Below are 46,752 nucleotides of genomic sequence, written 5' to 3'. Positions count from 1 at the left end.
CTACCTCACGCCACTCGAGACCCGCCAGCGGCACCGGCAAGGTCATACCCTCGCAGCGTAGACGGAGAGTGTCCAACCGCAGGGTGGAACTTCACAGGCTAGAGCTTGGCGACCTTTGATTCCCCCGTCATCAGGAGATGGTTGAGTCGATGTCACGCTCCGGAGCGGCCGACCATGGTTGGTGACGCCCATAGGTTCCGGGGACCCGCTGTCGTGACCTCCGTGGCCATCGACTCATCCATGAGGGAGATGCGATCACCGGCCCTCGGCGCTCCGGCCGCCTGTGAGACCTTGGCAGTTGAGTGACGCAGGGGGTGGGCGGGGTAGCCTCTCCAGCCCAGCTGGAACTCGTTTCCCGACAAGCACGAACGGTGATCATGGAAGAGTCTCGACTCGAACGCCTCAGCTGCCTTGCCGTGTGCGCCGGTGCAGGCGGCCTGGCGCTCGGCCTTGAGCAGGCTGGTTTCGATCCGGTGTTACTCCTGGACAACCGCGCCGTGGCCTGCGAGACGCTGCGTCTGAATCGTCCCGACTGGGAGGTCCTTGAGACCGACCTTCTGGACTTCGACCCGGTGGACTACCAGGCGACATATGACGTCGATCTTCTTGCTGCTGGCTTGCCTCGAGTGAAGGCGAGTGCCGCGGTGGCGCGCGAGGACAGCACCGAGGAGCTTCGAATACTCAAAGCGACGATCATGCTCATGCACGGCGTACAACCACGTGCCTTGTTGATCGAGAACGTTCCGGATCTGGTCTCGAAACCCGCGTACGAGCCGATCCGCGCTTACATCGCGACCGAGCTCGAACACCTCGGTTATCGGCACCATTGGTTCGTTCTCAACGCGATGGATCACGGAGTGCCCCAGGATCGCAAGCAAGGAATCCTCGTGGCTCTGAAGGAGGACTCCATCGAAGACTTCGTCACCCTGATGCCCGACACCAAGCCGCCGATCACCGTGGGCGAGGCGCTGGGTGCCTCCATGGCCACACGCGGCTGGCCCTACGCGGCCGCCTGGGCTGCGCAGGCCGACCGAGTCGCCCCGACCTTGGTCGGGGGTTCCTGGAACCGTGGTGGAGCCGATCTGGGGCCGACTGGGTCGAAACGATCCTGGGCCCGTATGCGGGTGAACGGCGGCACTGTCGCCGACGAAGTCCCCGGGCCTCATTTCCCTTGGGACCCGTCACTCGGTGATGCGGGCATGGTGGCGCTGACCGTCGAGCAGGTGGCACGACTTCAGGGCTTTCCTGAGGACTGGTCGTTCGCTGGCCGCAAGACGGCCCGCTACCGCCAGGTGGGCCACGCCTCGCCGCCTCCGGTGGGCCGGGCCCTCGGACTCGCAATCCGGACCGCTTTGAGGCGCGGCGTACCCGCAGCCGGGACATCGTGAACTGAGCCCGCGCTGATTGAGGACACCGGAGCGGTATGGCAACTCGTGCCATACCGCCTCAGTGTCAGGGCCCGATACTCACTGGGTGAGCAAGTGAGAGAAGAAGCCGATCGACGGGTCTTCGGGCGTGCCTACGAGGAGGGCCCGGTCGAGCAGGCCGTTGTTGTACTCGCAACTAGTCTCCGGGAGCATCACGCACGCGTGGCAGGCGGCCAGATTGGTGCCTCCCGCGCCAGAGGTGTCCGTCTCGACACAGAGAGGGTCGGCGGAGCACCATTCGGCGCGGTGAACGGCCGAGCGCACGGCCTGGACGAGGCGGTCGACTTCACCTTGGGCGACCAAGCCACCCAGGCTGCCGGCCGAGTCACTGGTGGCCGTGTAGATCAGCACGCCGGCCATCTCGTCACCTGAGTAGATCCGTTCGCGGAGTGAGGCCGCTGGGTAGCCGGAGTCCAGGCTCCACTCGTTGATCATCACGTGCGCAAACGTGTGCAGCAGGACCATGCGCGGGGTCGCCGGAGAGGACGGCACTCGGGCCGGATCTGAGGCGCGCTCGGTGAGGACTCGCTGGTGATGGTGCCGGATACGTGCCACCCGGGCGGCAACGGCGGGCAATTCGGCCCAGGCGTCGACCCTGTCCTCATCGAGTCGGAGGAACACGCCCTCACCGTGGACCTCCATGGCGGGCAACCAGTCGGTGCGGGCGAGGGAAAGCTCCGCCTCATGGCCTTCGGAAGAAGTCTCCGGATCGATGACCCGGGTGAAGGCCTTGAGGGCGCGGACCTCGCGAAGCTTCTTCACCAGCATCGGAGCGACCAGGCCCAGGCCGGTCAGCGACTTCTCGTCGCCGGTCGGGGGCTCGCAGACGAACTGTTCGGTGTGGTGGCCGGATTCTTCCGGATTGCCCGCGCGCAGTCGCTCGTACTCCAGGTCCCGCAGGACCCGGTAGCGCTGTTCCTGGTCGAGGTCGGGACCGTCGTCTTCGGTGGGGTCCTCGGCCTCCATCGCGGTGAGCATGTCCAAGACCTGCTGGGCACTCACCGGGGCAGCTGCCTCGTCGAAGATGTACTTCAGATGGATCTCGATCTCGGCGAGGGTGGAGCAGCCACGGAGCTTGTCCCAGTGCTTGTCCAGGGCATGCACCCGGGTGTCGCTCCACGGCGGGATGGACAGGGCGGAGCGAAGCACCGGCTGCCACACGGAGGAGGAACCACGCTGGAGGGTCCGGGGCGGCTGCGAGCACGGAAGGTCGGGGGCGTCCTTCAGCCAGGGGCGCTTGCCCTCACAACGGATGCTCAGATCCCTGAGAGCGCTGCGCCGGAAGGAGCCCTCCATGGACACCTCCGGCACCCCGCAGGAGCAGGAGAGCACCACCGAACGGAGGGAGGAGGTACGGCCCGAGGAACGCAGGCTCATCCGGCCGCCGCAGAAGCCGGCCTCGCCGTCTCCGCGTCGGCCCCGGTGCAGCCACTTCCAGTACGGAAAGTCGGCGATGTGCCCGTCCTCGCAAGCCACCACGAACCGAGACGGCACCAGGGGCTCGGCGCACTCGGCGCACTCGTTGCGTCCGGGCGGCGAGTTGAACTTCCTTACGTGGTCCAGCGCGTGGCACTTGGGGCAGTGGTGCCACAGCGGGAATCGGCGCACCCGGATACCGTCGCGACTGTCGTCGCCGGAGGCGGGCGGGAGGCGGAAGTGGCTTACGCCCAGCACGCGGGCGAGGCGGGGCTCGTGGATCACCGGGGCCTCGTCGCGGGGCCACTGTTCCTCCGCGGCGTCGATGCCCGCGACGATGAACGACTCCTGGTCCACTGCGATCAGCGACCCGACGCCGTAGGTGGTGATGGCTTGGGCCCGACGGACCGCACCGCGGCGGGGCAGGGTGCGGGCCGGTGCGGCGGAACCGTCGGTGCCGCGCCGGCGGCGGGGAGGGGGCGGGGTCATCGGGATGCCTCCATGAACAGGGCGGACTCGGCGTCGACGTCGCGCAGGGACCACAGGGTCTCCCACGCCTCGACATCCTCCAGGGCGTCGTTGTAGGGCTTGAGCAGCGAGGGGACGTGGCGGCCGCGCTTCGGCTCGTAGTACAGGCCGCCGTGCGCCTCGGCCTCCTCGTACCACCAGTCGACGAACTCGTCGAAGGCCGCGGCCACGTGGGCGACCTCCTTGGCAGCGGTCTCCTTCGGGGAGACCTTCTCGACCCGTTCGAGGATCCTCGGGCGGACCTTTTCCTTCAGCTCGTCCAGAAAGAGGTCGATGTTTCCCGCCGCGTCGTCGGCACGGGCGGCGGGGATCAGGATGCGGGCCAGGGCGACGATCACTGCGTGCAGGCCGCGATCGCGAGCTCGGGCCGAGAACGGGGTCACCGACGTGGACTCGACCTCGCGGTAGAGAGCGGAGTGGAAGTGCTGGAAGTTCTCATAGTGGGAACGGTCCCGGGAGCGGCCCGCGTTGAGCATCACCGCGACCAGACCGGGGTGGGCACGGCCCACCCGGCTGGTGGCCTGGATGTACTCGGCGGTGGTCTGCGGCTGGCCCATGACGGCCATCAGGCCGAGCCGGTCCACGTCGACGCCGACAGCGATCATGTTCGTGGCCAGGAGCACGTCCACTACGTCGCGACCCGGCCGCCGGCGCTCGATCTGCCTCAAGCGGGCCGGGATGTCGCTGGCGTCGACGCGGCTGGTCAGCTCGGCGTAGTTCCCGACGGAGCGGGAGTCGCAGCCGTCGCGGTCGGCCAGGTGCTGCAGGTAGGACACGACATCGTCGTGGACCTGGAGTTCGGCGGCGGAGAGCAGGCGCAGGCTGTTGAAATAGCCGACCAGCGTCCAGTACGCGTCGCGCACCTCCTCGGTGGTGTCGGCCCGCATCGCCTGGTGGAGCAGCGTGGCGTAGGTGCGGATCAGCAGGGTGGACTGGCTGGTGCCGGGGGCGAGCAGGCCCACATAGCGGCGGGATGCCTTTTCCCTCGCAGAGGTTTCCACGGCGAACCAGGAATCGCGTGCGTCCAGGCCGGCGGGCGGGAACTGTCGCACCTCACGGGAGAACAGGGCCCTACCCTGGTCGGCGGCGCGGCGGATGGTCGCGGTCGAGGCGATCACCTTGGGACGGTCGGCAAGTACGTCGACGGCTGTCTCGTACAGGCCGGTCAAGGTACCCAGCGGTCCGGAGATCAGGTGCAATTCGTCCTGCACGATCAGCTCCGGGGGCGGAGTGGAGTCCTGACCGTCCCGGTTGAAGAGGGCGGCGGTCTGCGCACGCCACGGCATCGAGGCGAACTTGTCGACGGTGGCGATCACCAGGGTGGGCCGGGCCCGGTACACGGTCTCGTCGACCAGGTGCACGGGCAGTCCGCCGGAAAACGCGCAGCCCGAACCGGGGCAGCGCACGTCCATCCGGACGGCCTCCTCATCGACCGAGTAGTGGTGGGCGTCGAGTGAGGTCCCGCACCACGGACAGGCGTGCAGCTGAACGGGGTTCTCCTTCTGGAGCGTCCTGCCGGAGCGAGCCGCACCCAGCTGCCTGGAGGCCACTTGAAGCGTGTTCGGGGTGGCGGAACGCCCCACCCACATGCCGAGGGAGATCTCCTCGTGGCCCAGCTCGGCGGGGTTCTCACGACGCATCTGCTCCATCGCGCAGATCAGGATCGCGGCGCGCTCGAACTGCTGGAGGGTGAGGAGGCGCAGTGTGTACCGCATCAGGACGGTGACACCGCCGCCCGCCGTACCGAGCCGCATCCGACGCAGGAAGGTGGTCAGTGCGATCAGGCCCAGGTACGCCTCGGTCTTGCCACCACCGGTGGGGAACCACAGCAGATCCGACACGCCTCGGTCAGGGTGCTCCGGGTCGTCCACCCCGGCCAGGCACAGCAGTATGAAGGCGATCTGGAAGGGACGCCAGCGCGCGGAGGCCAGGTCCGGCTCACCGATCCGTCCGTCTTTGACCCAGGCGCTCCGGGCCCGTTGGGTCGCCATTGCCCGATTGGCCAGACGGAACGCTCGCATCACGTCGGGCTTGTCGCGCAGCAGCGCGATACCCTGACGGATCCGCTCCAGCGCCTCACCGCAGGACCGGACCTGTTCGGACGCGGCCTTCTCATACGGAGTACCGGCGAGCGCAGCGGCTTCGTCCCGTTTCCGATCAATCCACCGTTCGTATCCTTCGGTCAGCCCTTGCAGGGCGGCGATCACTTCGGCGTCGCCGGCCTCGGCGAGGCCCAGCATGGTGAGGGCACTGGCGTCGATCTCCGGGTTGGAGTCGGTGAGCAGCACCTCGTGCGTGGGCACGAACTCGGTGCGCACCTCCGCCACGCCCGCCTTCACCGTTTCGGTGAGGCCGATCGGGGGTGGGGCCCAGTTCCACGCCACCGCGCAGCCGTGGCCGGCGGCGAAGGTGGGGGCGTGCCGGTGCAGCAGCCGGCTGGCCTCCAGCTCGGGGTCCACGGCGGACAAGGCGGCTGGGCGTTCCACGAACGCGCTCGACCCGTTGGCGGCGCGGACCGTCAGCCCGGTCTGGAAGAGGGCGAACGCGTCCTGGAGCTCCCGCTCACCCACCTTCTGGATGTTGACCAGGGCGACCGTGACGGTGACTGTGCCAGTCTCCGGCGACGGGCGGCGCACGTGCACCTCCAGCCGGGCCGCGCCGTCGAGCAGGTCTCGGGAGGCACCACGGCCCGGGTACGTGACGTCGACCGTGGTGTCCGGCAGTTCAAGCTCCACCCGGCGCCAGCGTTCCCGCTGGTCGGAGGTGGTTCGGGCCTCGCTGCGGCGGGCCGAAACCTTGCGCCCCTCAGCGTCCTCGGGTTCATACACGGCGGCTCGCGCCGAGACCACGATCTCCCGGCACTCGGCGAGGTCGACGGCAAAGGTCAGTCCGACAGCGGACGGGCGCCTAGCACCTGCGTTGGGGCGCTCGGCGGCCGGCCCGGACTCGTCGAGACTGTCCGCCCCGGTCACGGGCTCCTCGTCCAAGCCGTCCTCCTCGGCATCGTCCTCCTGGAGACGCAGGGCAGCCTCGGCGTCCGCCGGACGGGGGAAGAGCACACCGATGGGATAGCGGGTGATCGGAGCATCCTGGTCCAGGATCTCGGCACGGTCCTCAGCGGAGGCGTCGACGTCGGGGCCAAGCAGCTCCCGGCGAAGTCGGGCCACCAGGTCCTCACGGACTTTGTAGTGCGCGGCGTGCCGCCCTACATGGATCGTCATTCCTGCCCCTCCTTAGTTCCGGCAGGACGCCGGAATCGTCCGATTCCGGTGATTCGCGGGGCGATCCACACCCCGTGGTTGCCCAGGCTCGCGTTTGCCCCGGCCGCCGGGCTGCCCGCGACCGCCTCCAGGCAGTCGATCCGCAGGCCGGTGATTTCCGTGGGCCACCAGATCTCCCAGGCCAGCCCGACCTTCAGGACGGAGTAGAGCTGTCTCCTGAAGACCTCGGAGGCATCACCGATCTCCCGTCCCTCGTGTAGAAGCGCATATCGTGGGCTCTGCTCGGGGCCCATTTGGAGTTCGTCGCGCAGCCGGAAGGTCACCGCATCCCCCGGCCGCACGCGCTCGAGCAGGTACGACTGGGCGCCGAGGGCGTCGGTCAGGGCGTCGGCCGGTTCCAGGGTGTAAACGTCGCCGGCCCGCACCTCGACACCGTCGCGCCGCCACTTCTGGCTGGGGTTCAGGACTCCTCGGTACCAGCGACCGGTCGGCTTGTGCTTGAGCACCGTCACCGTCTCCGGCGCGGCGACGCGGTACAGATCCTCCCGGGCCCGAGTCATCGCCACATAGAGTGCCCGTGCCTCGGCGGCCACGTCGAGTTCGTCGTCGCGCCGACGCAGCTCGGCCATGGTCGGCGGGGTGAGCAAGACCACCCGGTCGAACTCGAGGCCCTTGGAGCGGTGCACCGTGGACACGACCAATCGGGCCGGCTCCGGGTCGGCGAGCTCGTCCGGAAACCTGCACTCCGTCACCAGTCTGCGCAGCCGCGTGACATCGAGTGTGCCCCGACCGGGGCCGCGCGCCGCCACGCGCAGGGCCCGCCACACCCGGTCCGGGTCGGTGCCCTCGGGCAGCGGGATCTCGCCGAGCAACTCGCGCAGCCGCTCCTCGGTGAGGGTGGCGGATTCGGTGCGACGCAACGCTTCGGCGACCCAGTACGGCACGGGTCGGTCCTGGAGCGAGCGTCGTAGCGCGTGCGGTACCTCATGGGTGTGCAACAGCTCCGAGATAAGCAGGGCCTGCCGGTTGTCGCGGGTCAGGATCGCGCAGGTGCCAGGGAAAGACCGGAGTGAGTCCACAGTGAACGAGTCGGTGAGCGAGCCCAGGTCGGGGAGGTCGAGCAGTAGCTCGCGCAGTTCCCCGTGGAGTCGTTCGGCCGCCGCGTCCGCGCCCTCGGGAGCGCTGCCGATGCCCTGAACGGCGGGGCCGAGCGGTAGTGCGGTGCGTGCTTCGGGGGTGATGGCCCGAAAGTTCCGCGTTAGCCGCAGTTCCACCAGGTCGTCGGCATAGGAGGCGCGTACCCAGCGCAGAAAGAGGTCGGCACGGTCGGCGTACTCCTCCGGGTCTTCGATCTGGAAGTCATAGATCGCCTGGGCGGAGTCACCGACCAGGGTGAACCCACAGGAGTCCTGGAGCCGGTCAAGCAGAGCCTCCACCATCTCCCGGCGCTGGCCGACCAGGTCCTGCACCTCGTCGACGATCACGTGGGCGGGCGGGCCTGCCTCCAAAGACTCCAACGCGCCCTTCTCAATCGCGTTGGTGGCTGCCTGAATGCGCTCGTCGAAGGAGAACGCCGACCACTCGCCGTCCGGGTACGCCTGCACCAGCAGGGAGTATGCCCAGGAATCGAAGGTCTGTACTCGTACCCGCCGCGCGTGTTCGCCGTGCCGGGCGATCCGGTCCCTCAACTCGCGGACGGCAGCGCGGGAGAAGCTGAGGACCAGCAGCTCGGCGGCTTCCAGAGCCTCGTCCGGGTCGGTGTGGCCGATGAGTGCGTCCATGCGGCGTACCAGCGTGTGGGTCTTGCCCGTGCCCGCCCCGGCGGTGACTAACAGTCGGGTGTCCCAGGGTTGGTCCACAACGGCCTGTTGCTCGGGTGTAAGGACAGGATCGTCCTCAGCGGGGATGATCACTTCTTGCTCCACAGGTGCTCGAACTTGGTGAAGGCGAGGGCGGTGTCGAAGTTCCTGATGTTGTCGCGCACGTTGAGGATCAGGCAGGTGTCCTTACCGCCGTTGCGGGGACCACGCAGGCCACGCCCGATCATCTGCTGGTACACGTTCGGGCTGTAGACGGGTCGGGCTACGACTACTGCACGGGTGGCCGGGGCGTCGAAGCCTTGGGTGAGGACGCCGTAGTTGGTCAGCACCCGCACCTTGCCGTCGCGGAACTCCCGGACGCGGGCCCGGCGGTCATTGTCGGAGGTGGTGGAGTCCACCGAGGACGCGGAAATGCCGTGATCCTTCAGCCTGGCCGCCAGGTACTTGGCATGCTCCACCGAGGTGGCGAACACCAGCACGGGCCAGTCCTTGGGCATCGCCGCGATCTCCGAGATGATCCGAAGGCTGCGGTCGTGGTCATCGGCCAGCTGCTGTTCGGCAGCCTTGGGCAGGAGGCTGAACTGCTCGGCGCTCTCCCGTTCCTGGCGAGACAGCTCGATGGTGCCGCCGGTCAGCTCCCGGTGTTCGACCCGTGCCAGCACGCCCAGGTCCTGGAGGTACCCATAGGCATCGTCGGAGGGGAATACCCCCTCGTCCAGCCGGCGTGCGCCGAATCGATTGACCAGGCGCCTGGTCTCCTCCTCGTTGTGGCCACGGAACGGAGTGGCAGTGAGGCCGAGCATGTGCCGCTCAGTCCGATGTTGGGTCAGGCCGAGCAGGCTGAGGATCTCGGTGTAGCGCGGGCTGGTCGCCATATGCGCTTCGTCTACCACGACCAGTGCCGCATCCCTCAGCCAGGCATACCGGTCGGTGTCCAGGCACACTTGGAGCTTGGCATCGGTGGCGACGACGAGCTGCGGCCCGTCGGTGACCGGCGCCGCTTCGTTCGACGTCCACAGCCTGTTGATCGTCAGCCGGGTCTGTGCACCAGCCTTGCTCCAGACGAACTGCCAACTCTGCACAGCCTGTTCGCACAGCTCTTCGGTCTGGGCGATCCACAGAATCGGGCCCTTAAGCTCCCCAGCCTGCTTGACCCAGCGAATGACGGCCTCGGCGGTGATGCGCGTCTTGCCGGCGCCGGTGGGCAACGACAGCATGGCGCGCTGCGGGGCCAGCCGATCCAGCATCTCGAAGATGTTGAGGGCGAGCCGTTCCTGGTAGTCATGCAGGCGTGGGAAGTCGCGGGGGCCTTCCACCGTCAGGCTCTGTTCGAGAGCCGGGGCACGGTAGCCGGCGAATGGCGCGGGCAGGCCGAGATCGGCGACGAAAGAAACCGCCGCCGAGCCGCCAGTGTAGGACGACGGGGCACTTGGGAAGCGCTCCTGGATGTCTCGGGCATGGGCCTTGAGCACGGTGTCACCGTGCGCGTTAAACGCCATCTGCGCGATCCGACGCCCGCTGGGCTCCTGCCCGCCCAGCTCCTGACGCTCGGCTTCCATCAGTCCGGCGGGCAGCCGATCACGCAGGGCCTCCGCGCCGATCAGCAGCTCCAGCTTGGCCGTCACATCTTGAGCCTCACGGATCGCCTTCAGTGCCGCCCGCACCTTCGCGTCCTGCTCCTGGCGCACCTGGGCCTCCAGCACGGCACAGCAGCCGGCCTCGCCCAACCGCAGTCCCAGCTCGTGGTCCACGGCCTGAAGTGTGCTGAGCCTGTCCAGCGAATCAAGAACCTTGATGACGTTGCCCTGGCGGGCACTCTCTAGGGCCTTCGGGTACGCGCCGCGTGAGGTACTGACGACCTCCTCCAACGTGGAGCAGCGCAGCAGGGAGTACGTGCCGACCGAGGCTCCCATCCTTTGGCGCAGCGTCGGAAACTCCTCGGACAGCGGGACTGCCTCCACGGTCGACTCGTGCCGGGTCTCGCGGATGACGACGTCATCGTGGCGCTTCATGCCCCATCGCTCAACCATGAGATCGGCGGACTTCTGGTCCGGCATCAGCAATGCCGGCTCTTGCCAGGCCCGAAGCGAGCGATACTCCTCCCAGCTCGCGGCAACCGCGATCTCGCCGTCCTCTCGGGTCTCCCAGGTGTCACCCACCCGACAACGGGTCAGCGAGTCCTCGGGAAAGTCGATCTCCAGTCGAGTCAGCAGGGCGTAGGTGGAGCCGACGAACGCGTCGTCCTCGCTTTCCTGCAGCTTCTCCAGGAGCTGTTCCCACTGCGAGGACCGGACCTTCTCGACACTATCCGCGAGACCCAGCTTGCGGGCCTTCTCTTGACTGATCGAAGCCACCGGGAGCACGTCACGGTATGCCTCGAGCTGCGGCCCCACAGCTTCCTTGAGGGTCTTGAGACCCTGCGAAGTCTTGATTCGACCGTGTCGGGTGAGCATCCAGCGGATCGGGGAGTGTGCCGTACGACGTGTGCTGGCCTGCGCCCCGATCTGCAGTGTCCAGTTCTCGATCAACGCCTCCTCGGGCAGTGCCTGAAGGAAGGCTGCGCGGGCTTCCATCGAGAGCCGGGGCAGCAGGTGCAGTGGCCCACCGACGGGAGCGCCCTCAATCCTGGTCCTGGCCAGGGCCGGCCGACTTGCCCGGTTGTCGAGCGTGCGGCAGTACGCTGCGTGCACGGCCTCCCGATACTCCTCAAACCAGGGCTCCGCCTCGGGTCGGTGCCCTGCGGTCGGGCGATCCCGCAGACCCAACTCTCGGAAGAAGCCTGCATCGTCGGAATGGAACCGCATGTCCACCGTGATTTCGGGGTCGCTCTCCGCGGTGACGACGACACCGGGCAGCATGCAGTCGCGCATCGTGCGGAAACGGCCGTCAGCGGTCCGCACCATCAGGGCGTCCATCGGTGCTGAAACCCGCCTGGTCACCTCGTGGCTCACCAGCGAGGCGCCTGCTCGGTGCAGCAGCTCCCAGAACCGGTTCCATTCCTGTGGGCCATACGAGTCGAAGCCCTGCTCGAGGACGCTTACGAAGCGCCCCCGGACGTCGGCTTCCTGGATGCCGAGGACGGTGAGAGCGGAGGAGAGCGACGGGTCGTCGGACAGGGCGCGGTCCACGTACACCAGTGACTCCCGCAGACCGTCCTCTTCGGTGCGCCGGTACACCACACTGCCCATCGGGGCGACCAGGCCGTGCTCCTCGGTGAGTACGATTCTGGCCTTCCGAGCCTCGGCGGCGCAGGAGGCGTTCGAACCGATCATGTCTGCGACAATCCGGATGGCGGTCGACGAAGCCTCCGCCGAGCCGTCGGAGACCAGCGCCTCCAGCCACTCGACGACCGAGGCACGCCGTCGGCCGGCAGCGCCCAGGATGTGCTGGACCTTGCCCGCCCGCAGGTCCGTGGCCTCGACCGAGGGGTGAACCCACTCGCGCGGGCGTCCGGCGAAAGAATGCCAGGCCCGAAGCCACCGATTGACCGAGGCGCTGTCCCGACCCAGATCCGGGTGAACGTTCAGCTCACGCGGTGCGCGCAGGATGCCGTCCTGGTCCGGGAGCGACGGACGAATCGCGGCGGCGGCCCAGATCTGCTCGGTGAGCAGGCGGTCGGCCCAACTGATGACTTCCACGCCCTTGGTGCGACCAGGCAGCAGCGGGAGGTACGCGCCGGGGTCCTCCATGGGCGCGAGTTCGGGCAACGACTCGACCACCAGGCGGGCCGCGACCTGGATCATTTCGACGTTGAAAGGCGAGGAGTCCAATAGGTTCTGGCGATCCTCATTGGTCTTCCAGGCCCCGTTCAGGATGCCACTGAGGGTCATTTCGTACTTGGTCGGGAAGAAGGACCAGAACCTGCCACGGCCTCGAGCATCGGCAGCGCTGAGCAGGCCGGTCCGCTCGTCCTCACGGTAGGCGGGAACCGCCCAGGCGACGTCGATGGACACCCGATCGTGCAACTCGCCGGCGTCGTGGCGGGCGGCTTCGGTCGGCTCGTGGGTGTGGGTGAAGACCCGCCACTGCGAGGTGGCTGGCGGCTTTCCGACGCGCTCCTCGTAGATCGTGTGCAGGCTGCCGTCTCGCTCTGAGTGGAGAGCCCGGCGTGCGATCGGGCGGGGCCGGCGATCCTCCAGGACCACCTGACCCACGTGCGAGGAGAAGAGGTGGAAGCCAGACGGGAACTCCTCGCGGGACTCGTGGCTGACGGCGCCTTGATGCCCGTGCATGTCCTTACCCAGCCGGTCAGCCGCGCCGGGCAGCAGCGGCATGCGGACCACCGTGGTGGCCCACCCCAGCAACTCGTCCAGCACTGGGTCCCGGAGGCGTTCGGCCGCCGCGTCAAGCTCACGGGCCATGCGAAGCACGGGCGCCTCGAAGTGCTCGCCGAGTCGCTCGGGCACGCCGGGCACGTTCCGGATCAGCTCGTACGACCAGGCCCGATCGAAGCCGAAGCTGCCGGTACGGCTGAAGAATTCGGGTGTGTCAGTCACCACCAGGACCGACTTCACCCCCACGCCGAACCGACCGATCTGCCCGCCGCGCTTGCGGGACATGCTCATCCGCAGGATGGTCTCCGCACCGTCGGGTGTCACCGGGTTTCCCTGGTTGGCGCAGTAGAGGTGAGTGTCGGTGAGTACGACGTGGATCCGACCGCCGGGCTCGTCGCGCATCTCATCAGCGGCGTTCTGGACCAGCTCGAAGAGCTGCCGGTCACCGTACCCGCCCTGGGTAATACGGCGCTCGCTGTTGGCGTGCTCAGGGATCAGGCCCGGGTCGACCCTGTAGGTCTCCAGGACACGGTGGGACTGGTCGACGATGGTTCGGATCACAGGGGACTGCGGATCGACCACGAATGTTCCAATCAAGGCGCAGAGATGAAAAGAGAGTTGACGACGCTCGGCTGCCGTCAGCTGGCTAGCTGAACGGTGAGCGTGAGGGTGACTGTGTCGACGCGCTGAGGGACACTCGGGTTCCGGAGGGGGCGACGGGACGGGGCGTCGAAGCCGAGGAGGGTGTCGCGGTAGGAGGCGCGGTCGAGCGGAGTCTTCTGCGTGGCCACCGAGGTACCTTCGCTTTCACTTTCGTGGAGATTTTCACGATGGAAATTGTGCGAGGTGGTGCGGGGGAGGACGAGCCGCGCGGAAATCCACGAAAGGATTCCGAGAACGAGCGGAGAAGCATTCCCCCCGATGTGCAGGCGATGCGTCGTGTCGGGTGTCCCGGGCTGCGCGTGGGCCCCGTTATCCGGCCCCTTGGTGGTGTACCGCGGGTGGAGAAAGAGACATGGCTGTGCCGCAGGAAGGTTATTCCGGTTGTCGCCGGAGGAGCTGACGGGTAGTCAACCACGGTTCCCAGTCGGCATGCAAGCGGCACACCCTTGCCGACCTCGCCCGTGAAAGCGTCGGACTTTCAGGAAATCTCGGGCGAAAGCGGGCGGAATCTCAGGTTCCAGTTTTGACTGTGCCTCACACTGTTTCCGGGCGGTCGTCCCTGCGGTCAAAGATTTTTTGACAAGTGATCACGATGTCAACAGCTGTGCAGTAGTGTGGCTCTCACCTCGTTGAACAAGGTATGTGGAAGCAGGTGGGACGTGAAGGCGGCTGAGGACTTCGGCCCCTGGTTGGCGCGCCAGCTCAGGAACGCAGGGATGAGCCAGACCGAACTCGCGGAGGAACTGGGCATGACCCGTGCCGCCGTCTCGGCCTGGATCGTCGGCCGTTCCGAGCCGCGGGACGACACCCTCCGGCGCATCGCAGAGTTGCTCAACACCGACCTGGAGACCATCCACACCCGCAGCGTCGACGCCCAAGTGGGGCTGCCCGTCTCCTGGTACCACCGGCCGGCCCACGCCGACGGTGGGCGTGAGTACGGCAACGCCGCCGCGTTCGCCTTCGAAGCCGATGTCTCGGTCCTCGCCCGCGAGGCCACGCAGAACAGCCTCGACGCACGCCTCGACCCCGCCGAGCCCGTCCGGGTCCGCTTCACGCTGCACGAACTCAGAGGCGAGGCTCTGGCCCGCTTCCGCGAAGCGATCGACTGGGAGTACCTGCTCCCGCACTACGAGGCGCTCACCGGCGAGAGTGGGAAACAGGGCAAGGTCTCCCGCACGATTGCGGCCGGACTGCGTGACATGTATCAGCACGATCGCTTGGTGCTGCTGCGCATCGACGATTACAACGCCACCGGCCTGACCGGCGACGATTACGACAACGGGCTCTTCGCCGCCGTCGTCCGTCGACAGTTGGACAGCAACAAGAAGGATTCGGGGGCAGGCGGCTCCTACGGCCTGGGCAAGGCTACGCTGTGGGCCACCAGCCGCCTCGGCCTGGTGCTGATCAATTCCACCCTGTCCGAGCCTCACGAAGGTCGCACCGAGCGCCGACTCATCGGCCGGTTGGACCTCCCTTGGCGCGAGGTCGACGGCCGGCAATTCGCCGGCCCCGCCTGGTTCGGCCGTCCCGACCCGGCCACCAAATCCGCGGATGTGGTCCGCTCCTGGTGGGCCGACGAGGAGACCGTCGAGAAGCTCCACCTCTCCCGCGAGAGCGCGGCTCCTGGCACCTCCTTCCTCATTGTCGGCGCACATGACGTCGCCAGTCTGGGGCCCGTCAACGGCACCCTGGACGAGGAAGAGACCAGTGAGGACGAGTACTCCGTCCATCGCATGCACGCCCGGCTCGTCGAGGCGCTCGGCCGCAACTTCTGGGCCGCGATGACCGGTGGCGGCGACCACAAGCCGCACCTGGAGGCGTCCGTCCGCACCCTTCGCAACGGCGAGGTCCTCATCGACGAGGAACGTGTGGATCCGGCGGTCGCCCAGCCCTCCCGTACCCGCGCCCTGCGCGCCTTCCTGACAGGCGAGACCGTCGACCGCCTCACTGCACCCGGGCAGGTCGCTCGCGCCACCGTTCCACTCAATGTGCCGCTCCGCGGTGGCCAGTTGCGCGGTGGCGTGCCACACGAGGCCGTGCTCCTGGTCACCCATGCCGAGGACGCCGACGGCCTCCCCAACCGACTGGTCTCCATGCGGGGCAACCGCATGACCGTCAAGGACAGCGCCGTCGCCAACGTCCCGATCGGCACCAACCCCTTCCAGGCCATCCTTCTCACCGGCCGCGCAGCGGGGCCGGACGCCCCCGGCGCGGAGGCCGCCGAGGAGTTCCTCCGCGCCTCCGAGCCGCCCGAGCACAACAAGTGGGGCCAGACCGAGGAGCTCAGCCTGACTTACTCGCCGTCCGCCTACCGACGCATCGCAGCCCTGACCACTGCTGCGAACAGTGCCGTGCGTGACCTGGTCGCGGTGCCCCGGACCAAGCGCCGCAGCGGTGGAGAAGCAAAGATCGCCAGCCGGCTCAAGGTGGGTGGGGGCACGAAAAAGGCACGTCCTGCCGCAACGGCCGTCCTACCCGAGCTGGACAATGTGGACGCGCTGATCGACGAGACCGGAGCCTGGTCGGTGACGGTCGACCTACGGGTATCGCCCGGCGTCGACACGGACCGTCCAGTCACGCCGGTTGCAAAGTTCGACGTGCGTTCCGGCCCTCGACCCGCCGCACCCTGGAAAGACCTCATCGCCGTCAGTGGCTGCGAGGTCGTCGACGGGTCCCTGCACCTGCTTCCCGGCAGCCGTAAGGCCGTCTTCCGGGGCGTCACCGACGTGTCCCGCCATCCGGTCCGGGCCCAACTCACCGGACTCGTCGTCGAACTCCGCCTCGGAAAGGGGGAGCAGGCATGAAGGTCTACCCGTACCGGCGGCTAACCGGCAACATCTCCTGGCGCGTCGAGAGCGCCCAGCTCAAGTCCGAGGGCGAGCCCTGGGAGGACGTGGAGAGCAAGTACCTCTCCACCGTCGAACGCGTCGTCGCCCTCGGGCCCGACGAGGACCGCCCCGACTGGACCCAGGCCCGACTCCGCCTCTCCGCCAGCCTCCCGGCCAAGGCAGTCGACTCCGGAGGACCCTGGCAACATGTCAAGGCCGTCGCCGTCCTCACCGAGCGTGCCACCAACACCCGCACGGCCGTCGAGTTGTCCCCGGTCTCCAACGACGGCCGCGAACGGTCCGCCGAGTTGTACCTCCACCGCTCCGACCTTCTCGATCGCGCCTCCTTGGCCGTGCACGTCGTCGCCACAGTGGACGGAATCCCCGGCCGGGTGATCGCCACATCAGACGCAGAGTGGTTTGTCGACGTCATTGAGGCAGCACCCTCGCTCGCTCGGGAACTCGAAGTCAAACTGGTCGGCTTCAGCTCCGGGGCAAGCCGGCTCCAGCGCTTCAAGGACTCCCCTTGGCTGGTCGACACCACTGGACGGATCCCCGTCGTACGGGTCAACACCGACTTCGACGGGCTGGGCGACTTGCTCGGCGCCGATGGGGGAACCGGCGCGGAGAAGACGGTCCGGGAACTCCTCCTCGCCCAGATTTGCTCCGAGGTCTGGACCGCCGTCTTCCATTCCGCGGTCGGTGACCTCGAGGTCGAGGAGGATGGCACCCCGTTGTTCCCTCATGGATGGCAGGGCGAGGTGCTCAGGGACATGCTCCCCGACATCTATCCGGATCGTGAGCCGGAACATGCCCTGCGCGAGGTCCACGCGGCTCGCACCGGAGCCTCCGCCAACGGGTGGGGAGATCTCCAGACCCGAATCCACTTTGCCGCTTCGCGGCGTGCCGGCGTCCCCCGGACGCTTTCCACCACAATTCGAGACCTGGAACGCCTCTCGCAGGGGGAAGACGCATGACCGGCCGGCCCAGCCACTTCCCGGAGCGCCTGGCGCTGCTCCCCAACGCGGAGGCTTCGGAATTCCTCACCGAGGGATTGCTAACCGGCCGCGAGGACGTACCGAGCATCAAGCTCAACCAGGTCACGGAACCATTGCCGCACACCGACCGGCGCGGCGATCTGCAGCCCATCCGGGACCTGGCCGAGGACGCCATGGCCTACTGCCAGAACAGCGGTCTCAAGGCCACCCAGGCCGACGCCTGGCTCGCTCCTCGCCTGCACGCCGCTCTCCGGCTCACCCGCCGCGAGGCGGCCGACCCCGGCCTCTGGAACTACCTCGCGCTCGGGGTCGCTCCGGACTACGTTGTCTGGCGGCATCTGCCAGAACCCAAGGACGGCAAGGTCGCCAAGGTGGCGGCCGACCGTCTCCGCGGGCAGTACCACAAGCAGGCTTTCGCACGCCTCTGGTGGGCGGCCGAGCTCTTCCGCGACGGCTCGGACTATGGCCCTGTCGTCATGGCCTGTGGCAACCAGGACATCCTCAACACCGCCCTGCGCGCATCCGTCATCAACCACCGACCCACCGCCCAGGCGATCGTCCGGCTGGTCGAAAACGAAGTGGTCACCACAGGCCGTGAGGTCAACGCCCTGGTCGGAGCCGTCAACGCCTCGGCCGCGACGCTGATGTACGACGTGATCGCCCCCGACAGCGAGCGCGAGTTCCGTCCGCTGGTCGACTGGATTGACGAGGCCGAGACCGCCCGTCAGGTGTCACGGAATGCACTCCCCGTTGGCCCCAATGAGGCACCAGCTCCTCAGATCTCCGTCGAAACTCTGGCGGCCTACTTCGCCGACCTCTTCGCGGACGCGCCTGTCCGGGGCCGGGACGCGGAGGAGGCCGAGACGGGGGAATGACCGTTGGGCCTCGGACAGTTGGGACCACAATCGTCCGGGGCCCCGCAGCCCACCTTGCGGAGAGTAGCGCGATCCTCGTCGCTGACCGCGGGCCAGTTCTCCCGCAGCTTTTCCTCCGCTGGGAGTGGCAGAGACAGCGCCGCCGCCAGCACGTGCATGCCGAACAACGGGGGAACGGCATTGCCCACCTGCTGCGACCGATCGCCTCCCGACCAAGGGTAGTTGGGCGGGAAGGTCTGGAGAATTCCGGCCTCGGAGATGGTCAGGCGGTCGGGATCGTGCGGGGTACCGTCCTGGTATCGAACAGCGTTGCGTGAGACCTTTCCCGTAACGGTGAACGACGGCTGTACATCTGTACGGACGCCACGCTTCTTCGGATCGCCGCCACTGCCGTAGTTCGACACGATCTCGAACGGAGTCTCCCTGCCTTCAGGCCTCTGCTCCGTCAGCGCAAGCACCTCCCCCATCGAGACCCACGGCCTGGGAGGCGCCACGGCTCCTCCCACCTGCAACGTGGTCTGAGCGGCCTGCGCCACCACCTGCTCGTCTTCGGGACCGCCTTGCTTCGGATTGTGCGGCTTGTAGGTGTGGTGCGTGGGGGCGGGCAGCGGAGGAGTGCCGTGCTCGTCGAGTCGTGCGATCAGGATCGTACGGCGACGGGTTTGCGGGACGCCGTACGCTTCGGTGTGAAGAGTCTTGACCTCGGCAACCTTGTACCGCACCCTCGTCCCGTCCTCGCGGAGCAGGCCCGTCTCCAAGGCGTCCTTGTAGACCTTCCATAGCGCCTTGACCGCAGGCACCTGCTCCAAGACGATCACGTCGAACGGTCGCCCGTTCCGGTTCGGGCAGCTGAGGGCCTTGATTGCGTAACGGAGCGGTTCCAGGACCAGAGCGGTTCTGGGATCGCCGCCCAGTTTCTCCAACTGTTCGTCGATCTCCTGCTCGCTGGCACCAGCGACCATCCGATGAATGAGCTTCTCGACCTTGTCCAAGGCCTTGCGCCCCGCGCCGTTGCCAGCCACCGAATACGTCTGGCACGGCGGGCCGCCAGCCAACACGTTCAGCTCCTCGGGCAGCTCATGGAACCGCTCCCGTCGAACCGCGCTGACGTCCGCATGCCACGTCTGGAGCCCGGCCTTGTAACGCGTCTCACAGGCGTCCTTGTCCCACTCGATCCCGAGTGAGATCACGTCGAGCACGTGCGCGGCAACGTCAAGACCACCCGGACCGGCGAAAAGGTCCAAAATGTACGGATTCTCAAGGAATGGAGCGGCTGCGCCCGAGCTGGTCATGTGGCGAGAGTGTAGCCGGCGGCGGTCGATGCGACCTAGTCAGCCACTGATCCCGCTGCGCTCCTCCCGGCACTTCGCTCATCGGCGACGGGGAAGGCGTGGTCATCTGCCATTGGCGTTTCGTCGCTCCGACGGGGCACAGTGGCACAGCCCGAGAAGAGCCGCCGCCGAGGACCACTGGCAAGCCTCAATCCGGCTATGCCGGCCGTCGTCCGCGAACCAAGGTAGCGATCCGTTCGGCGGCCTCGGCGGCGGTCTCATGCTCCCAGACGCGGATGGATACCCAACCTGCCTCGGCGAGGCGGGCATCTGTGTCGCAGTCCCGGGCACGGTTCTTTTCGATCTTCTCCCGCCAGAACACAGCGTTGTTCTTGGGCCATGTCGCGTGTTGGGGGCACCCGTGCCAGAAGCAACCGTCGACGAAGACCGCGACGCGAGCCGGGCCGAAGAGGATGTCGGCCTCGCGGCGCACGTCCTTGAGCGGTCTGCGGTGAACGCGGTAGCGGAGTCCGGCGGCGTGCAGGGCTCTGCGGAGAGCGATCTCGATGTCCGTGTCACGGCTGCGCTGGTTGCTCATCCGAGCGCGGATCTTCGAAGTGGTCTCCAGAGCGGGCATGGTCCCATTCTGGCGCGAAGTATCCGGCTCTGGCGCTGTGGGCCACGGCCGGACACTCTCTCTGACCCATGGCTCCACCGCGACCGTGGCACCGGCTGCGCGCAGCCCTCTCCTCGATCCCTTCGAAGAGCAGGACCGGGGGTGTGTCGGTCACGGTCTGCTTCGCGTGCCACAGGCCGCCGCCTGTTACTTCGCGGAACGTCTTCGCGACCTCCAACGGGCTGGAGCCGGCGTCGAGGAGCACCACGTTGTGGGGGATGTCGTCGCAGACGAGCGTGAAGTAGGCGGTCATGTGTGCCGTTCCTCGGGCTGTTAGCGGCGCACGCAGCGGAAGTCCGTCACCGCCTCGCCTCCACGTGAGGCTGCGGCCGGAACTCGTGCACTACCTCGATGCGGCCGACGATGTGCCGGGTATCGGCAGGTCGGCGAGGTCGGAGTGAAGTCCCGGGCAGGGAGTACGTCGGCCGCGGCGGCTGCTGGCCGCGTGACATCGATGGTCTGTCCGTGGAAGCCGGCGTAGGCGCCCGGGCTGAGCCATTGAGACTCCGCCGACCGCCTACGGTCAGTGGACGCCCGTTGGCGCTGACGCCAAAGGTTTTCCGCGATGCTCGGATGACTCGGGTGCTCCATCGATAGAGTGCTTCCATAAGCCAGCGGATGGAGCCGAACCCGGGAACCATGGATAGTCTCAACCTTGGAAGCCTCACAGACTTTGATTTCGAACTTCTCTGCAAGGACCTGTTCGAGGCTTAACTCGGACTGAGGTTCGAGGTGTTCTCGATGGGAGCGGACGGCGGAATCGACTTACGCCATCAATCAGCCGATCGAGACTTGATCATCATCCAATGCAAGCATTGGATGAAAAGTGGGCGAGCGAAGCTGATCTCCGTATGGGCCGATCTGAGCTACCTAAGATCACTAAAATGCGGCCGGATCGATATATTCTGGCGACAACGACCGAGATGGCTCCCTCCGCCAAAGATTCCTTAGTATCCAGGCTTCGCCCATATGTAAAGTCCACGGGCGATATCTTTGGCTTGGAAGAGATCGCGGCTCTGATTCGCAACAGGCCTGATCTGCGCGGGCGGCAGCTCGGCGTACTCGGCGCTGTTCATCAACGCCAGGACCGCATCTCGCTCTTCGGCCGTCAGGGCCGACGGCTGGACCTGCGGGGACCTGGGTCGGCGCATGGGGGTCGGCCGCATTCTGCGGTAGTGGGTGGCCCGGGAGCGGCCGGTCAGCCAGCACGCGGCCGTGGTGCCCAGCTCGTGTTCGACGCCCGTGAACGCCTCGTCCACGACGGGATCGGCGGCGTGCCTCAGTCCGCGCTCTCGGAGATCATTTCCAAGAGCGCCGACGCTTTTCCCAGGACCTCCAGCGCGGCCTTGTTCCGGGCGAGCTCTTTCTCCAGCCGTTCCACCTGCCGGCGCAGCTTCTCGTTCTCGACCTCGGCGGCGGACTACTTCGGACGGGCCGGGCTCGTGCGCCGGTCGACCAGGTTCTCCAATGCCCCGGCATCGCGCGCGGCCCGCCACTCGGTGACGTGGGAGTGGTACAGGCGCTCGCGGCGCAGGACCGCACCCTTCTCGCCCTCGGGCGCGGCGTCGTACTCGGCGACGATCCGCAGCTTGTACTCGGGGCTGAACGTGCTGCGCTTCGGCCGGGGAGACGGTTGAGCTCCCCCGCTGCGCGGGAGGCGTTGATTACCTGGTCAGGGCGGGTGTGGGTGGTTCGACAGCCACCAGTTCGGCCGTCGCTTGGTCGGCGTAGTACTTCGCCTCGTACTCGTCGGGGCTGAGCCAGCCGAGCCGTTTTTGGATACGGCGGGTGTTGTACCAACCGTCGATGACCCCGTTGCCCAATTGGGTGAATCGGCACGATCTTGCGAACGCATGGGGTCTGCTGGGAGGAGCCTTCGAGCCGGCGGCCTGCTTCTGGACGGTCGTCGACCGGTCGAAGGACGGGGGTAGCGGGGTGTCGAGGACATCGGGTTCGGGTCGGGAAGTCCCCGAGGCGATGCGGATGGTTGCTTGCGCGGCATTTCCCAAGGGGTGTCTGGCGATGCGGGTCCGGAACTCGCTCGGCCCGTTGTTCGACGACGAGGTCTTCAGATCCGCCTTCGGTGTTCGTGGCCGGCCTGGGGTCTCGCCCGGGCAACTGGCGTTTGTGTGCGTGCTGCAGTTTGCCGAGAACCTGACCGACCGCCAGGCCGCGCACGCGGTGCGGGCCAGGATCGACTGGAAGTACTTACTGGGCCTCGAACTCGCCGATCCCGGCTTCGACTTCACCGTGCTGACTGGGTTCCGGGACAGGCTCGTGGCTCACGGCCTGGAGGAGAAGGTACTCGATCTCCTGCTGGAACGGCTCGTCGAGCTGGAACTGGTCGCTGCCGGAGGTCGGCAGCGAACCGACTCCACCCATGTCATTGCCGCGGGGAGGAACTTGAACCGCCTCGAATTCGTGGGCGAGACGCTACGGGCGGCGCTGGAGGCGATTGCCGTCTCGGCACCGGGGTGGCTCGCCTCGTGGATGGACCCCTCATGGCAGGAACGCTACGGGGCCAGGGTCGACTCCTACCGCCTGCCGAGCGAGGAGAAGAAGCGAGTTCAGCTCACCCAGCGCATCGCTACCGACGGATACCTCCTGGTCGAGGCTGTCACCTCTCCTTCGGCTCCGGGCTGGCTGCGGGAGATCCCTGCCATCACCACCTTGCGGACCGTGTGGCTGCAACAGTTCAAGCGCACGGTGATCGATGGAGTGCAGGAGGTGGCTTGGCGGGAGAAGGATGATCTCCCGCCAAGCAGGATGCGGATTACCTCGCCCTACGACCCGGATTCTCGCAACGCAGTGAAGCGCGGATCGGCCTGGGACGGCTACAAAGTCCACTTCAGCGAGACCTGCGATGCCCCTGACTCCGGCAGGCCACACATGATCACCCATGTGGTCACCACGGATGCCACCGCCGGAGACTCGGCGGCTGTCGAGCATATCCACGACTGCCTCAACAGCAAGGGTCTGTTGCCCTCCGAGCACCTCATGGACGCTGGCTACATCTCCGCCGAGCTTCTGCTCACCGCCCCGGTCCACCACCGGGTCCGCGTCATCGGCCCGGTCAGGCCCAACACGACACGCCAGACGGTGCAGGCAGTCGGCTTCGGCAAGGCGTCTTTCGCTATCAACTGGGCTGATATGAAGGCCATGACCATAATCAGCGGCCCGCGATCCGGATCCGCTTCGCCACCGAGACATGCGCTCCTTGTCCGGTGCGCGACCAGAGTGCACCAGTTCCACGCTCTGCGGGCGCCAGTTGACGGTCCGCCCACAGGAACAGGACGCCATCCTCGAACGTGTCCGGGCGGAGCAGGCCACCGACGAGTGGAAAGCCCGGTACGCGGTCCGCGCGGGCGTGGAAGGCACAATCCACCAGGCCATCGCCGCCACCGGCGCCCGCCGGACCCGCTACATCGGCCTGCCGAAGACACACCTCGCGCACGTCTTCACGGCCACAGCCATCAACCTCATCCGTCTGGATGCCTGGTGGAACGACAAGCCTTCTGCTCGCACGCGAACGTCACACCTCGCAGCCCTTGACCTCGCCGCATAACACAATTGGGCAACGGGGTCCGTCGATGTAGGCGAACAGGGCCAGGTCGGCGTCAGTGCGGGTCGCAAAGGCGGTCCGACGCACGCACTCGGTCTTCAACACGCTCCAGAAGTTCTCCGCCAGGGCATTGTCGAACGAGTCGCCGATGGTGCCCATGATCGCCTCAATTCCGGCTTTGAGAAAACGAGTTGTGAGCTTAATGGACGTAAATTGCTTGGGTTCACGGAGTCGTCGCAACACCGCTTGCCTGGAGCGAGGGAGTTCATCGTCGAGGGCTTCCGTCGGGGTTCGCCAGCCGAGTGTCTTGCGGGGCCTGTTGTTGAGTGTTCGGGCGATGGCTTCGAGTTCTTTCGAACTCCAGCGGGACAGGTCGGTGCCCTTCGGGAAGAACTGACGAAGCAGCCCGTTCGTGTTCTCGTTGGCCATGCCGGTGTCGGCCTTCAACTGGGTGTGCTGAGCCAGCTCCTTGCCTCGGTCCCAGGTCAGGCTCCGGCGCAGTTGCCGGGGAGCTCGGTCATCCGTGCCGTGAGGGCCTTCCTCATCGCTTCGGCGCCGTAACACCCAGTGCCGGGCCGTTCTTGGTCCGCGGCTCGACCCCATAGCCCTCCAGCCGCGGCAGGTGGACCAAGACCGTGAACCTGGTCGTGCGTTCCACGAGCGTGCCGATCGCGGACCGGTTCGTCCCGATGATGAGGTCGCCCTCCCAGTGACCCGGGACCTCCCGCGTCTCGACCTCGGCGAGCCGCTCGCTGATCACCACCTCGGGCGTGACGTGACCGCTGGGGCGGCGGCGCGAGCGTGCGCGTGGGACGCGCAGAGCTCGCCCGGTCCGCAGGCAGGCGACATGCTCGCGCTCCAGCCCGCCGCGGCTGCGAATGTAGAGGGCCTGGTAGATCGCCTCGTGCGAGATCCGCATCGTCTCGTCGGGATGGTCGAGCGGCAGCCGGTTGGCTATCTGCTCCGGACTCCACGCCTTTGCCCAGCGCCGGTCCTGCCGGTGCGGCTTGTTCCGTCCCTTCCACTCCACCACGGGGCCGGCCACCGGCGTCCCGTCAGGAGCCTGGACCCGCCCGGCCAGGCGCTCTCGCACGTACTCACGCAGCCGCTCGTCGGCTGCCAGCTTCGAGGTCTTGGGGCGCCGTGCCGCCAACTCGGCCTTCCACTGCGCGATCGAAGCCCGGTAGTCGAGCTGGGCGCCCCGGGTCGCAGTGTTGCGGCGAAGCTCCCGCGAGACCGTCGACGGTGACCGGCCCAGCTGCCGGGCGATCTCCCTGACGCCGGCCTTCTGGGCCTCCAGCAGGGCGATCTCCTCGCGCTCGGCGAAGGACAGGTAGCGGCCCGAAGGCGGACTGAGCTCGATCGATGACATCCCACCACGATCGCGGAACCACCGCGAACCGACCGGCCCGGACACCCCGCACGCGACCGCAGCGTCCTCGCTGGTCAGCCCCTCGGCGATCTTCACCCAGAACGCACGCTCCACATCCCGGCGGATCGGCGGCCTGCCCGGCGACCGCATCGCCGGCCGACCCGTCATCTTCGTCGTCCAACCCGCGACCCGACCCATCCCCACACCTCCGTGATCAACGAGGTGTTGCGACGATCAGTTGAATCCGCCTTGACACCCGTGGTCGCTGTGATGATCAGCTTGCCCGGTTCGATGGGTCGGCCGTGCAGGGCGTATTCCAGGACCGTGAGGACGAGGTCGGCGTCGGCGCGCTCCGAGGTGTTCCAGCCCACGATCCGGCGGGAGAAGGCGTCGCGGATCGTGGCCAGCCACCATGGGCCCTCGCCGGTGGGGATCAGCGAGATGTCGGGGACCCACAGCCGGTTCGGGGTGTCGGCGGTGAAGTCGCGCTGGACCAGGTCCGGGGCGACGTCGGCTGCCGGGTCGCGGCGGGTGAAGGAGCGGGGCCGGCGCGGGCTGACGCCCTGCAGTCCGGCCTGGCGCATCAGGCGCTCGACCCGCTTGCGGCCCACGTGGGTGCCCTCGCGCCGCAGGACGGGGTGGACGCGCGGGGAGCCGTAGGTTTCGTCGGAGTCGGCGTGGATGCGGCGGATGTGCTCGGTCAGCTCGGCGTCGTGGCGCTTGCGCTCGCACGGCTCGACGGCCTCGCGGCGCCAGCGGTAGTAGGTGGAGGCGGGGATTGTGCAGTTCCCGGAGGACGGGCTCGGCCCCGAAGCGGTCCTGGCGCTCGTCGATGAGCTTCAGTACCGTCGCCGGGTCGGGTCGAGCTCCTGGGCGAAAAAAGGCTCTCCTGCTTGATGTGTGGGTCAGGCTGCTGAGGGTTGGCGTCCGGGGAGGATGGGGCGGGGGCCTGCGAGGGTCAGCATGACGAGGGCGATGACGGCGTCGGCGGAGTGGAAGCCGAAGCCGCGCCGGATGATCAGGCGGGTCTTCGTGTTGGTGGACTCGATTAGCCCGTTGGACAGGCCGGTGATCAGCGCGGAGCGGATGGCGTCGTAGTGGCGCACGATCGTGCGCTGGAGGTCGACGAAGGCGGGGATGCGGCAGCGGCGGGCCCAGCCGATCCATGTGTCCAGGGCCTTGAGGGCGGCGGTGGGGCGGTGCTTGGCCAGGGCGAAGACGGCCCGCAGGGCTTCCTTCAGCCGCCAGGCGCGGTGCAGGCGTGGGTCGGTGGCGGCGATCCAGGCCAGCTTGGCCGCCTGGCGGTCGGTCAGGTCCTCGGCGTTCTTCCACAGCGCGAAGCGGGAATCCTTCAGTGACCGGGCCGTCTCCCGGTCGCCGAGTTCGCGGCGGGCCCGGTTCCACGAGGCCCGGCGCTCGGTGTTCAGCGCCTCGGTGGCCCAGGCCACCACGTGAAAGGGGTCCATCACCCGCAGCGCGCGCGGTGCCCGATCGGCGATGACCTGGGTGTTCCAGCCGGCGCCGTCGGCACTGATGTGGGTCAGCCGTGGGGCCCGGACCTCGCCGAGTTCGTCGAAGAACCGGGTGAGGACGTCGGTTCCGTGGCCGTCGGCCATCCAGACCACCCGGGCGGTGTCGTGGTCGACCACGACGGTCATGTAGCGCTGGCCCTTGCGGTAGGAGATCTCGTCGATTCCGATCCGGGTGAGCCCCGCCAGCCGGTCGGTGCCCCGGTCGCGGTCGGCGGTGTAGCGCTCGACGATCCGGCCGACCGTGCGCCAGGTGCAGCGCAACAGTTCGGCCGCGGCGCTCTTGGAGCACTCGGCGGCCATCCACGCGACCTGCTGGTCGAAGGCCAGGGTGTGCCCGGCGTCGTGCCGGGGGCAGGCGACACGCGGCGCGTCGGCCTCCAGGAACACCCGCACCGTCCCGTGGTCCAGGTCGCGCCACCGGCGCCGACCGCGTCCCCGGTCGTACCACGGAGCCGGGCGCCGGCACAGCCCGCACCGCCCACGCCGTCGCGCGTCAGGCCGTACCGACACGATCACACACTGTTCCGATTCGTCCCAGCGGACACCCTCGACCACGGTCTTTTCGACCATCAGGGTGCGCTTCCATATGCTGAAGGCAGGCACGCCGTCTCTCTGCTTGATCCAATTTGAGTCTCGACACCTCAAGGATCACAGAGGACGGCGTGTTTCACGTCCAGCCGCAGATCGGCCCACCCACACATACGGCAGGAGAGCCCGAAAAAAGCCGAGGTGAAGTCAACCCGCAACAGGGGCCCCAGCCTATCGGCTGGCGTGTCCAAGTCGAGGGTCTTCCGGGGGCGTGTGTTCAGCTCCAACGCGATCTTGTCGAGGTCGTCCTGGGTCAGGTGTTCCATGCTCGTGCCCTTGGGCATGTACTGACGCAGCAGGCGGTTCGTGTTCTCGTTCGTACCGCGCTGCCATGGGCTTCCATCGAGCGGATCGAGTCGCCCCGAGCAAGACCGCACGAGATCGACTCCCCTTCGGGAAGCGTCAGTTGGCCCGATCTCCGCTGCCGGACCGGTGGCACGTATCCGCCGTTGGACTTAATGATCGTGAAGATCGAGCCTGGTGGCCTGCCCAGTGCCCGCGAGATCTCGCTGATCGACTCTCCGGCCTTCCAGCGGTCCCACAACTCTCGCTTCTGTGTGTCCGACATGCTCGGACGCCCCAACCTCGCCGTGCGTCACATCCTCCGTCACCTGGGATGTTGCACTGACGGGTTGACTGCACCGAGCCAGCCTTGAGGATCTCGCACGAACGCCGCAGCTCGGCGTTCTCCTTCCGCAGAGCGGCCAGCTCCTCCTTTTCGGCGGTGGTCAGCCGGTCGTCGCGCTCGCCCCGGTCGGCCTCGTCCTGGCGGATCCAGTTGCGCAGGGCCTCGTGGTGCACCCCAAGATCGCGGGCTATCTGCCGGATCACGGGCTTCGGGTCGGCGGAGCGATACATCTCCACCGCACGCCGTCGCAACTCGGGCGGGTACTTCAGCTGAGCAGCCATCACAAAGGCTCCCTTCTCATGACCCATCAGGCCATCTCCGGCAACCTTCCGCACGTCGGGGGAACCTCAGGTCAGCGGCGGACGGATTGGTGCTGGTCATCAGGAGTGGAACTCCTACTCGGGCCCTCTCAGGCTAACCCGACAAAGCGGACGTCTCACCCAAGGCTGACAGAGAGGGCTCACCGCGCTCTCACCAGGGAACCCGAAGGTGGTATGACCTGCGGCGATCTCTTGTCGTGGCGACAAGTGCATTCTGTCTTCGGCGGTCGTCAGCCAGTACGACCCAGCCTTCCCCACGGACCGCGCCGTGCCCGATCCTGCCCGCGCCCCCGGTGCCGTTCGCACCTTGCTTGCCGTGCGGTACCACCGGCGAATCCCGTCACCGGCCCTGAACACGCACGCGAACGAGAACACCCTCAAGGTCGACTTTTACTTCGACCCTGTCTGCCCCTTCGCCTGGATCACCTCCCGGTGGATCCTGGAGGTCGAGAAGCGGCGCGAGCTGGACCTCACCTTCCGGGTGATGAGCCTGTCCGTCCTCAACGAGGGCCGAACCGACCTGCCGGAGCGCTACCAGCGCCTGAAGAGCATGGCGCTCTTGGCTCAGAACAGCTTCAGGCCCTCGCTGCTGGTGTCGGAGATGACGGGCCGGAACTGTTGGGCGGGGATGCCGTCCAGGCGGCTGGGTCCGGCCGCGGCAGCCACGACTGGGGCGGTGATGGCCAGCCAGGTACGGAACCGTTCGGTGGCTTCGCGGTAGGGGACTTGCGCCAGGACGCGGTGTTCGCCGGAGGGGCAGAAGTCGACGGAGACGGTGATCAGGCAGGAGCCGGGCGTGTTCTGGCTGCCCGTCCAGGACGCGCGCAGCGCACCGCAGGGTTTGCGCCCGCGAGAGCTGCCAGGGGCGCGGTGGGTCGGTCGCAGCGACTGGCCGGCCGTGTGGGCGGTCCATGCGGCCAGGTGTGGCAGCGGCAGTGTGGTGCGGGCGCGGCAGCCGGGGCAGCGGTGCCAGTGGCGGAGCCAGGTGTCGGCGTGGGTGTGGAAGAGGCGGGTGTAGCGTTCGCCGACGCGTACGTCGTTGCTGTACAGGTGGTCGGGTCGTTCCTGGGTGTTGCAGGACTGGCAGACGGGGGCGCGGACGTAGCCGTGTTCGTGGCAGTGGTCGAGCGCGGCGGCTGGTGCTGTCCGGCAGACGGCGCATCCCCACTCGGCCACCTTGCGGGAGAAGCCGTGCTTCCTACTGAGCGTCGAATACAGGTGACCTTCCAGCTCGTCGTTGTACGGGCACAGCTCGGTGGTGCGGCAGTCGGGGCAGATTGTCTGCGGGCCGTCGGCAGTGTGGACGCGCCACTGGCCGGGCCGGTCGGTGACGGCCGCGCATTCCCGGCAGGTCCGTGCGGCTCGGAGCCACTGGGTTTCGGTGTGCTCGGCCGCGTCCAGCAACCTGACCACGGCCCGTGGCAGCCACCATGTTCGCGCTGTCCGGTCGCGGGTGTGCTCCACGAAGGTCTGGCGCCAGTCGATCCCGCCCAGGTGGTGCAGCTGGCCGCTGTCGTGCCTCGGTGCGTGCCCGTGGTTGCCGGGATCTTGTGCGAGGGTTTGTTCCCGGGCGATGCGCTGACGCCACCGCAGTGTGGGCGGGTCGTTGTGCCCCAGGTTCAGGGGGCCGCGGAAAGGACCGACGCGGACCAGGTCCTCCCGGTTCACCTCGACCGCGTTCAGCTCCGTCGCCGCCCGCCGTACGTCGGTCTCGTCAACGCTCCACCGGCCGCCCGGTTCTCTCACCGTCGCCACCGCGCGTCCGCCGAGCAGTACGTACCCGGCCCCGGGATCAGCAGGAGAGCGGCTGAACGCCCCGGAAGCCGTCGGCACAGCACTGCCAGCCGTCAAATCGACCCACAAGGCGTCCGCGGCGGCCAGGGCGAGAAGGCCGCCCGGGCGGCGCGGGATGGCGCGGTGCGGCATACCCGGCAGGTTATCCGAAGTCCGTGGGGAGCGGCTGCCGGGCTGCGCCGAGCTTGCGGAACCCGGGGCAGGAGCCGGATGAGCGCGGCCAGCAGGCCACGGTCCGGCCGACCGGGCTTCGGAGCGGCGACCTCTCGGCGCAGCCCCGCGACCTCATCGCTCAGGACGAGTACCTGGCGTTCTTGGCAGCGGCACAGACGCGCAGAGCAGAGCGAGCCGCGCGAAGACCCGGGCGGCGAGGCAGTCTTCTCCTTCGGGAGGAAGCGGCCTTCGGCGTGCTCAGGGGCGTACCTCTCACATTCGTCTCACGGTTTTCCACGGTCCTGCGCCGACGTCTGATGCTGCTCGGCATTGTGCACCGGTGAATATATCTGCATATTCGTCCCATGTTTCATCTGTCTGCTGCTCAAATGGGATTGATGGTTGTCGACGGTGATCGCGATTCTGGCTAAAACGCTTGTACTTGACGCTTCATTCCGCCGATCACATGCGCGCCGACAGGCTCATCGGCTGCCCAAGTCTTGGATTCGGACGATGCGATGTGGCTATCGGTGCCTTCGTCGACGGTGTGGCACGATCTGCTTCGACAGCAAGGCTTCCCGGCCGGGCCGCGCAAGGCCGACCGACGAAGAATCGTGACCCTGATACGGCCCGAGGCCCCCGCATGGCTGAACGCCTGGTCGACGAGATCTTCGCCGCGCTCGACGAACAGACCGTCGTCATCCCCAATGTCACCCCCTGGATGTGGTCGTGCTCTCCCTGGCCCGCTCGCTCGCCGCCGTCCACGGACAGCGGTGAGTCGTGGGAGCCTAGATCGGCGAACTGCTGGAGGCACACCCTCTGTTTCGGGTTCTCGCCTCCATGCCGGGAGTTGGGGTCAGGATCGCCGACACCCTTCTGGTCACCGCCCGGGTCGCGGTTTGCCGATGGTCAGTGAGCTCACCGTGCGCCGGGTGTTCGCCGCTGTGCGGGCGGGCGCCCACGGGCCCCGCTGATCCGTCCGGGCGACTCCCTCGCCGCTGCGGCCGCTGCGGGCGCCTGACCGATTTTGGCGCAGCAGAATTCACCGAATACTTTCCGGAGCGTGACTGAATTCCTGCGGTCCCGCATTTCCGTGTTCAGGCTCTTCCGGCAGTGTTCGGGTAAACCGCTGTGGTGAGGCGGGCCACTTCCAGCACCACCGGCGACAGGCCGGTCCCGTTCAGCGCCCGGACGGTGGCCGGCGTCGCCACAGCCGCGAGCACGCAGCCGAGCGCCGCGGCGGGCACCGCCACCACGAAGGACTCGCCCAGCACCATCCGGCGCACCTGAGGCCCGCCCGCGCCGACCAGCCGCAGCAGCCCCATGTCCCGCCGTCGCAGGGCGATCCCGAAGGCACAGGTGCCCGCGACCACGAACACCGTCACGAAGCCCGACACCACGCCGCCCATGGCCAGCACGCTCTGCACCCCGCCCAGGTCGGCCTGGCCGGTGGTGACCGTGTGCGAGCCGCCGGCCTGGTCGGTGGGCGTCACCGAGGCCATACCGGAGGCGGCCACCGGTGGCACCGCCCAGGTGGCCGCCAGCGCCGAGGCGGAGACCCCGACCAAGGCGACGCCCAAAGCCAGCGCCACGAACGTCCCCACGAACAACGCCCAGTAGTGGCGCACCGATTGCACCGACACCCGCCACATCACTGCTCCCAGACGCTCAGTTGGTGAGCCACCGCCTCGGCCGTGGGGTGATCCAGCCGGCCGACGATCCGCCCGTCGGACAGGAACACCACCCGGTCGGCACAGGCCGCCGCCGCCGGGTCGTGGGTCACCATGGCGATCGTGCGGCCCTCGTGGTCCACGGCGTCCCGGAGTAGCTGCATCACCTGACGGCCGTTGCGCCGATCGAGGGATCCGGTCGGCTCGTCGGCGAAGATGATCTCCGGTTCGGCCGCCAGCGTCCGCGCGATCGCCACCCGCCGCTGCTGACCGCCGGACAGCTGGGCCGGCCGACGGTCGGCCTGGTCCGCCAGGCCCACCATCCGCAGCGCCTCGATCACGCCGGCCCGCCGGACCTTGCGACCCTGGAGCCGCAGCGGCAGCGCCACGTTCTCGAAAGCCGTGAGCATCGGCAGCAGGTTGAACTGCTGGAACACGAAGCCGATCCGGCTGCGCCGCGCCTCGGTCAGCTGCCGCTCGTCGCAGGCCGCCAGGTCGGTCTCGCCGAGCAGCACCTTGCCGCTCTCCGGCCGGTCCAGCCCGGCCGCGCAGTTGAGCAGCGTGGTCTTGCCGGAACCGGACGGCCCCATCACCGCGGTCAGGGCCCGCTGCGGGAAGCCCAGGCTGACCTCGCGCAGCACCAGGACCGGCCCGGTGGCGCCCGGATAGCTCTTGGTGACGCCGACCAGGTTGACCGCGGGCAGCTGGATGTCGGTGAGCAGTGACATGCCCCCAGTCCACCAGAGTGCGGGCGCGGACGCAGTGGGCCTGCGAGGAGTCCGGGTGGGTGGGTTTTCCCTACCGTCCCCGGTGCGCGGCGGCCCGATAGAGTCGGGCGCGAGGGTTCGTGCGCGAGCGGGGAGGGCAGCGGCATGACGGTTGCCGTGTGGGCGGCGATGCGCCGGCGGCCGCTGGGCTTCCTGTGGTCGTGGTGGCCGCTGCGCGTCTGGGCGTTCCTGCTGACCGGCACCGTCCAGGGCGCCGCCTCGCTGGTGGTGCTGGCCGCGCTGCTGTTCGTCGGGGTCGGGCTGTCCGTGGTCGGGATCGGGTTGGTGGTGCTGACCGGGGTGGCCGTGCTCGGGGTGCCGCTCGCCGTGCTGGAGCGGCGCAGGCTGCTCCTGGTCGAGCCCGTCCCGCTGCCCGACCCGCACGGATCGCTGCCCGGCGCGGGCGCCACGGCCTGGCTGCGGACCCGGCTGAAGGAGCGGGCGACCTGGCGCGAGCTGGCGTACCTGCTGATCCAGGCCGTGCTGTTCACCGCCAGCGGCATCGGCTTCGTCGCGCTGCTCGGCATCTCGCTGATCCTGCTGGCGACGCCGCTGATCGTGTGGGCGATCAGTCCGGACACCGTGATGCTGATGCCCGGCCGCCCGATCTCGGACCCGGTCGCGGCCCTGCCCGGCAGTGTGGCCGGACTGGTCGGGCTGGTGCTCTCCGCCTACGCCGGGGGCCTGCTGGCCGGGGCCCAGGTGCGGACGGCACAATTCCTGCTGGCGATGCGGGACGAGGACCTCGGCAGCCGGGTCGTCGAACTCACCCGCTCCCGCGCCCGGTTGGTGGACGCCTTCGAGGCCGAGCGGCGCCGGATCGAGCGCGACCTGCACGACGGCGCCCAGCAGCAGCTGGTCGCCCTGAGTATGACCCTCGGGCTGGCCGAGCTGGAGCTGCGCGGGCAGAATCCGGCCGCGGCCGAACTGGTCACCCGGGCCCGCGGCGAGGCCAAGCAGGCCCTGGACCAGCTGCGCACCCTCGTGCGCGGCATCCATCCCCAGGTGCTGACCGATCACGGGCTGCCCGCGGCGGTCGCCGAGCTGGCACTGCGCAACCCGATCCCGGTCACCGTCGACATCGACCTGCCGGACCGGCTTCCCGCCGCGGTGGAGACGGCCGCCTACTTCACCATCACCGAGGCACTGACCAACGCCTCCAAGCACAGCGGCGCGGACGAGGTCGCCGTCGCCGCCTCCGTCAAGGGCGAGAAGCTCGTGCTGCTCGTCACCGACAACGGCCACGGCGGGGCCGATCCCGCCGCCGGCGCCGGCCTGCAGGGGCTGGCCGACCGGGTGGCCATCCTGAGAGGACGACTCATCGTGACCAGTCCGGTCGGAGGGCCGACCCAACTGCGTGTGGAGGTCCCGTGCTCCGTGTAGTGCTCGCCGAGGACGCCGTACTGCTGCGGGCCGGCCTGGTGGAGCTACTGGGGCGGGTCGGCCACCGGGTGGTCGCCGCGGTCGGCGACGCCGAGGAGCTGGCGGCGGCGGTCGACGCTGAACGGCCCGACATCGTCATCACCGACGTGCGGATGCCGCCCGGCTTCCGGGACGAGGGACTGAAGGCCGCGGTGGAACTGCGCTTCCGGCACCGGGGGTTGCCGGTCCTGGTGCTCTCCCAGTACGTGGCGACGGCGTACGCGACCCAGTTGTTCAGCAACGAGGCCTCCACCGACGGCGGCCTCGGGTACCTGCTGAAGGACCGGGTCGGGGAGGTCACCGACTTCCTCGACGCGCTGGAACGGGTGGCGGGCGGGCAGACCGTCCTCGACCCGGAGGTGGTGCGGGTGCTGCTCCAGCAGCGGACCGCCGACGAGCCGTTGAAGCGCCTGACCCCGCGCGAGCGGGAGGTGCTGGGGCTGATGGCGGAGGGGCTCAACAACCAGTCGATCGCCCAGCGGCTGACCGTCACCGAGGCCTCGGTGGTCAAGCACTCCAGCAACATCTTCATGAAGCTGAACCTCGACCCGGTCGAGGGCAACCGGCGGGTCCTGGCCGTCCTGGCCTACCTGCGCGGCGGGGGCGCGCCGTCGTAGTCAGTCCACCGGCGGGACGGTGACGGAGCGCAGCTCCACCCCAGGGGTGAGAAGCCGGGTGAGCTGTTCCGCCGAGGCGTCCCAGGACCACTGCTCGGACACCCACTGCCGGCCGCGCCGCCCGAACTCCCCGGCCCGGTCGGTGTCCAGCAGAGCCGTCGCGACGGCGTCGGCCACAGCCGGCACGTCCCGGCCGTCCACCACGCTGCCGGTCCGGCCGTCCAGCACGGTGTCCGGTGCGCCGCCCGAGTCGCCGACGACTACGGGCAGGCCGCTCGCCGCGGCCTCCAGGAAGACGATGCCCAGCCCCTCTGCCTCCAGGCCGGCCTTCCTGGTCCGGCACGGCATGGCGAAGACGTCCGCCGCCGCGTAGTACCAGGCCGTCGACCCGTGGTCCTGGCCGTCGGCGAACACCACGGCTCCCGGGGCGAGTTGACTTGCCATCCGGCGAAGCCGAGGTTCGTCGGGGCCGTGCCCGACGATCATCAGGACGGCGTCCGGGACCTGTCGGCGGATCAGCGGCAGCGCCCGGATCAGGGCGTCCTGGCCCTTTCGGGGGACCAGCCGGGACACGCACAGGATCACCTTGGCCTCGCCGAGTCCGTACTGCTCGCGGATCACCCGGCGGTGCTCCGGCGACGGCCGGAACGCCCCGGCGTCCACGCCCGGGACAAGCCGCACCATCCGGGCCCGCGAACCCAGCGCCGGGGCGATCCGGCGGCGGGTGTACTCGCCGAGGTAGGTGACGACGTCGACGTGGTCGCCTACCCGGCGCAGCAGCCGGCGCGCGAGTGGGGCGCGGGCCCACCAGATCTCGTGGCCGTGGGTGGTGGCGACGATCCGCTCGATCCCGCCCCGGCGCAGCGCGGGCGCCATCGCGGCCAGCGGTGCGGCGGCCCCGAACCAGACCCGGTCGCTGTCGTGGGCGCGGGCGATTTCGAGCGCCCGGCGGGTGACCCGGGCGGTGGGCAGCAGCGTCCGGCTGGGGTCCCGGACCACCGGGAAGGGAAGGGCGGCGTCGTACGCGGCGTCACCCGGCTCACTGGAGGTGTAGACGACCACGTCGTTGTCCGGGACGCGCACGGCCATTGCGTGTACGAAGGTCTCGATGCCGCCCTGCCGGGGCGGGAAGTCGTTGGTGACGATCAGCGTGGTGCCCATGGGAGTCGGTGCCTCGCATCCAGGTGGGGTGGTCAGACGGTGAACAGGTAGTTGCGGCAGTCGTCGCTGACCTGCGAGACCCGGGCCCACCGGCCGCGCCACCAGCGGTGCGGCCGGTAGCCGTACTGCTCCAGGTGCCGCGGCACGTCCGCCGCGCGCGACCCGTACTTGCGCAGGTGCCGGTCCTCGATCTCCAGCAGCAGCGTCGGCCGGTGGCGCAGCAGGGTGGCGGCACCGCCCCGGAGCACAGCCAGTTCGGCGCCCTCGACATCGGCTTTGATGAAGGAGTCCCGGGTGAGGGGCAGCCGCTCCGCCAACTGGTCGAGGGTGACGACCCGGGTGGGCACCCGCACGGACGCGGCGAACTCGGCGTTGGGCCCGGGGCCGTCTGCGCCCTCGGTGAGGTACGTCCGGCCGTGTACTGGGAGCCCGCGGCGCTTGGGCAGGCTGAGCGTGCCTGGGCCCGCCTCCGCACCGAGGGCGAACCGGTGCACGGTGACGTTGCGGGTGCCCAGCAGCCGGGAGGCGGTGCGCAGCCAGCGGGACGGGCCGGGCAGCGGCTCCACGCTGTGGACGTGGCCGGCCGGGCCGACCAGCGAGGACAGCACCCAGGTGTAGAGGCCGTACTCGGCGCCGACGTCCAGGCAGATGGCGCCGGGGGCGACGACCTGGCGCAGACCGGCGACCTCGTCCTCGACGAAGGGCAGCCGGGTTCCGCCCCAGCGCAGGGCGGTGGCTACGGTGGCGGTGCGGGCCCCGGTCGAACGGCTCCGGGCCCCGGTCGTACGGGTAAGGGCCGCGGCGGCGGGGTGCCGTCGGTCGGTGGTGTCGAGCGGTGCCGTGGCGTCCACCGGGTGGAGGCTCATCGGACACCTCCTTCCTGGGAGGACTGGGAGGTGCGGGGGGTGGGTTCGGTCGCGTGCCCGGGCAGCGGGAGCGGGTGCGGGGCCGCCGGGCAGGACTTAGGCATGACGCGGGCCCAGATCGCCAGCACGGCGGGCAGGGCGAGGTAGCCGAACCGGCTGGCCGGAGCCAGCAGGAAGGCTGCTCCCAGGCCGAGGGCCAGCCGGTCGGCGGCGGCGACCAGGTCGCGGGGCGGCCGGCGCACCAGCGAGACGGCGACGGTCAGGCCGCCGAGCAGCAGGAGCGCGACCGCCGTGCCCCAGCCGGCTGTACCGAGGTCGGCGAGCAGCTTGCCCGGCAGCGGGCTGGCGGCCTCGGTCCGCAGCCCGCCGCGGCCGAGCGGGAAGGCCAGCACCTGGTTGACCATGGGCCCGGGGGCGAGCAGCGCGGCGGGCAGCACCAGGACGGCGGTGCCGAGCAGTGCCAGGGCGGAGCAGCGGGCCGCGGCCCGCCGACCGGCCGTGGCGGCGAGCAGGGCGACGGCGACGGCGACCGCAGGCCAGGAGGTCCACTTCATCGCGCACGCGGCGGCCAGGACCAGCCCGGTGGCGGTCGGCCGTCCGGCTGCGGCCAGGGCGAGCGCCAGGCAGAGCAGTCCGGTCAGCGGGAGGTCGACGCCGCTGACCGCGAGCGGCAGCGCCACGACCGGCGAGGCGACCAGGGCGGCGAGCGCCGTCCCCGGGGGCACCGCGTTCCAGCGTCGGCCGCCGGCGGGCGCGGCGGCGCGAAGCAGCCGGTGGGCGGTCCACAGGCCGGCCAGGAGCACGGCCGCGCACCAGACCCGGGGGTCGCCGGCCACCCGCGCCAACGGTCCCTGGGTGCCGAGCACCGCCCGGGGCAGCCCGAGCAGCGCCATCCCCGGCAGATAGGGCGTCACCTCGTCCACCGTGCGGGGATCGTCGAGGTACGGGGACACCTCGTGCAGCAGCAACGAGCCGGAGCGCTCGATCACCCCGACCTCGCTCTGGGCCGCCCCGGTGTGCACCAGCAGGAGCAGTGGCAGGACGGCCGCACCGGCGAGCGCGAGTGCGGCCGATACGACCCGGGCGTCCCGCCGCGACGGCAGCAGGACGGCGACCGCCGCGCCGAGGTAGCCGACCGCGGCGACGGTACCCCAGGTCCGGTGCGGTCCGAGGGAGGAGACGAGGGGGAACGTGGCGGCCCAGGTGGCGGCTACGAGCCATCCGGCACACCAGAGCCACCTCTGCCCGACCACTCCCGTAGCCCGGGGGGCCTGGTGAGTGAGCACGCCTCCATTGCAGCTTCCGCAGGGATGTGACGTCATGACAGCCAGGTCGAGAACCGGTGGTCGGGTTTTCCCTACCATTCCTGCACCGAGCGGCAGTTGCGCGCGCGGCGGGATCGTGCCCGAACCGGCGCGCAGCGACCGCGTAGGGTGGCGGGCATGGAGATCGGCCGCACCCGCCAGGTGACCTCATGCCCTCGACGGCTGTTCCGGGCCGGCCTGCTCCCGGGTCAGGTGATCGTGTCCTGGTCGAAAACCTCATCCGGCCTGATCGGGAAGCATGTTGGTGGTCGTGGAGCAGCCCGCCGAGTCGCTCGGTGCGGCGTGTGCCGAGACGAGCGATTTGCTCGGGGCTGTCGATCGGGTTCGGGGCTGTCGATCGGCTGAGGAAGGGCGCGGAGCGGGCGGGCGTTCGCGACGCCTTGGTGCGGCCTGTGCTCGACTCCTTGGGCCTGCACCCGAGCGCCGCCGCGGACTTCCTCGACGCCCACGTAGCGGTCGCTGGTCGCTGTCACCACGCTGCCGCCGAAAGCGGTCGCCGCGCGGCCTGTTGCGCTGCGGAGCTGCCGACTTTCCACGCTCATCAGGTAGTCGGCTTCGACGTGTCTCGTCACACGGGCAGGCCCTGTCTGCTGCGCGAACGCGTTCGCCGTCACGATCTCCAGGAGCGGTGCCTGGGATACCTGGTAGAACCGCTGGACCGCCGAGGACGGCGGCACTCGACGGCTACTCGACCGGATACGGCGGGCGAAGGCACGGCGTCCCGGACCGATGGCGTTCTCCGCTCGGCCGCTCCGGCGGCTGCACGGCCGACGCGGCGGTCACGGCAGTCACGGTGTGGCCCGTCACCAGTTCAGTACGCCGATCCGCCGCACGGCCTCGGTAGGGTGCGCTTCGCTGGTGCAGACGGTCAGCCGGACGAATCCCTCGCCACCCGGACCGAAACCGGTCGCCGGAATACCGAGGACGCGGGCGTCCTCCAGCAGCCGCTTGGCGAAGCCCTCGCTGCTCAGTCCCGACGGGTTGCGTACCAGGCAGTAGAAGGTGGCCCGGATACGCGGCGCTGCGCCGGACCCCGGAGGACCTGGACCACCTTGCCCACCTGCTCGACCGGATAGAGCGGGAGACCGACATCATGCGACTGTGAAGCAAGTCACTCTCGAAGCCTCGGCCGTCAGGTGCCTCTCACGCGCCTCTCACCGACTGGGCGTCATGAGGTGTTATTGGGCGTCATGCGTGGTGGACGAGGTAGGCCCCGACCTGCGGGTTCTGGACTGAACGGACAGCCAGTCATGCCCTTTCCTGGGGGTCAAGGGGTGGCAGGTTCAAATCCTGTCGTCCCGACCGGCGTTTTCGCAGGTCGGAGGCCTTTTCCGCAGTGATGCGGAAGCGGCCTTGACGCGTTTTCCGGGCCTTGTGAGTGCATTGTGATATCGCCGATTGCGGGTGAATTCCCGTCGCCCTCAACGGGCGGGGCTCAGCTCGCCTTCTGCGCTGGGTAGTTGATCGTGGTGATCTGTCCGGGGCTGTGGGCCGGGTGAGTTCGGTGTGTTCTCCGGCTCTGGAGCTGGACAGGGGCAGGGCTCTGGTCGGCTGTGGTGAGGGCGTGGTCGATGGTGTCGACGGCGTCACGGGCGGCCTGGGTGGTCAGATGGCCGTAGATGTTCGCGGTGATGGACAGGGTGGCGTGCCGCAGGGTCTTGGAGACGACGGTGAGGGGCACCCCGGCGGTGATCGAGATGGTCGCCGCGAGGTGGCGTAGGTCGTGGATGGTGGTGCGGGGGACGACGAACTCACGGCAGAGGTAGTGGAAGTGGTTGAGAACGTATTCGGGGTGGAGAGGGCGTCCGTCGGGGCGGTGGAAGACGAAGCCGCCGCGGATCGATCGGGCGGGTGAGGGGCTCTTTGCCTCGGCCCGGTGACGCAGGGCGACGGCGACACGCGGGGAGATGGCGACCCAGCCCTTGCTGCTGCGGGTCTTGGGCGTGGTGAGGATCAGGTGGTTGTTGTCGACGGCGGAGAGCGTGTAGCGGACGTAGAGGACACGCTCGGGCAGGTGCACGTCGTTCCAGTGCAGGGCGAGAGCTTCGCCTTTGCGGATGCCGGTGCCGATGAGGACCTCGATGAGGTCGGCGAAGGCTGGATCGGCGGCGCGGCAACAGTGCAGGAAGTGGATGGCGTCCTGGACGGTCCAGATCTGACGTTCGGCTGCGGCGGGCCGCGGGATGACGGTCGGGCGTGCCGGGTTGTAGGGGAGCCGGTGGTGTCGGACGGCGTCGCCGAGGGCGCTGGAGAGCGTGGCGAGGCAGCGGTGGACGGTCACTTTGCCGCGTCCGGCGTCGAGTTGGGTGTGGACGAAGGCGGCGATGTGCGAGTAGCCGAGATCGTCGAGCCTGACCTGACCGAAGGCGGGGATCAGGTCGTTGGTGACGTAATCGCGGTAGCGGACGTAGGTGGTGGGCTTGAGGGTGAGCTTCTTGTCCTTGAGCCAGGAGGTGAGGTAGTCGGCGATGGTCTGGTTGGGGTCGGCGTTGAAGCCGCCGGCCTGCCCTTCGATCATCCGGCGCAGGGCGGTTCGGGCGGTCTCGGCACTGGGGTAGCCGCCGCGGCGGGCGATGTTGCGGTGCCGACTGGGGGAGGGGAGGTCGAGAGAGAAGGTCCAGGTGCCGTGATCGGGCTCGGTGGCGAGCTTGGGGCAGCTGGCCCCGAACTGCTTGCCGTTGTGGTCGCGGCAGCCGCACCGGCGGAAGACGTGCCCGGTGTGGGCTGCGGAGCGCATGGTGATCGCCCCCAAAGGAGGTTCGTGTGAAATTGCCACGCTCATGCTCCCGCGCTGCGGATCGACGGTCGAGCAACGCCGCACTCACCCCGCTCTCACCGGGGCACCAAAACCTGCTCTGACCTGGGAGATCCATTGTCGTGGCGACAAGTGCGTTCTGTGGGATCAGGTTCCGTCGGTGTCGGCGGCGTAGACGGCGTCTGCGAAGCCGTCGAGTGCCTTCGCGCACTCGGCGAGCGCCTGGACGGTGGCCTCGCGCCCGGATGCGCGGAGGCGGTCGCGGGCGGCGACCTTGTCGAACCAGCCGCGCAGCTTGGTCAGGTCCTCGTCGTTCTCCTCCAGCTCGCCGTACGTGAAGTGCTCCTCGGCCGTCTCCCGCTCGATCTCGGCGAGGAAGTCGCGGCAGCGCGCGACGATCTCGGTGTACTCCTCGTCCCGGGCCGTGTTGTAGGCCGCCACCAGGTCCGCCCCGCCGGCCAGGGCGTCGGCGCGCAGCAGCTGGGCGGTGCCGCCCAGCTGGCCGATCTCGGCGCGCAGCGCGCGCAGGGCGCGTTCGGCCGTCGGGTCCTCGGGCAGGGCGGCCACCGAGTTCTGGACGTAGATCGCGCCGAGGGCTTTCAGCCGGCGCCAGACGGTGGCGCGCAGCCGGCTTGGTTCGCTGGGGACGCGGTAGGCCAGGAGCAGCCAGGTCACGGTTTCACTCACCCGCTCAGTCTCTCCTGCCGTGCGGCGCCGCCGGCGCGAGGGGCATCGCGGCGGGTACCCCGTCAATGGGATTCGACGGCGTTGCTCAGAAAATCTAACGACTGTTACATTCAGCGGCGAACGGCAAAAGCCGGCCTGCTCCAGCGGGGAGCGCCGTGAGCCGGTCAGGAACTGGTGAATCATGCGGGTGATCAGCGACATCGTGCTCGGCAGCGGCGAGCCCCTCGCCGTGGAGGTCGCCGCGTGAACGCAACCACCAGCCACCCGGCATCCGGCCGGACCGGTGCCCCACGGATGCGGCCGTGGCGCTTCGTGACGGCGTTCGGCACGGTCAGCCTGCTGATGGACTTCGTCTACGAGGGCGCCCGTTCGGTCACCGGGCCGCTGCTGGCCTCGCTGGGTGCCTCCGCCCTGGTGGTCGGCGTCGTCACCGGTGTCGGTGAGGCGGCCGCCCTCGTCCTGCGCCTGGGCTCCGGGCCGCTGGCCGACCGCACCCGCCGCTTCTGGGCCTGGACGATCGCCGGCTACGCCCTGACCGTGGTCACCGTCCCCTTCCTCGGTCTGGCCGGCACCCTGGGGGTGGCAAGCGCGCTGGTGATCGCCGAACGCGTCGGCAAGGCCGTGCGCTCGCCGGCGAAGGACACCCTGCTCTCCCATGCGACCGCCGCCACCGGGCGCGGCCGGGGCTTCGCCGTGCACGAGGCGATGGACCAGATCGGCGCACTGATCGGCCCGCTCACCGTCGCCGGCGTCCTCGCGGTCACCGGCGGCGACTACGCCCCCGCCCTCGGCGTGCTGGCCGCGCCCGGCGTCGCCGCCCTGGCCCTGCTCGTCTGGCTGCGCCTTCGCGTCCCGGACCCGGCCGCGTACGAGAGCCCGGACACACCCGAGCCGGCCGCAGCATCCGGTGCCCGGTCCGGGGTGGCGGGCGCCCAGCCCTTGCCGCGCGCCTTCTGGCTGTACGCCGGTTTCAGCGCCGCCACCCTGGCCGGCTTCGCCACGTTCGGCGTGCTCTCCTACCACGTGGTCGAACGCCATCTGCTGTCCCCCGCCGCCGTGCCGGTGCTGTACGCCGCGGCCATGGCCGCCGACGCGGTCGCCGCCCTGGCCACCGGCTGGGCCTACGACCGGTACGGCGCCCGGACCCTGACGGTGTTGCCGCTGCTGGCCGCCGCCGTCCCGGTGCTGGCCTTCACCGACACGCTCGCCGCGGTCGTGGCCGGCGCGTTGCTGTGGGGCGCCGCGATGGGCGTCCAGGAATCGACCCTGCGCGCCACCGTTGCCGACCTCGTCCCGCCCGGGCGCCGGGCCACCGCCTACGGCCTGTTCGCCGCCGTGGTGGGAGGCGCGACCCTGGTCGGCGGCGTACTCGCCGGAGCCCTCTACGCGTACTCGATCCCCGTGCTGATCACCGTCTCCGTCGCGATCCAGGCCGCAGCCCTCCTCCTGCTCGCGCTCACGCGTCCGGGCCGCGGCTGACCCGTCACGCTGGACGGTGTGGCCGCATGACGACCGCCGTGGACGGGCAGAGTCCCGTCGGCGGCGGTGGAGGCTGGTCGTGCCGCGTGGGACGGAGGGGGAGCGTGGGCAGCGAGCGACGGGATCACGGCGCGCTGGAGGCCGAGGTGATGGGCGTCCTGTGGGCCGGGGAGCATCCGATGACGGCCGCACAGGTCCATGAGGCGCTCGGCGATCCGGGGCTGGTGTACAAGACGGTGCTCACCGTGCTGGGCCGACTGTACGGCAAGGGTCTGCTCGACCGGGAGCGATCCGGCCGGGCGCACGCCTACGAGCCGCGTCGGGGGCCGGCGGACGAGGTCGCCTCCCGGATGAACCAGGCGCTGGCCCGTGGCGTCGACCGCATGGCGGTCCTTCAGCACTTCGTCGCCGGGCTCGATCCGGAGGACGAACGGGCACTGCGAGACCTGCTCGACACCGGCGAGTAGGACTGCGATGCGGGGAGCCGCCCGTGTACTTCACCGTTCACCTGCTGCTGCTCGCTCCTGTCGCGTTGGCGGTGGTGGGGTCGGCGGTCTCCCGCCACCTCGCTCCGGCGGCTGAGGTCCGGGTGCTCACCTGTCTCGCCGCGACGGCCGGGGCGGCCACTCTGTGGGGGCTGTCCGTCCTGGCCTTCGCGGGGCTGATGAACGTCCCGCAGGTGCGGTCGCGCCTGGACGGAGATCCGCGGGTGCTGGCGGCGGCCGATCCGGTTCCGGGGGGCCTCGGCATGCTGGCCGCGGTCGTGCTCGGCGTCGTCGCGGTGCGCCTGTCGTTCGCGTGGCGGCGGCATGCGACCGCGAGGCGGGCCCTGGGGGTGGTGCGCGGGGCTCCGGCTGCGGGCGACCTGATCGTGGTGACCGACGACCGCGCGGATGCCTATGCCCTGCCCGGCAGGCCGGGGCGGATCGTGGTGACCACCGGGATGCTGCGCACGCTGTCCGCCGAGGAGCGCGCCGTCCTGCTCGCCCATGAACGAGCACATCTGACGCATCGACACCATCGGTACGCCGCCGTGGCGCAGATCGCCGTCGCGATCAATCCCCTGCTCGCCCGGCTCCGGGACGAGATCGCGTTCTGCATCGAGCGCTGGGCGGACGAGGTCGCCGCAGAGCGGGTCGGCTCACGTCGGCTCGCCATGCGTTCGCTTGCCCGGGCGGCCCTCGCCACCGCCGACCTGCCCGCGCCGCCCCCGGCCCTGACCTACCTGCGCCACCAGGTCACTGCGCGGGTGGCCGCGCTGAACGGGGAGCGTCCGGCGAGCCGCTGGTGCCGGGCGTGGCCGGCCGCCGGGGCGGTGCTCGTGACCTTCGTGGCCTTGGCGGATGTCGGCGTGGCGCTCGTCCGTTGCGTCAACGCCCTTGTGCCATAAGGCGGGTAACCGGCGAGTTGCCGCCGCGTGAGTTTTGGTCGCACATCTTGTGCGATGTCATGTCCGCCTTCACACTTCCGAGTTGCGAACACGCGCGCACTTCTGCGTGAACGTCCTTCACCCCCTCACCTGTCGGGCGATTCCCGGCTGTCGAAAGGATGTTCAGTGTCACGCTCGCTCCTGCGAACCGCGCGAAGAGGACGGACCGCCGCGCTGGCGGCCCTCTTCGCCGCGCTGCCCGGCCTCTGGCTAGGGACTTCCCCCGCGCAGGCGGCCCCGGCGGCCCCGCCCGCCGGGCAGTCCGCCGACTCCGGTGCCGCCGTCCACCACGACACCTCCGCTCCGCTGCGGGACCTGGCGGCGGTCGCCACCATCGCGCCCGGCCCGAAGCACAAGGGCAAGGACCACGAGGAGCGGCTGCCGCACCCGCCGGCCTCGCACGTCCCCGACCCGGTGGTGCAGCGCACGCCCGGCGGGCCGTCCGTCCCGTCCACCGGCGCGAGCTTCGACGGGATCGGATCGGCGAACTACTCCGTGACGGGTGTGCCGCCGGACCCGAACGCCGCCGTCGGCTCCACCCAGATCGTGGAGACGGTGAACACCGCCTACGCCGTGTACTCCAAGACGGGCGCCACGATCCTCGCCCCGACCAACACCAGCACCCTGTGGTCCGGCTTCGGCGGCTACTGCCAGTCCACCAACGACGGTGACGCGGTGGTGCGTTGGGACACGCTGGCGAGCCGCTGGGTGGTCACCCAGTTCGCGAACGTCTCGTCCTCCGCCGGCCCGTACTTCGAGTGCATGGCCGTCTCCACGAGCGCGGACGCGACCGGGACGTACAACCGGTACGCGTACCAGTTCGCCAACTTCCCGGACTATCCGAAGCTCTCGGTGTGGCCGGACGGCTACTACGTCACCTACAACATGTTCACCCCGGCGGGCTCCTTCCTGAACGCCCAGGCCTGCGCGATGGACCGCGCGAGCATGCTGACCGGCGCCGCCGCCACCCAGCAGTGCTACACCACCTCGTCCTCCTACGGCGGGCTGCTCGCCTCCGACCTGGACGGTGCGACGGCGCCGCCGGCCGGTGAGCCCGCGACGCTGGTGGGCTTGGGAACCACGGCGACCTCGCTGGCGTACTGGAAATTCCACGTCGACTGGGCGACCCCGGCTAACTCCACTTTCACCGGGCCGACTTCGCTCACCGTCGCCGCCTACACCACCGCCTGCGGCACCTCTGGCACCTGTATCCCGCAGGGCGGCACCACCCAGCAGCTGGACTCGCTCTCCGACCGGGTGATGTTCCGCCTGGCGTACCGCAACTACGGCGACCACGAGTCGATGGTCGTCAACCACTCGGTCACCGCCGGGAGTTCAGTGGGCTCCCGGTGGTACGAGCTGCGCATGTCGGGCGGCAACCCGACCGTCTACCAGCAGGGCACCTACGCGCCGGACTCCACCTACCGCTGGATGGGCTCGATCGCCCAGGACAAGGCCGGCAACACCGCCCTCGGCTACTCCCAGTCCTCCTCCAGCACCCACCCGTCCATCCGCTACACCGGGCGGCTCGCGGGCGACGCGCCGGGCACCATGACGCAGGGCGAGGTCACGGCCATCACCGGGGCCGGCTCGCAGACCTCCTACTCGCGCTGGGGCGACTACACCTCGATGGCCGTCGACCCCGTCGACGACTGCACCTTCTGGTACACCGACGAGTACGAGCCGACGACCGGCAGCTTCAACTGGGCGACCCGCATCTCCTCCTTCACCCTGCCCGGCTGCGGCACCGCGGCGAACGACTTCTCGATGTCGCTCAACCCGGCCTCGGGCAGCGTTGCCGCGGGCTCCTCAGCCACCAGCACGGTCTCCACCGGGACCACCTCGGGCAGCGCCCAGACCGTCAACCTGAGTGCCTCGGGCCTGCCGGCCGGGGCGAGCGCGAGCTTCAACCCGGCCTCCGTCACCTCCGGCGGCTCGGCCACGATGACCGTCACCACCTCCTCCTCCACCCCGTCCGGGACGTACAACATCACCGTCACCGGCACCGGCACCTCCGTCACCCACAGCGCCGCGTACGCCCTCACGGTCACCGGCGGCCCGACCGGCGGCGTCACCAACGGCGGGTTCGAGACCGGCAGCCTGTCCGGCTGGACGGCAAGCGGCGCGGCCGCCGGCGTGACCACCAGCGGCCCGCACAGCGGCAGTTACGCCGCCCTGCTCGGCTCGACCTCGCCGACCAACGGTGACTCGTCCGTCACGCAGACCTTCACCGCGCCGTCCGGCACCAGCACGCTGTCCTTCTGGTACAACGTGACCTGCCCGGACACCGTCACCTACGACTGGGCGACGGCCACCCTGAAGGACAACACCACCGGGACGACCACCACGGTGCTCGCCAAGACGTGCGTTTCGTCTTCGGGTTGGGTGCAGAAGACCGCCGCCGTCACTGCCGGACACTCCTACACCCTCACCCTCGTCAACCACGACGATAACTGGACCGGTGACGCCACCTCCACCAAGTACGACGACGTCACGCTCTCCTGACCGGCCACCTCCCCAGGTGCGGGCCGCCCGGGCGCCGCCCGCGGGCCCCACCCCCTCACCCCCGCGGTCCGCCCCCCCCCCGCCCCGCCCCCCCCGCCCGGCCCCGCCCCCCCCCCCCCCCCC

32 protein-coding genes and 6 pseudogenes are annotated in these 46,752 nt (G+C 69.2%); 17 read left to right on the top strand and 21 right to left on the bottom strand.

Going from position 1 to position 46,752, the window contains the following annotated elements; genetic code table 11:
- Nucleotides 1–377 precede the first annotated feature (377 nt).
- Nucleotides 378–1,388 carry a DNA cytosine methyltransferase gene (locus tag ACFV1W_RS29545; protein WP_380420305.1) on the top strand — a complete coding sequence of 337 codons (1,011 nt, stop codon included), beginning with the start codon at nt 378–380 and terminating at the stop codon, nt 1,386–1,388.
- Nucleotides 1,389–1,466: 78 nt separating this feature from the next.
- Here ACFV1W_RS29545 and drmB read toward each other — a convergent pair whose 3' ends face one another.
- The 4 genes from drmB to ACFV1W_RS29525 are packed head-to-tail and all read right to left on the bottom strand — an operon-like array spanning nt 1,467 to nt 13,268.
- A complete protein-coding gene (gene drmB / locus ACFV1W_RS29540) occupies nt 1,467–3,332 on the bottom strand; it encodes a DrmB family protein (protein ID WP_380420301.1) in 1,866 nt (621 codons plus the stop codon).
- Nucleotides 3,329–6,592 (bottom strand): helicase-related protein, encoded by a 3,264-nt coding sequence (locus tag ACFV1W_RS29535; protein ID WP_380420300.1) that lies wholly within the window; start codon nt 6,590–6,592, stop codon nt 3,329–3,331. The genes drmB and ACFV1W_RS29535 overlap by 4 nt, the downstream gene beginning before the upstream one ends.
- Nucleotides 6,589–8,505, bottom strand: coding sequence for a UvrD-helicase domain-containing protein (locus ACFV1W_RS29530; protein WP_380420299.1), 1,917 nt, complete (start codon nt 8,503–8,505; stop codon nt 6,589–6,591). Before ACFV1W_RS29530 ends, ACFV1W_RS29535 begins: the two co-directional genes overlap by 4 nt.
- Complete coding sequence (locus ACFV1W_RS29525) at nt 8,502–13,268, bottom strand: DEAD/DEAH box helicase (protein WP_380420298.1); 4,767 nt, start codon at nt 13,266–13,268, stop codon at nt 8,502–8,504. Before ACFV1W_RS29525 ends, ACFV1W_RS29530 begins: the two co-directional genes overlap by 4 nt.
- Nucleotides 13,269–14,008: 740 nt before the next feature.
- Here ACFV1W_RS29525 and ACFV1W_RS29520 point away from each other — a divergent pair.
- From ACFV1W_RS29520 to ACFV1W_RS29510, 3 genes are read left to right on the top strand one after another with little or no spacing between them, the layout of a single operon-like run.
- Nucleotides 14,009–16,153, top strand: a complete 2,145-nt coding sequence (locus tag ACFV1W_RS29520; protein WP_380420297.1) for a helix-turn-helix domain-containing protein — start codon at nt 14,009–14,011, stop codon at nt 16,151–16,153.
- Entirely contained in the window at nt 16,150–17,154 is a 1,005-nt protein-coding gene (locus tag ACFV1W_RS29515; RefSeq protein WP_380420296.1) for a hypothetical protein, read from the top strand. Before ACFV1W_RS29520 ends, ACFV1W_RS29515 begins: the two co-directional genes overlap by 4 nt.
- On the top strand, nt 17,151–18,050 hold the full coding sequence (locus ACFV1W_RS29510) for a DUF6339 family protein (protein ID WP_380420295.1): 900 nt from the start codon (nt 17,151–17,153) through the stop codon (nt 18,048–18,050). The genes ACFV1W_RS29515 and ACFV1W_RS29510 overlap by 4 nt, the downstream gene beginning before the upstream one ends.
- On the opposite strand, the gene ACFV1W_RS29505 is transcribed toward ACFV1W_RS29510, so the two are convergent.
- The 3 genes from ACFV1W_RS29505 to ACFV1W_RS29495 form a co-directional block, all read right to left on the bottom strand.
- Nucleotides 17,978–19,342, bottom strand: a complete 1,365-nt coding sequence (locus tag ACFV1W_RS29505) for a DNA cytosine methyltransferase (RefSeq protein WP_380420294.1) — start codon at nt 19,340–19,342, stop codon at nt 17,978–17,980. The genes ACFV1W_RS29510 and ACFV1W_RS29505 overlap by 73 nt on opposite strands.
- Nucleotides 19,343–19,538: 196 nt before the next feature.
- On the bottom strand, nt 19,539–19,919 hold the full coding sequence (locus ACFV1W_RS29500; protein ID WP_380420293.1) for a very short patch repair endonuclease: 381 nt from the start codon (nt 19,917–19,919) through the stop codon (nt 19,539–19,541).
- A complete protein-coding gene (locus ACFV1W_RS29495) occupies nt 19,897–20,250 on the bottom strand; it encodes a hypothetical protein (protein ID WP_380420292.1) in 354 nt (117 codons plus the stop codon). Before ACFV1W_RS29495 ends, ACFV1W_RS29500 begins: the two co-directional genes overlap by 23 nt.
- 467 nt (nt 20,251–20,717) lie before the next feature.
- Between ACFV1W_RS29495 and ACFV1W_RS29490 the strand changes: the two genes are divergently transcribed.
- The 4 genes and pseudogenes from ACFV1W_RS29490 to ACFV1W_RS29475 all read left to right on the top strand — a co-directional run bounded on the left by ACFV1W_RS29490 (nt 20,718) and on the right by ACFV1W_RS29475 (nt 23,562).
- On the top strand, nt 20,718–20,948 hold the full coding sequence (locus ACFV1W_RS29490) for a hypothetical protein (RefSeq protein ID WP_380420304.1): 231 nt from the start codon (nt 20,718–20,720) through the stop codon (nt 20,946–20,948).
- Nucleotides 20,949–21,226: 278 nt separating this feature from the next.
- Complete coding sequence (locus ACFV1W_RS29485; RefSeq protein WP_380420291.1) at nt 21,227–21,634, top strand: hypothetical protein; 408 nt, start codon at nt 21,227–21,229, stop codon at nt 21,632–21,634.
- A gap of 169 nt (nt 21,635–21,803) precedes the next feature.
- Nucleotides 21,804–22,244: pseudogene (locus ACFV1W_RS29480) on the top strand (transposase); the annotation flags it as partial.
- A 961-nt stretch (nt 22,245–23,205) separates the two neighbouring features.
- Nucleotides 23,206–23,562: a transposase gene (locus tag ACFV1W_RS29475; RefSeq protein WP_380420303.1), complete on the top strand. Its 357-nt coding sequence runs from the start codon at nt 23,206–23,208 to the stop codon at nt 23,560–23,562.
- Here the strand turns inward: ACFV1W_RS29475 and ACFV1W_RS29470 are convergent.
- The 6 genes and pseudogenes from ACFV1W_RS29470 to ACFV1W_RS29445 form a co-directional block, all read right to left on the bottom strand.
- Nucleotides 23,530–23,718 carry an IS3 family transposase gene (locus ACFV1W_RS29470; RefSeq protein ID WP_380420290.1) on the bottom strand — a complete coding sequence of 63 codons (189 nt, stop codon included), beginning with the start codon at nt 23,716–23,718 and terminating at the stop codon, nt 23,530–23,532. The genes ACFV1W_RS29475 and ACFV1W_RS29470 overlap by 33 nt on opposite strands.
- Before the next feature lie 64 nt (nt 23,719–23,782).
- Nucleotides 23,783–24,931 (bottom strand): annotated as a pseudogene (locus tag ACFV1W_RS29465) (IS30 family transposase).
- Nucleotides 24,932–25,095: 164 nt separating this feature from the next.
- Entirely contained in the window at nt 25,096–25,710 is a 615-nt protein-coding gene (locus ACFV1W_RS29460) for an IS3 family transposase (protein WP_380420302.1), read from the bottom strand.
- Between the two features lie 126 nt (nt 25,711–25,836).
- Nucleotides 25,837–27,033 carry an ISL3 family transposase gene (locus tag ACFV1W_RS29455; RefSeq protein ID WP_380420289.1) on the bottom strand — a complete coding sequence of 399 codons (1,197 nt, stop codon included), beginning with the start codon at nt 27,031–27,033 and terminating at the stop codon, nt 25,837–25,839.
- A gap of 176 nt (nt 27,034–27,209) precedes the next feature.
- Nucleotides 27,210–27,389 (bottom strand): annotated as a pseudogene (locus tag ACFV1W_RS29450) (transposase); the annotation flags it as partial.
- 64 nt (nt 27,390–27,453) lie between these two features.
- Complete coding sequence (locus ACFV1W_RS29445; protein WP_380420288.1) at nt 27,454–27,960, bottom strand: transposase; 507 nt, start codon at nt 27,958–27,960, stop codon at nt 27,454–27,456.
- 388 nt (nt 27,961–28,348) lie between these two features.
- Here ACFV1W_RS29445 and ACFV1W_RS29440 point away from each other — a divergent pair.
- Nucleotides 28,349–28,549 (top strand): annotated as a pseudogene (locus ACFV1W_RS29440) (disulfide bond formation protein DsbA); the annotation flags it as partial.
- A gap of 14 nt (nt 28,550–28,563) precedes the next feature.
- On the opposite strand, the gene ACFV1W_RS29435 reads toward ACFV1W_RS29440, so the two are convergent.
- Nucleotides 28,564–29,925 (bottom strand): endonuclease domain-containing protein, encoded by a 1,362-nt coding sequence (locus tag ACFV1W_RS29435; protein WP_380420287.1) that lies wholly within the window; start codon nt 29,923–29,925, stop codon nt 28,564–28,566.
- A gap of 578 nt (nt 29,926–30,503) precedes the next feature.
- Here ACFV1W_RS29435 and ACFV1W_RS29430 point away from each other — a divergent pair.
- Nucleotides 30,504–30,831, top strand: a pseudogene (locus tag ACFV1W_RS29430) (IS110 family transposase); the annotation flags it as partial.
- A 212-nt stretch (nt 30,832–31,043) separates the two neighbouring features.
- Here the strand turns inward: ACFV1W_RS29430 and ACFV1W_RS29425 are convergent.
- Nucleotides 31,044–31,589, bottom strand: a complete 546-nt coding sequence (locus ACFV1W_RS29425; RefSeq protein ID WP_380420286.1) for an FtsX-like permease family protein — start codon at nt 31,587–31,589, stop codon at nt 31,044–31,046.
- Nucleotides 31,590–31,597: 8 nt separating this feature from the next.
- Nucleotides 31,598–32,344: an ABC transporter ATP-binding protein gene (locus ACFV1W_RS29420; RefSeq protein WP_380420285.1), complete on the bottom strand. Its 747-nt coding sequence runs from the start codon at nt 32,342–32,344 to the stop codon at nt 31,598–31,600.
- A gap of 144 nt (nt 32,345–32,488) precedes the next feature.
- Between ACFV1W_RS29420 and ACFV1W_RS29415 the strand changes: the two genes are divergently transcribed.
- Nucleotides 32,489–33,766, top strand: a complete 1,278-nt coding sequence (locus ACFV1W_RS29415) for a sensor histidine kinase (protein WP_380420284.1) — start codon at nt 32,489–32,491, stop codon at nt 33,764–33,766.
- Nucleotides 33,754–34,422: a LuxR C-terminal-related transcriptional regulator gene (locus ACFV1W_RS29410; protein ID WP_380420283.1), complete on the top strand. Its 669-nt coding sequence runs from the start codon at nt 33,754–33,756 to the stop codon at nt 34,420–34,422. Before ACFV1W_RS29415 ends, ACFV1W_RS29410 begins: the two co-directional genes overlap by 13 nt.
- Here the strand turns inward: ACFV1W_RS29410 and ACFV1W_RS29405 are convergent, their stop codons facing one another.
- Genes ACFV1W_RS29405 through ACFV1W_RS29395 form a run of 3 tightly spaced genes read right to left on the bottom strand, consistent with a single transcriptional unit; the run spans nt 34,423 to nt 37,735 of the window.
- Nucleotides 34,423–35,583, bottom strand: coding sequence for a glycosyltransferase family 4 protein (locus tag ACFV1W_RS29405; RefSeq protein ID WP_380420282.1), 1,161 nt, complete (start codon nt 35,581–35,583; stop codon nt 34,423–34,425).
- Between the two features lie 32 nt (nt 35,584–35,615).
- Nucleotides 35,616–36,449, bottom strand: a complete 834-nt coding sequence (locus ACFV1W_RS29400) for an FkbM family methyltransferase (protein WP_380420281.1) — start codon at nt 36,447–36,449, stop codon at nt 35,616–35,618.
- A complete protein-coding gene (locus ACFV1W_RS29395) occupies nt 36,446–37,735 on the bottom strand; it encodes a hypothetical protein (protein WP_380420280.1) in 1,290 nt (429 codons plus the stop codon). Before ACFV1W_RS29395 ends, ACFV1W_RS29400 begins: the two co-directional genes overlap by 4 nt.
- Nucleotides 37,736–38,783: 1,048 nt before the next feature.
- Between ACFV1W_RS29395 and ACFV1W_RS29390 the strand changes: the two are divergent.
- Nucleotides 38,784–38,864: pseudogene (locus ACFV1W_RS29390) on the top strand (GntR family transcriptional regulator); the annotation flags it as partial.
- A gap of 345 nt (nt 38,865–39,209) precedes the next feature.
- Here the strand turns inward: ACFV1W_RS29390 and ACFV1W_RS29385 are convergent.
- The gene (locus ACFV1W_RS29385) at nt 39,210–40,511 is read right to left on the bottom strand and encodes a tyrosine-type recombinase/integrase (RefSeq protein ID WP_380420279.1); all 1,302 of its coding nucleotides are present in this window, start codon (nt 40,509–40,511) and stop codon (nt 39,210–39,212) included.
- 165 nt (nt 40,512–40,676) lie between these two features.
- Nucleotides 40,677–41,216, bottom strand: coding sequence for a Chromate resistance protein ChrB (locus ACFV1W_RS29380; protein ID WP_380420278.1), 540 nt, complete (start codon nt 41,214–41,216; stop codon nt 40,677–40,679).
- Between the two features lie 243 nt (nt 41,217–41,459).
- On the opposite strand from ACFV1W_RS29380, the gene ACFV1W_RS29375 reads away from it, so the two are divergent.
- The 4 genes from ACFV1W_RS29375 (at nt 41,460) to ACFV1W_RS29360 (ending at nt 46,629) form a co-directional block, all read left to right on the top strand.
- Nucleotides 41,460–42,695: an MFS transporter gene (locus tag ACFV1W_RS29375; protein WP_380420277.1), complete on the top strand. Its 1,236-nt coding sequence runs from the start codon at nt 41,460–41,462 to the stop codon at nt 42,693–42,695.
- A 104-nt stretch (nt 42,696–42,799) separates the two neighbouring features.
- Nucleotides 42,800–43,162, top strand: coding sequence for a BlaI/MecI/CopY family transcriptional regulator (locus ACFV1W_RS29370; protein WP_380420276.1), 363 nt, complete (start codon nt 42,800–42,802; stop codon nt 43,160–43,162).
- Between the two features lie 23 nt (nt 43,163–43,185).
- Nucleotides 43,186–44,085, top strand: coding sequence for a M56 family metallopeptidase (locus tag ACFV1W_RS29365; RefSeq protein WP_380420275.1), 900 nt, complete (start codon nt 43,186–43,188; stop codon nt 44,083–44,085).
- A gap of 165 nt (nt 44,086–44,250) precedes the next feature.
- On the top strand, nt 44,251–46,629 hold the full coding sequence (locus ACFV1W_RS29360) for a hypothetical protein (protein WP_380420274.1): 2,379 nt from the start codon (nt 44,251–44,253) through the stop codon (nt 46,627–46,629).
- The last annotated feature ends 123 nt before the right edge of the window (nt 46,630–46,752 follow it).

The organism is Kitasatospora sp. NPDC059648 (genome assembly GCF_042734825.1).
In the GTDB taxonomy this organism is placed as follows: Bacteria; Actinomycetota; Actinomycetes; order Streptomycetales; family Streptomycetaceae; genus Kitasatospora.
The sequence above is the reverse complement of the archived record's forward strand: the minus strand, read 5'-3'. Positions and strand labels throughout refer to the sequence as shown.

Coding starts and splice junctions, on each gene's coding strand:
- ACFV1W_RS29545 (WP_380420305.1), top strand. CDS start 378: ATGGAAGAGTCTCGACTCGAACGCCTCAGCTGCCTTGCCGTGTGCGCC.
- drmB (WP_380420301.1), bottom strand. CDS start 3,332: ATGACCCCGCCCCCTCCCCGCCGCCGGCGCGGCACCGACGGTTCCGCC.
- ACFV1W_RS29535 (WP_380420300.1), bottom strand. CDS start 6,592: ATGACGATCCATGTAGGGCGGCACGCCGCGCACTACAAAGTCCGTGAG.
- ACFV1W_RS29515 (WP_380420296.1), top strand. CDS start 16,150: ATGAAGGTCTACCCGTACCGGCGGCTAACCGGCAACATCTCCTGGCGC.
- ACFV1W_RS29510 (WP_380420295.1), top strand. CDS start 17,151: ATGACCGGCCGGCCCAGCCACTTCCCGGAGCGCCTGGCGCTGCTCCCC.
- ACFV1W_RS29505 (WP_380420294.1), bottom strand. CDS start 19,342: ATGACCAGCTCGGGCGCAGCCGCTCCATTCCTTGAGAATCCGTACATT.
- ACFV1W_RS29500 (WP_380420293.1), bottom strand. CDS start 19,919: ATGAGCAACCAGCGCAGCCGTGACACGGACATCGAGATCGCTCTCCGC.
- ACFV1W_RS29495 (WP_380420292.1), bottom strand. CDS start 20,250: ATGACCGCCTACTTCACGCTCGTCTGCGACGACATCCCCCACAACGTG.
- ACFV1W_RS29475 (WP_380420303.1), top strand. CDS start 23,206: ATGCGCTCCTTGTCCGGTGCGCGACCAGAGTGCACCAGTTCCACGCTC.
- ACFV1W_RS29470 (WP_380420290.1), bottom strand. CDS start 23,718: ATGGGCACCATCGGCGACTCGTTCGACAATGCCCTGGCGGAGAACTTC.
- ACFV1W_RS29455 (WP_380420289.1), bottom strand. CDS start 27,033: ATGGTCGAAAAGACCGTGGTCGAGGGTGTCCGCTGGGACGAATCGGAA.
- ACFV1W_RS29445 (WP_380420288.1), bottom strand. CDS start 27,960: ATGGCTGCTCAGCTGAAGTACCCGCCCGAGTTGCGACGGCGTGCGGTG.
- ACFV1W_RS29435 (WP_380420287.1), bottom strand. CDS start 29,925: ATGCCGCACCGCGCCATCCCGCGCCGCCCGGGCGGCCTTCTCGCCCTG.
- ACFV1W_RS29420 (WP_380420285.1), bottom strand. CDS start 32,344: ATGTCACTGCTCACCGACATCCAGCTGCCCGCGGTCAACCTGGTCGGC.
- ACFV1W_RS29415 (WP_380420284.1), top strand. CDS start 32,489: ATGACGGTTGCCGTGTGGGCGGCGATGCGCCGGCGGCCGCTGGGCTTC.
- ACFV1W_RS29405 (WP_380420282.1), bottom strand. CDS start 35,583: ATGGGCACCACGCTGATCGTCACCAACGACTTCCCGCCCCGGCAGGGC.
- ACFV1W_RS29400 (WP_380420281.1), bottom strand. CDS start 36,449: ATGAGCCTCCACCCGGTGGACGCCACGGCACCGCTCGACACCACCGAC.
- ACFV1W_RS29385 (WP_380420279.1), bottom strand. CDS start 40,511: ATGCGCTCCGCAGCCCACACCGGGCACGTCTTCCGCCGGTGCGGCTGC.